This is a genomic window from Marinobacterium alkalitolerans, assembly GCF_017776525.1.
Classification (GTDB): Bacteria; Pseudomonadota; Gammaproteobacteria; order Pseudomonadales; family Balneatricaceae; genus Marinobacterium; species Marinobacterium alkalitolerans.
On record NZ_JACVEW010000013.1, the window covers coordinates 1 to 55,802 of the forward strand.

A 55,802-nucleotide genomic window follows, 5' to 3' on the forward strand; every position below is an offset into this window, starting at 1 on the left:
CCTCCTCCACTAAAGCCACAAAAAAGGGACCCTCAAATGAGGATCCCTTTATGATCGAAAACTATGGGACAGCAGTGCCCTTGGTGGCCCCTTTTTCGTTTATGCCGCAGGCGTCCAGAGCGTCAGCTTGCGGAACCAGAACTGGCCGGACAGCTGTTCGCTCAGGCGGGCTTCAAGGTCAGCAGGTGTCAGGGAGTGGTACCGCAGCAGTTCGACCACCTGGCTGGACACCTTCAGCTCCAGCTCAAGGAAGTCCGGGTTGTAGTAGAGGGTCAGCTCGTAGTCCGGGTTCTCGCCCAGCGTCCGGCTGAGAATGGCATCGAGATGCTGCTGGATTTCGCGCCGCGAGGGCATGATGGGGCAGATGTTTTCCTCAAGCCCCTCATCGTCATAGGTATCGATGTGAAAAATCACATGGCTGATATCGTCGAAGCGGTTCTGAAGCTGGCAGACAACGTTATCACCGATGTAGTGGCCCTCGGCCGCGCTCAGGTGAGGTGCCACCTGAAGGTGCATCTCCAGCAGGCTCTGGTTGCCCATTTTGCGGCTCTTGAAACTGTGGACATTGATTACGCCGTCCACTGCCATGACATGCTCCCTTAAACGCTTGACCTTCTCCTCCGGCAGTGCCGTATCGACCAGTTCAGTGACACTGCGCGCAATCAGGTCCCAGCCGATCTTGCCAACCAGCAGCGCCACCAGGACGGCTGCCAGCGCATCCAGCCACCACCAGCCCGCCATGGCGCCTGCGACGGCCACCAGCACCACAATGGAGGAAAGTGCGTCTGTGCGGCTGTGCCAGGCATTGGCGATGATCAGGTCGGAATCAAGCTCCCGGCCCACCTTGAGGGTATAACGGAAAATCCATTCCTTGCCGAGAATCGAGATGGCGGCGGCAATCAGGGCGGGCCAGGCAGGTACGGTGGCCGGTTGATCGCTGAACAGCAGTTGCAGGCTGTCATAGGCCATGACGGCACCGACACCCACCAGCAGGGCACCGAGAACCACGGTGCCGACAGTCTCGAAACGTGCATGCCCCCAGGGGTGATTCTTGTCGGGGCCACGGTGTGACAGCCGCAGCACGATGACTACCATGAAATCAGTCGCGAGATCGGAAAGCGAGTGAATGCCATCCGCGATCAGAGCACTGGAGTGTGCCAACACACCAATCAGGATTTTGATAATGCCCAATACACCATCGAGCACAGCACCGATCAGTGTGACCTTTTCAGCGGCCTTGCGCCTAATATCCAGTTGTTCCTGCATTTTCCGCTGTCTCTACACAATGAAGCCGCAGATGATAGCGTTTTGAGATATGTCAGGCCAGTTGAGCGTGCTGAATATTCGTTCTTGTCATTGCTAACTTATTGTTAATAAAGAACTAAAAACAGCTGGTTAAAAAATAGGCAGTTTGTGGTCGAGCAAGTAACCATGCAGCTTGTCGCGGTTTGGTAATCAAATTTTCACAGTGTTATCCACAGTAGATGTGAGTAGGCGGCCGCAGGCCAGAGATACTGGTGTTTACCCTGATACGTTTGTGTCGGCAGTAGGGATTGCCTAAGATTAACTTTTTGCACGGATCCCGAGCGAATGGAAGCTTCAGCCATCACACAACTGTTTTTGCCACTGGCCCTGTTCATCATCATGCTGGGCGTGGGGATGACGCTGAGCGGGCGTGACTTTGGCTTGCTGTTGCGGGCTCCAAGAGCCGTCTTGACGGGCCTGGTGTCTCAACTTTGCCTGCTGCCTGTATTGGCGTTTATCGGTGTTCAGTTACTTGAGCTTTCAGCGGTGATGTCAGTCGGCCTGATGATTCTGGCGTTTGCACCGGGCGGGGTAACATCCAACATGTTATCGCTGCTGGCCAAAGGGGATACGGCACTGTCAGTTACGCTTACCGGGATCACCAGCCTGGTGACGCCTTTTACCCTGCCGCTCATGAGTGTGCTGGCGCTCAATTACTGGAGCCTGAGCGATGCCCAGATCAACTTGCCTGTGCTGCCGGCAATCGCAAAGATGGTTCTGATAACACTGGTGCCCATTGTGCTGGGCATGCTGGTGCATCATTTTTACCCACAGATTGCAGATCGCGCCCGGAAGGGCGTTAAACTGCTCTCCCTGCTGTTTATGCTGGTCGTTGTGGTCTCTATTGTACTGGCCAACAGTCAGCATCTGGGGGCTGTTTTGGCCTCTGCAGGGCCGGCAGTGCTGCTGGTCAGTGTGGGTGCCTTGCTGGTCGGCTATCTGGCAGGCACTTTCGCTGGCCTGAGCGGCAGGCAGCGCATCACGATTGGTCTGGAGACCGGTGTTCAGAACGCGGGAACGGCGCTGATGGTCACCAGTGGGCTGCTGGATAATCCTGAAATGTCCGCCATCGTACTCATGTACGGCGTTTTGATGCAGGTGCCGGCACTGGGTATCGTGCTTTGGCGCAACCCTGAATGGCTGGGTCTTGCTCCGCGCATGACAACCCAGGACTCCTAGTCGATACCCAACAGCTTGTGGGTCTGCAAGCTGAGCTTCCAGCGCGGGTGAGACAGGCAATACTCAACGCAGCGGCGCGTATATTGGGTTTGCAGCGGGCCGTCCATCGGTTGAAGGTAAAAGTGGGTGAACGCCATCTGTTCAAAACGTTCCGGCAGGGCCTTGCTTTGGGGGTAGACCAGTTTCAGCTCGTCTCCTCGGGTAATCACCAGCTCGGTATCCGCCTTGGGGCTTACGCAAACCCAGTCAATTCCTTCCGGCAGGGGTTTGGTCCCGTTGGTTTCAACAGCCACTTCAAAGCCTTCCCGGTGCAGGGCATCCACCAGTGCACTGTCCAGCTGGAGAGCGGGTTCTCCGCCGGTAAAGACCACATATCCCGCTTGAGCGGATTGATCAGGCCAGAACTCGGCGATGCGTCTGGCAAGCGCGTCTGCAGTGGCAAACTTGCCACCATTCTGCCCATCGGTTCCGACGAAGTCGGTATCGCAAAAGTCGCAGATAGCGCTGCTTCTGTCCTGCTCACGCCCGCTCCACAGGTTACACCCGGCAAAACGGCAAAAAACAGAAGGGCGACCAGCCTGTGCACCTTCACCCTGCAATGTGTAAAAAATCTCTTTAACGCTGTACATGCCGGCTCCTGAAAACAAGGCGACAAGTGTAGCGGCATTTTGACGTTGATCAAGCCGTATATCAGCTTACATTCATGTATGCGTTATACTGGGTCCTGAACATCAATAAGAAGGAACACGCTATGCTGAAACACTGGATAGCAGCCGCCTGTCTGGGGGCTATGGTATCAATGCCGCTGACCGCCCAGGCGGATGTGAAAATAGCGCCCGGGCTGACCAGCTTTACCGTGATGCATGACGGCAAGCCGGTTGAGGTGATGCGGGTACAGGATCAGGAGCATCGTATCCACCCATTGTACGCTCTGACTGCCCGGGGCATGCCGCAGGCGATGCACCCGTTCAAGCCACACCCTGTTGAAACCATTGCCGAGCGTGAGTTTGTGGACTACATGATGCAGGCCCAGCAGGATGAAAATGTGATGGTGGTCGATACCCGCACGATCGGCTGGCATGTGAGGCTGACCATCCCCGGTGCCAAGAGTTATCCATACACCATGATGGATGATCCGGATGACCGTGACTGGGCGCTTGAAGACTTCGGCGTGACCAGGCTGGGCGAGGGTGAGTATGACTTTTCCAACGCCAAGACGCTTGCCATGTTCTGTAACGGCTATTGGTGCGGCCAAACGCCAGCAATGATTCGCAAACTGCTGGCGCTGGGCTATCCGGCTGAAAAACTGAAGTATTATCGCGGCGGCATGCAGGCCTGGACAAGCCTGGGGCTGACGGTCGTCGGTGACGATGCCTCCTAGTGATCAGGCGTCGCTTCACCGCCCATCGCTGACAGGAGTTCAGGGAATAGCCGGCTATACTCCAGTCCCATGCGGGCTATATCGGCATCGTATGCGGCCAGCGCCTCATCCGGCGTATCCGCATCGACCTGCTCCTTGAACTCCTCTGTCAACCGTACCCGGTGCAGGCTGAGATCTTCATGCAGGACCAGTTCGAGCTGGTCCTGCCAGCCGAGTGCGAGGCGCTTGGCGAGCATGCCCGCTTGAAGATGTGCCTGAATCTCTTCGCTGAGCAGGTCCTGCCCCTTGATGGAAATCCTGGCACCTTCCGTCATGGGGTCATGCAGCTCGCATTCGTCCGCGAGCGACCAGCCCTGTGGCATGGCTTCACCCTGCAGCCACCCCGTCATGACTTTATCTGCTGATAGCTGCGTCATGGGGAGTGTTACCTTCAGGCTGCCCAAAGCCTCGCGCAGGGCGTTCAACACCTCTTCCGCGCGCTTGTGGCTGCTGGCATCTACCGCAATCCAGCCCTGTTGTGGCATCAGCAGGGCGAAGGTGCCCTTGCGGCGGGTGAAGCTGCGTGGCAGCAGGTCAAGCACCACCTCGTCCTTGAGCTGGAGCTTTTCTTTACGGTAAACCTTGCGTGACTGCTCGGCTTCAATCGCTTCAACCTTGTCAGCCAGTGCATCACGGATGACGCTGGCCGGCAGAATCCGTTCTTCCTGCAACAGGTTCACCAGCATGAAGCCCTGGCTGGCGAAGACGAGCATCTCATCCATCTCCTTGACCGGTCGGCTCCAGCCATGGGTGCTCAGCTCCTGGCTGCCGCAGGGGCGAAACGGATGGCCAGCCAGAGCTTCTTCAAGGTGCTCCGGGGTAAAGCCGGGTTCCGGGGTAAAACGATAGAAAATGAGGTTGCGGAACCAGAGCATGGTATCTCCTTGGGTGATGGTCCTGTTGGGGCGACAGAGTATAACAAAGGCGGGGGTCAGGGGCGTGGTGCATTCAGTGCGTCGTTGATCGCCTGGTCGAGGTAGTAACCATAAAAGTCGGTCGAGCTGATGCCGATCAGCGGGTCTGCCAAAGGCTCTCCGGCGGGACTGATCAGGCTGACCGTTGGATAGAAGCGCACGTTGTATCGGCTGGCGAATGCCGATGGGGTCAGGGTTGACCCGTCGCTATCGGTAATAGCCGGCGCAGTGGCCACCTTGTACTCTCGAATGACAAGCCCCTGTGGGGGCTGCTGTTCAAGGGGAACTAGAAACTCCTCCCGCACAAGGTCGCAAAAACGGCAATCAGGCTGCGAGAACAGAATCAGCACAGCCCTAGGGCGAGGCGTCATGCTGTCCAGCGCCTTGAGGCTGGTCAGGGGCTGGAGTGCCTGTGCCGCCACACTGGATGACAGGAGCAGCGCACAGGCAGACAAGACCCACTTCACCGCTGGCTGTCCATGAAAGCTGTGACCTGATCAACGACATCGTAGGCAAAGAGGTCACGAAAGAAATGATCAGCGCCGTTAATGGTGACGAATTCGACGCTGGGGTTTTGAACGGACTGCATGGCAGACGGCAGTTGTGGCACAACCTGATCTTCACTGCCGGCAATGACCAGGGTCGGCAGGCGCACATCAGTCAAAAGTGCAGGCGTGTTCAGCGCACCGTCGTTCTGGTAATAACTCAGGAAGCTGGCGGCGCCTACCTGAGCATCTTCGCAGTACAGGAAACCGACCGGCTCATCCAGCATCCCGCTGCCCTTGGCTTCGGCACGCTGCAGCACAGCCTTCAGTGGTGTGCCGTAGCGTGCTTCGTATTGTTTGGCTTCATATTGCGGGTGCCAGGTCATCGGGGCCAACAGCACCTGGCCTTGCAGCAGGGGGCTGTTGAGCTGGGCACTCAGGCGTGCGATCTGATTACCGCCACGTGAATGCCCCAGCAGGATAATCTTCGCGGGTTGTTGCTCGGCCAGCCAGTCAAACCAGCGCTTGAGTTCGGAAACTGCATCCTGATGTCGGTGCCGGTGCGGGACACTGCAGTCGTACATGCCTTCACGGTTCGAGATGCCCAGGCTCAGGGTCGGGGCCAGGCTGGGCAGATCGTACTCGGCCAGTGTCTCCTGAAGGGTCGTAATCACGTCCATACGGCCATGGGCCAGGGTGCCGTGGCCGATCAAAACCACGGTTTGGCCCTCAAGGGAGCTCTGGCCGGCAGTCTCAAGCTGCGCGTTGAGCAGCATATCACCCTGCTCAAGCTGAATGTTTTCGGCAGCTGCCACCAGGGGTGTCAGCAGAGTGGCCAGCAAGCAGGCAATACGCAGCATGAGAAAACCTCCGTTCGTTATCAGTTACCTTCGTAGGCTAGCAAAGTAAACACGGGAATACCCAGTTCCTGGATCCGAGTAGAGCCCTGAAGATCCGGCAGATCGATCAGTGAAGCCGCTTCGACAACCTCGGCGCCAAGCTTGTTAATCAGTGTGCATGCGGCGAGCAAAGTACCCCCGGTGGCAATCAGGTCATCAAACAGCAGCACTTTATCGCCGGCGGAGAGGGCGTCTGTCTGCATTTCGACGGCCGCCTTGCCATATTCCAGCTCGTATTCCTGGTGGATGGTTTCGCCCGGCAGCTTGCCTTTCTTGCGTACCAGTACCAGAGGCAGGTTCAGCTGGTGCGCCATGATGGCGCCAAACAGGAAACCGCGGGCATCGACGCAGGCAATGTGGGTGATTTCAGAGTTCAGATACCGTTGTATGAACGCATCGGACACCATGCGCATGGCCTTGGGGTCCTTGAAGATGGGAGTTACATCGCGAAATATCACGCCGGGTTCGGGCCAGTCATGCAGGGAACGAATGACAGACTTCACATAAAACTCATCGTAGGACATAGATATTTATCCGAACAGGCAAGCTGTTGATATAACTCAATGCTGGGATAGTGGAATACAGGTGTAATGGCTTCGTTGGGTTACACATTGAGATGGCTACTTCATTGTGCAACTTGGGCACAGTCCGGCAGGACTGTGCCTTTTTTATTGCGTGAACGGATGGCCCGTCCCTGGAGGCCAGTGTTACGCAGTATCAGGATGATTTTTCCTGGCTGTGAGGGCACTCGTCACCACGGGGCTCGCCGGACAGACGGTACATCTCTTCCAGGTTGGTCAGTTCAACTTCCTTTCCGTCCACACGCATCAGTTCCATCTTCTGGAAACGGGTGAAGATACGGCTGACGGTTTCGACGGCGAGACCGAGGTAGTTGCCGATTTCATTGCGTGACATGGACAGGCGGAAGTTGGAGGCTGAATAGCCGCGGGCCTTGAAGCGTTGCGAGAGCTTCAGCAGGAAGGTCGCGACACGCTGCTCGGCATTTTTCTTGGACAGCAGCATCATCATCTGCTGATCATCACGCAGTTCCTTGGACATGCTGCGCAGCATCTGACGCCGCAACTCGGGCAACTGACCCGAGAGCTCATCCAGTCGTTCAAACGGGATTTCGCAGACAGTCGTCGTTTCAAGCACCTTGGCAGACATGGGGTAGTCGCTGGCATCGTAACCACTCAGGCCAACCAGTTCCCCGGGGAAGTAAAAGCCGGTGATCTGCTCCTCGCCTTCATTGGTCAAGGTGTAGCTTTTGATGGAACCGGCACGGATGGCGTACACCGAGTTGAATGGCTCACCCTGATGAAACAGGTGCTCGCCTTTTTTCAGCGGACGACTTTTATCGATGATATCGTCCAGCCGGTCTATTTCCGTCAGTTCAAGAGAGACCGGCAAGCACAACGAGCTGAGACTGCAGGTTTTGCAGTGAACTTGCGGCAGACTATGGAGCTTTCCCTGAGATTTCCAATCGGCCATGGGGGTGTTCCTATTGTTGGTGGTTACATCGCGATGGCTTTCACCGCATTATGTAACATTTACCCCCATGGGTGAAGCCTGCCTCAAACCCCTTCCTCTCCCGGTCAGATGATGCGGGAGAAATTGTTGCTCGGTTGCTGTTTCGGAATGTAGGCATCAAATGCCATGCAGATGCGTCGAATCAGCAGACGGCCTGCCGGTGTCACCTCAATTTTTTCCGGTGTCAGGGTGATCAGGCCGTCACGGGCAAACTGCTGCAACTCATCCTGTTCGTCTTTGAAGTAGCTGTCGAAAGCTTCACCAAAGGGCGCCATGATGGCAGTCTTGTCGAGTTTAAACTGGCAGATCAGCTGTGTAATCACGGCTCGGCGGATATGGTCATCCCGGGTCAGGGCGACACCGCGTTTGACCGCAAACTGCTGCTGACTGACGGCCTGTGTGTAGGCGCTCAGGTCATGCTCATTCTGATAGTAGACATCACCGATCTGGCTGATGGCCGAGACCCCCATGGCCACCAGGTCACAATCCGAATGAGTCGTATATCCCTGGAAGTTTCGGTGCAGCTTGCCTTCGGCCTGAGCGATTGCGAGTTCGTCCTCGGGCTTGGCGAAGTGATCCATGCCGATATACACATAGCCTGCATCCAGCAGTCGCTGAATGGTGTGCTGCAGAATGTTCAGTTTGGCAGCGGCAGATGGCAGATCATCGGCACGGATATGTTTCTGGGAGCGGAACCGGTCGGGGAGGTGTGCATAGTTGAAGACCGACAAGCGGTCCGGGCTCATCTCGATGACGGTATCCAGCGTATCGGCAAAGCTCGCCTCGGTCTGATGCGGCAGGCCGTAGATCAGGTCCATGTTGATGGACTTGAAGCCCAGCTCGCGAGAACGCGTCAGAATGGCGGCTGTCTGTTCGGTCGGCTGTACGCGGTTAACGGCTTCCTGGACCTGTGGATTGACATCCTGAACGCCCAGACTGATCCGGTTGAAGCCGATGTCGCGCAGCACGCCGAGCGTGTCATGACTGGCTTCACGGGGGTCGATTTCGATGGAATAGTCGCCCTTGTCATCGTCACGCAGGCGGAAGTGCTTGCCCAGCATCTGCATGAGCTCACGCATCTGCTCGTCACTGATGAAGGTGGGAGTGCCGCCCCCCCAGTGAAGCTGATTGACAATGCGATCCTGGCTGTACCACTCGGCAAGCTGTGCCATCTCCTGGTACAGAGTATCGAGATAGGGTTGGGCCTTGTTGCGGTTGCGAGTGATAACCTTGTTGCAGGCACAGTAGTAACACACGTGCGCACAAAAGGGGATATGCACATACAGGGACAGTGGTGCGCTGGTGTCGGCCGTTTCCCGCGCCGTAGACAGGAGTGCTTCAGGTGCAAGCGGGCTGTCAAACTGGATGGCTGTCGGGTAGGACGTATAACGGGGGCCAGACAGGTCGTAACGGCGGATCAGGTCCAGATCCCAGCGGATATCAGTGTCTCGTTTCACCACAAAACCTCATGCATAGGTGGTCAGGTGCGCAGTATAGCGGCTTGGGGCATCAGCCGGGTTGATGAGTATCAAGCAAGGCCAACCATGGCAGCGTGAATACGCCAAACAGAATGACCAGGCCGCCTGCGGCCTGGCGTACGCCTCGTCGCTGGAGCAATTGACGCAATTGGCTGGCCAGCAGGGAGGTGGTCATCATAGCCGGCAGGGTACCGAGGCCAAACAGCAGCATCAGGAGTCCGCTTTGCCAGGGGCTGCTGGCTGCGGTGCCCGACCAGATCAGGGTTGTATACACCAGTCCGCAGGGGAGCCAGCCCCAGAGCCCGCCCAGCAACAGGCATTTCCAGAGACGGTCGGCGGGGAGCAGCTTGCCTGTCCAGGGCTGGATATGGCGCCACAGCAGCTGGCCCACACGTTCCAGGTAGGCGGCGCCCTGCCACCACTGGGCGATGTACAGGCCCATCACGATCATGACCGTGGCCGCGAACGTCCTAAGCACCAGCCCCAGTGACTGGCCTTCTGACAGAAGGTGACCGAGCTGCCCAACCAAAAGGCCGGCAAGGGCATAACTGAGCAGGCGGCCCAGATTGAATGCCAGCAGAAAAACGGGTTGTCCGGCCTTGCCACCTGAAGACAGTGCCACGCTGCCGGCAATGCCGCCACACATGCCGATACAGTGAGTGCTGCCGGCAAGGCCGAACAGAACAGCGGCCAGCGCTATCGGCAACTCAGTGATCAATCCTGTTGTCCTTCTTCCGGCTTCTTCTGACGTGCATCATCCGGGATAAGGTCGTCATCGTCGTCATACAGAATGCGATGGGCCGGGGAGTCCAGGTCATCAAACTGCCCCTGCTTCACACTCCAGAAAAAAGCCCAGATGGCAACACTGGCCAGGATAATGGCAATGGGGATCAGCAGATAGATTATGTCCATGACTTAGCTCCGTGAGGCGGCTTTGACGCGGGGCGCCCGTGCCAGGCGCATGGCATTGCCCACTACAATGAGTGAGCTGGCAGACATGCCAACCGCTGCCATGTAGGGGGCGATAAAGCCCAGGGCTGCAAGTGGCAGCGCGACCAGGTTATACAGCAGGGCCCAGCTGAGGTTTTCGCGTATGACAAGGCGCGTTTTACGCGCCAGCATGATGCCCAGTGCCAGGCGCTGAAGCTCGCCGGAGATCAAGACGGCATCGGCGCTGGTCTTGGCCAGGTCTGTGGCGCTGCCCATCGCAATGGAGGTTCGGGCACCTGCCAGCACCGGGATGTCATTGATCCCGTCGCCGACCATGACAACACTGGCGCCAGATGATTGCAACTCAGTAATGTAGGCCAGTTTCTGGTCCGGTGACATGCCCTGATGCACGTCTGTAATCCCCAGTTCATCGGCGACGCGGTGGGCGGCCGCGGACTCGTCGCCGGTCAGCATGGCTACCTGAATCCCCCGGCCCTGCAGAAGGCGAATCAGCGTGCCGGCGTCCTGGCGAATCTGGTCATCCACTGCAAACCAGGCAACGGGGCCTTCGGTATCGGCCAGCAGCAGCCATTGACGTGACTGATCAGGTGGCGCCGGGCGCTCGTCGTTATACAGCAGCGCGGCATAGGATGCCTTGCCGAGACGGTACTGGGTACCTTCAAACTGACCTTCAACACCGTCATTGACCTCAACGCGAATATCATTGGCCGGCTTGATGAAGAACGGGCGAAATGCCTGTGCGATCGGGTGTTCTGATGCCTGCTCCAGCGCGGCCGCAATCGTATAGGCATCCTGAGTGCCTTCGCGAAGTGGCACCATGTCCTGAATGCTCAGGTTGCCCTCGGTGAGAGTGCCTGTCTTGTCAAAGACAACGTGAGTGGCACTGGCCAGCCCTTCCAGTACATGGCCCCGTGTGATCAGGAGGCCCTGCTGGCGCAGGGTGCCGGTTGCTGCGGTGAGCGCCGTGGGCGTGGCCAGCGAAAGTGCGCAGGGGCAGGTGACCACCAGTACCGAGAGGGTGATCCAGAAGGCGTCTTCCGGGGCAATCATATACCAGGCTGATGCAACGCTGACCGAGGTTATCAGCACGGCCAGAACGAAGTAGCGAGCCACCCGGTCAGCCGTTTTCGCCGTGGCCGGTTTTTCCGACTGAGCCCGTTCGATCAGGCTGATGATCGCGGAAATGCGGGTATTCTGACCGGTTTCGGTAATGCGCACCTTGATCGGGTGTTCAACATTGATGGTGCCGCCCACCACGGTGCCGTCAACGCCGCGACTGACCGGCAGGTATTCTCCGGTCAGGGCCGACTCGTCGATGCTGGACTGGCCTTCAATGATGATGCCATCAGCGGGAATGGTATGGCCGGGTTTGACCAGTACCAGATCGTCAACGCGCAGTTCAGAAGCGGGGATCAGGCGTTCTCGCCCGGACTCGAGCAGAGTTGCACTGCCCGGCAAAAGATCCATCAGGGCATTGCCGGCTCGGCCGGTTCTGTGGCGTGCCTGCATCTCGACAAAGCGCCCGATCAGCAGAAAAAAGGTGAACATTGTCACCGAGTCGAAATAGACTTCGCCCGTGTTGGTTACAGTGGCCCAGATGCTCGCCAGATAGGCGGCGCCAATGGCGATGGAGACGGGGACGTCCATGCTCAGATGGAGCGTGCGGATATCACGCCAGGCTGCTACGAAAAAGGGTCGGGCAGAGTAGAGCACCACGGGAGTGGTAATAACGAGGCTGCTCCAGCGAATAAATTCAACAAAGCGGGCTTCCATATCCTGCAGTGCACCGGCATACAGAGCAACGGCCATCATCATAACCTGCATCATGCCGACACCCGCGATACCCAGTCGGCGGATGGCGCGTTTCTTTTCAGCCTCCAGCAGCTGCTCTTCCTTATTGGGGTGGAAGGGGTGGGCGCGATAGCCGATATGAATCACTTCGGCCAGCAGGCGACTGAGCGGTGTTTCTGAAGGGTTCCAGACCAGGCGTGCCCGGTGGTTGGTCAGGTTGACGCTGAACGACTCTACGCCCGGCTGGCGAGTCAGGTGGTGTTCAAGCAGCCAGACGCAGGCGGCGCAGGTGATCCCTTCGATCACGAGCGTGGCTTCTGAGCGCTCATCGGTCAGTCTGCGAACAAAGCCGGCCTGAATGGATTCGGTATCGTACAGCGCAAGTTCTTCATCCACCGGACCTGATGCCGAGCGATTATCGGGCGCAGGAGCCTTGCTGTCACGGTGTCGGTAGAAGTTGTCCAAACCACCATCCACGATGGTCTGAGAGACGGCCTGACACCCCGGGCAGCACATGGGCTGAGGGGTGCCGTTGATGACGGTCGTATAGTCGGCGCCGGACGGGACTGGCAGACCGCAGTGATAGCAGTCCACCGCCTCAGCTTTCAGCGCATGTGAGGTCTTGGCGTTCACTGCGCGCTGAGGGTATAGCTGAGTTGATCTTCAAAGGGAGGGTTGATCTCCAGACGTACCTGCCAGCTGTCGTCCATGGGGGCCAGAGACAGGTAGCGCTTGCTGGTGATGGTGCCTTGCAAGCTGGTCGCGTAGAGCCCTTTTCCATCCACGCTGCGCAGCGTCAGAATCTGGTCATATTTCTGGTGTGTCGGGTGAATGATGCTCAGGCGCAACTGGTCTGGATAGCTGTTGAGCAGGCTATTGAGACGAAGGTTGGCATCACCCGTAACCATATCGAGTTTAAGGTCAGCCTGTACCTGAAGTTCACGGGCATGGTCGGCACGCGAGGTGTCGATATTCATGCCACGGGCAACCTTGTAGTAATCCTCTTTTACCACCCCATCGCTGGTGGTAACTGCCACGTAGACGAATATGCTGGCGTAAATCAGGACGGCAAATAATGGTGCAAGAACGAACCAGAGCCAGGGCTGCTTGAACCAGGGGGCGGGAGCTTGTTCGTGTGTATTCATGACACTCCTTGAAATACAGGCGGCCGGAAGAACCGGCCGCCATTCTAACCCAAATCAGGCTGTGAAGGGACTAGCGTTGAGGTATGGGACCAAGAAAACGGCTTTCAGTTTCCGTAACGATCGAACTGTTTTCCAGCGCCTCAACCTTGAACAGAATGTCAGAATTGCGGCCGGGCAGTGCGTCCGGTGCAATCTGCAGGCGGACCGGGTAGGTCAGCAGCTCACCTGCGGAGACGGAGATCTCTGTCTCGCTGATCATATTGAGCCCGTCCAGTCCTGACACGGCGATACGGTACTGTCGGTCCTCCTGATCCTTGTTGGCAACCTTGAGGGTGTATACGTTCTCAATCATGCCGGAGGGCGTGGTCGTATAGAGCTCGCCGCGTTCACGAATAACGTCCACCTCAAGTGGAACACGGTCCGCAATGGCCCAGGCAAAGGCGCCGAACATCACCATCAGGGCTGCGAAGTAGCCGATCAGGCGCGGGCGCAGCAAATGGGTTTTCTTGCCATTAAGGGCATGCTCAGTGGTGTAGCGTACCAGGCCAGGCTCATAGCCCATGCGTTCCATCATGTCGTCACAGGCATCCACGCAGGCTCCGCAGGCCACGCATTCGTACTGCAGACCATCACGAATGTCGATACCGACCGGACACACGTGTACACAGGCATGGCAGTCAATGCAGTCACCCAGACCGGCTGCATCCTTGTCCGCGTTCTTCTTGCGCTTGCCACGCGGCTCGCCGCGCGCTTCGTCATAGGAGATGATCAGGGTGTCCTGGTCAAACATGACGCTCTGGAAGCGAGCATAGGGGCACATGTAGATACAGACCTGCTCGCGCAGCCAGCCGGCGTTGCCGTAGGTGGCAACGGTAAAGAACGCAAGCCACCAGGTCTCCCAGGGGCCCAGATCCCAGGTGAAGATGCTGGGGACCAGTTCACGAATGGGGGAGAAGTAGCCGACGAAGGCAATCGCAGACGCGGCGGCGATCAGGATCCAGATCAGGTGCTTGGCACCTTTGCGCACGGCCTTTTCCTTGCTCATGGGCTGTTTGTCCATGCGCATGCGCTTGTTACGGTCGCCCTCGGTAACGCGCTCGGCCCAGATGAACAGCCAGGTCCAGACAAACTGAGGGCAGGCATAACCACACCAGAGTCGGCCGGCGAAGACCGTCACGAAGAAGAGTGTGAAGGCCAGAATGATCAACAGCCAGGAAAGCAGCATGAAGTCCTGAGGCCAGAAGGTCATGCCAAAGATATGGAATTGGCGGTTCGGCAGGTCAAACAGAACTGCCTGTCGTCCGTCATATTGAATCCAGGAAACGCCATAGAACATCGCCAGCATGATAAAGCCGGAAATGATGCGGAAGTTTTTGAAGAAGCCCTTGTAGAACTTAACGTAAATGTGTTCGCGCTTGGCGTAGAGGTTGTAGGTTTCGACTTCGCCTCCCTTGGCCTTTTTGCCAGGGGTGACATCCTTGACCGGTATCTGATTCATGCCAGTACCTACTGCTGTTTAATATCGACAGGTCCACTCTAAATTCATTAGAGATACCGAATATTATACTAGGGCCCAAACAAAAAAGGCGACATGATTTGCATCATGCCGCCTTGTCGTAAAGCGTATTGCGTTTACTTGTTGGACAGGCTGTAAACGTATGCTGCGATCAGGTGAATCTTGTCTTCAGACAGAAGATCCTTCTGAGCAGGCATCACGCCAGCACGGCCGGCACGGATAGTGTGAGCGATCTGCTTGAACTCACCACCATACAGCCAGATGTCGTCGGTCAGGTTGGGTGCACCCAGTGCCTGCATGCCCTTGCCTTCAGGGCCGTGGCAGGCGGTACACAGAGCCTGGAACTGCTTCTCACCGTTGGTGACATCAGTACCGGTTGCCGGCTCCATGCCGCTCAGGGTCATGACATAGCTGGCTACGTCACGTACGCCGTCTTCGCCCAGAACATCAGCCCACGCCGGCATGCCGCCGTTACGGCCCTGAGTGATGGTGTGCTTCAGAGTGGCAGGGTCGCCACCGTACAGCCAGTCATCATCGGTCAGGTTCGGGAAGCCAATGGCGCCTTGGCCCGCAGAGCCGTGACATACGGCACAGTTGTTGGCAAACATGCGCTGACCCATTTTCAGGCCTTCTTCGTGTTCGGGCATCTGCAGCTCTTCGATTGAAAGGGCGGCATACTTGGCGAACACGGGGCGATACACTTCTTCAGCGTGCTGCATTTCACGCTCCCACTGGTTGTGAGAGGTCCAGCCCAGCAGGCCTTTGAAGTTACCCAGACCCGGGTACAGCATCAGGTAACCCAGACCGAAGATGACAGTTGCTACGAACATGTAGAACCACCACTGCGGCAGCGGGTTGTCATACTCTTCGATACCGTCGAAAGAGTGACCTACAGTCTCTTCGGTCGTTTCCTTGAATTTCTCGCTCTTGCGTGTGGCAAGCAGCAGCCAGGTGCAGCCGAAGATGACTGCCAGGGTAATCACGGTTACCCACGCGCTCCAGAAAGCACTCATTTGTCGTCTCTCCTGTTATGGGCCCTGTCTTCTCGTTCAAGCTCTTCACGGCTCCGTTTGTCCTGCTCATCATCTTCAAATGGCAGTTGGGAAGCCTCATCGAACCGCTTTTTGTTACCGGGCAACAATACCCAGATAAACAGGCCGATGAACGTGATCAGCATTATGACCGGGATGAAAGGGCCATAAACCTCGTAACTCACTGAAAATTACCGCTTGTTGGTATAAACAGAGTGCGTTTTACCCAGCGACTGGAGGTAGGCAACCAGAGCATCAATCTCGGTTTTACCCTGCACCTCGTCACGGGCTGCGCTGATCTGTTCATCAGTGTACGGTACGCCCAGCTTACGCAGCGCTTCCATCTTCGCTGCAGTGTCCTTGCCGCTCAGCTTGTTTTCAAACAGCCAGGGGTAGGACGGCATTTTGGACTCGGGTACAACGTCACGCGGGTTGTACAGGTGAGCCTTCTGCCAAGCATCGGAGTAACGACCACCAACACGTGCCAGGTCAGGACCCGTACGCTTGGAGCCCCACAGGAACGGGTGTTCCCATACGTGCTCGTTGGCGGTGGAGTAGTGACCGTAACGCTCGGTTTCAGCACGGAACGGACGGATCATCTGAGTGTGGCAGACGTGGCAGCCTTCCTTGATGTAGATGTCGCGACCTTCCAGTTCCAGTGCGCTGTAGGTGCGCAGGCCTTCAATCGGCTTGGTGGTCGAACTCTGGAAGAACAGAGGTACGATTTCCGCCAGGCCGCCGCCGCTGATCACGATGATGATCAGCAGGATCATGAGGCCGATATTCTTTTCAATCGTTTCGTGTTTGATCATTGCTATCTGCTCCTCGTCTCAATCAGGCCGCCTGCGCAGAAGGTTCAGCTGCCTTGACGGAGCTGCCGCTGCGAACGGTCTGCCAAACGTTGAAGGCCATCAGCAGCATACCGGTCAGGAAGAACATGCCGCCGATCCAGCGAACCAGGTAACCCGGGTGGCTGGCTTCAAGCGCTTCGACGAAGCTGTAGGTCAGGGTGCCGTCTTCGTTGACTGCGCGCCACATCAGACCCTGCAGGATACCGTTAACCCACATGGAGCAGATGTACAGTACGGTACCGATGGTTGCGAGCCAGAAGTGGGTGTTGATCAGGCCGATGGAGTACATCTGTGCCTTGCCGAACAGTTTCGGGATCATGTGGTACACCGCACCGATAGAGATCATGGCAACCCAGCCCAGAGCACCGGCGTGTACGTGACCGACGGTCCAGTCAGTGTTGTGAGACAGGGCGTTGACGGTCTTGATGGACATCATCGGGCCTTCGAAAGTGGACATGCCGTAGAAGGACAGGGATACCACCAGGAAGCGCAGGATGGGGTCGGTGCGCAGCTTGTGCCAAGCGCCGGACAGGGTCATCATGCCGTTGATCATGCCACCCCAGGACGGAGCCAGCAGGATCAGGGACATCACCATGCCGACAGACTGAGTCCAGTCCGGCAGAGCAGAGTAGTGCAGGTGGTGACCACCGGCCCACATGTAGGTCGCGATCAGTGCCCAGAAGTGCACGATGGACAGACGGTAGGAGTAGATCGGACGCTCGGCCTGCTTGGGTACGAAGTAGTACATCATGCCCAGGAAGCCTGCTGTCAGGAAGAAGCCTACCGCGTTATGGCCGTACCACCACTGAACCATTGCGTCCACGGTACCCGGGTAAACGGAGTAGGACTTGGTCAGGGTGACAGGCATGGCAACGCTGTTGACGATATGCAGGACTGCAACCGTGATGATGAACGCCATGTAGAACCAGTTGCCCACATAGATGTGAGACGTCTTACGGTTCTTGACGGTGCCCAGGAAGACAATGGCGTAGCTGACCCAGACAACGGCGATCAGGATGTCGATCGGCCATTCCAGTTCGGCGTACTCCTTGGCGGAGGTCAGGCCGAGCGGGAGGGTGATGGCTGCCGCCAGAATAACTGCTTGCCAGCCCCAGAATGTGAAAGACGCCAGAGCATCTGAGAACAGTCGGGTCTGACAGGTGCGCTGTACGACATAATAGGATGTCGCAAACAGTGCACAGCCACCAAACGCGAAAATGACCGCGTTGGTGTGTAACGGACGAATACGTCCGTAGGTCAACCAGGGGATATCAAAGTTCAGTGCAGGCCACACCAGCTGGGCGGCGATCAAGACGCCGACGCCCATACCGACGATGCCCCAGACCACCGTCATGATGGCGAACTGGCGCACGACTTTGTAATTGTAAGTCGGGTGTTCAGTTGCAGTGCTCATGTCAGGCTCTCATCAACAAGCTAATAGTAGTAAGAAGAGTTCCACCGGCAATTATCTTGGAATACCCACGTCATTTCAATGAAATGGAACCTTTTAGTGCGGTTGTTTGTCGCAGGTGTGTTTTTGTCGGAAGAATTGGCAAGAAGTCCGCTGTTGAAAATATAGGGTATTGAATAATAAGGAATTTTATTTTGAGGTATGGCGCTCTTCGTAGAGTTTAGAGATGCCGTGCGGGTGAAAAATTGCTTTTTATCCGGTGTTCTTCGCGCGATTTACCGCTTTGCTTGATATGGATCAAGGAGGCATTTTTGGCTGATTTATGACCACCCTAATCCTTTTGGGCTGTTGTTATTAGACTAAGGGCTTACTATAGTTGCGCGCCATTGATCGGGAGGCTGTATGAGTGATTTGAATACTGTTTTGTTGCACTGCCGCGGTGGCTTTGAAAAGGAATGTGCGGCGGAGATTGTGGCGCGCAGTGCCGAGCAAGGGGTATTCGGCTATCCCCAGTTTGAAGCCGGGCAGGCGTATGTGCTGTTTCATTGTCACGCGCCCGGCGGTGCTGAAGAGCTGGTCACTCGCTTGCGGTTTGAGCGCCTGATTTTTGCGCGCCAATGGTGTGCCTGTCTGCCTCTCGTCTCCGGTCTGTCCAAACGGGATCGGATAACCCCTCTGCTGGAGCAGTGTCGCCAGTTGCCTCAGGCGGCAGAATTGATGGTGGAAGTGGCGGATACCACCGAAGGGCGGGAGTTGCAGGGTTTTGCCCGCAAGTTCGGTTCAGCCCTGTCCCAGGCGTTGCGGCAGGAGGAAATCCTGCTGCCCCGCAAGCAGAAGTCGGACTGGCGCATGCACCTGTTTGTAATCGATGGTCAGACGCTTTGGCTGGGCGCCGCGCCCGCCAGAAACAGCTCCCCGCTGCCGATGGGTATTCGCCGTCTCAAGTTTCCCCATCATGCACCCAGCCGTTCCACGCTGAAGCTTGAGGAGGCCTGGCTGCACTTCCTTTCTGCAGGGCGTCAAAAAAGACTGCTGGCGCCCGGCATGACAGCTGTTGATCTGGGTGCCGCCCCGGGAGGGTGGACCTGGCAGCTGGTCAAGCATCACATGCGTGTGACGGCGGTCGATAATGGCCCGATGGACGAAGCGTTGATGGAGTCCGGCCAGGTCGAACACCGTCAGGAAGACGCTTTCACGTTTGTGCCGCCCAAGCCAGTTGACTGGCTGGTGTGTGATATCGTCGACAAGCCTGCCCGGGTTACGGAGTTGATGTTGCGCTGGGCGCTTTCAGGCTGGTGCAAACAGGCGATGTTCAACCTCAAGCTGCCGATGAAGAAACGTTTTGACGAGGTTGAACACTGTCTGCAGCATCTGGAAGCGGCCTTGCACGAGGCGGGAGTTGAGTATCGCCTGAGGGCGCGACAGCTCTACCATGACCGCGAAGAGATTACCTGCTGGCTGTCCCTGAGTGAGCCGGGTCAGTGACTGAACACGGTCACCTTTTCCTCCGTTTCCAGCATCAGGTTGATCTGATCCATCATGGCGCGCCGTTCCTCTGAGCCGGCCCAGCGCTGCCAGTCGCTCTCGTTGCGATAGGTCGCTAGTACCACGCGATGATTGGGGTCGGCGGTGTTATGGAGCGCCTCGCCCGAGATGAAACCGGGGAAATGCATGGCTGCCTGCAGTGTTTCACGCGCAATGCGGTCGTAATGCTCACTTAGCTCGGATGCTACATGTCGCTCAATCAGAACACGAATCATCGGCTTACTCCTTGAGTGATGGTCTTTATATCAGGATAATCGCTACTCGTGCCGGCGCAAGCCCGTTTCGGCATGGGGCGGCTACGGGCTGCATGTATTTACAGGAATTGTGCGTTATCCATGAAACAGACTGTTGACCATGAACTGGATGCAACCGGACTGCTGTGCCCGGAGCCGGTAATGCTGCTTCACAACAAAGTGCGTGAAATGGCGGCGGGTGAGTTGCTTAAGGTCCTGGCGACCGACCCGTCCACTCAGCGCGATATTCCGAAGTTCTGTACTTTCCTCGGTCACTCTCTTCAGCATCAGGAAGTGATGGAGGGGGATATTTATGTATACGTGATCGAAAAAGGGGCTGACTGAGTGTCGGATCTTGATGAGATGCAGCAGGATGTTGAGGCACTGCTGCAGGAATGTGAAAAACGCCTGTCCGCAGTCGAGCAGCGCAGTCAGGCATCTAACCGAACAACAGAGAGTCAAAAAGTGAACGAAAACGCCACTGGCAAGAATCGCTCTAAAAACCGTGCTGCCAACCAGGCGGCTCTGGACCAGCTGATTGAAGCCTACCCACAGACGTTCAGTCGTGACAATGTGCGCCCCCTCAAGATCGGAATTCAGGAAGATCTGATTGCAGATGAAAAGCTGGCGCGCAACCGCATCAAGCGGGCACTGGCGACCTATGTCCGCTCGATCGCCTACCTCAAGTCGGTTCAGGAAGGTGTTGATCGGGTCGATCTGAAGGGCGAGGCCAGTGGTCAGGTGACAGCCGGGGAGGCGGAGCATGCCGCCGCGCGCCTGAAAGAGATTCGTGATCAGCGTCGGCAGCGCCAGCAGGAAGAGCGTCGTCAGGAGCGTGAGAGTCGCCAGAAGCAGAAAGAAGAGCGCCTGAGCCGCAAGCTGGAAGCGCTGGTGAACAAAAAGGGCCGCTGATACTCGCCTTGAAAAACGTGACGGTTGCCTCCAACTTGAATAAGAGTTCAGTTGTGAGGTTCCGTCATGTCCAACCCCGTACATATCTCCTGCCGAAGTTGTCTTGCCACCAATCGTGTACCTGAGGCGAGGCTCTCCGCTGCACCTGTCTGTGGCCGCTGTCGCAAACCGCTTTTTTCAGGGGCTGCCGTCGAAGTGGATGAGTCTGGATTTCAGCGTCTGATCAATAATACCGACCTGCCGGTTGTGATTGATTTCTGGGCTGAATGGTGTGGTCCCTGCAAAATGATGGCGCCGGTTTTTCAGCAGGCAGCCCGGGAGCTGGAGCCTGACTGCCTGTTGGTGAAGGTCAATACCGAACAGGCCCCATCACTGGCCAATCAGTTTCAGATCCGCAGTATTCCCACGCTGATGATCATGCATCAGGGGCGTGAGGTGAGTCGCCAGGCGGGCGCCATGAATCTGACCAGCCTGGTCAACTGGGTCCGGTCAGTGATCTGAGTCACTGCCCAGTGCACAGGGTTGCCCGTGCAGGTAGCCCTGTGTCCCGTCGATTTTCATCTCAATGAGCTTGCCGCGTTGGGCTTCGCGTTCGACGTGTTCGGCATAGGCCCGAATTTCAAGGCTGTGTGCCACGCTGATCAGACTGCTGACGAAAAAGCTGTCTTCATCACTGCTATCGAGCTGACGCACCAGAGAGCCATCAATCTTGAGATAGTCAGGCTTGAGTGCATACAGGTAGCTGAAGCCGTTCGGGTGGGTGCCGAAGTTGTCGACCCCGAATGTCACATCAAGGGCCTTGAGCGAATTGCGCAGGGACTGAATCGCATCAAGGCGTGTCAGAATGGCGGTCTCGTTCACTTCAATTGACAGGCGGCTGCGGGCAGGGCTTTGCTCGAGTACCCGGAGCAGCCAGTCGACAAATTCCTTCTGGCTCAGCGTCTGGTTGGCCAGGTTAACCGACAGGGACAGGTTGGTGTCCGACTGGCGCAAGTAGGTCAAGGCGCGCTCGATCACGAGGCGGTCAATCAGCGGTAGCAGGTCAAGGTCGCGTGCTACGCCGAGGAACTCGCCCGCGTTACAGGGCTCATTTTCCTGGTTCAGAATGCGGGCAAACACTTCTGCATGTACAGGGACATTGTCCTGTCCCACGAGCGTCTGCTGCTGAAGGAAGATCTGGCCGTTGCTGATGGCGTTGGCCACATGTTCCTGCCACTGCTCAGACCAGCCCCGTTGTGCCTTGTGCTGGCTGAAGAAGGCGATGGGGCGCTTTTCTTGTTCGGCATCGTCTGCGGCCATACGTGCCTGAGACACCAGTGTTTCGGTGCTGTCATGGTTGTCCTGGCTGCTGATGCCGAGGCAGACAATGCGCGTTTCGCTCGGTGTATGCTCCAGCTGGTGGAAGAGAGCGTCAATCTGCTCTATCAGGGGTTCAAGGGTCTGCTGCCACTGGTCCCGGGTTCGGCGGCGGGCGAGCAGCACCAGTTCGGCGCCACCCAGGCGGCCGGTCACATGGAAGCCCAGCTGTTTGCCCAGTTCGTCCAGCAGCTTGGCGCTGGTCTGAATCAGGTGGTTGGTAGCGTCTTCACCCAGAGACTTGTTCAGCCCCTGCAGATCGATCAGGCGCAGAATAATCAGTGAGGCCGGGCCAAAGTCCTGACGGTATTCCAAATGCTCATTCAGCTGGGTCAGGGTCGCACGACGGTTGTTCAGTCCTGTCAGACTGTCGCGGTAGGCTGCGGCACGCAGCGACTCGATATTGCGATTCTGTTCGTTGAACATGTTTTCGACCTGTCGAACCATGAGGTTCATGGCCGTTACGACGCGACGCAGCTCACGTGTTTTGGGCAGTTTGGGCTGCTCAATGTACTCGCGTCGCGCCAGTGCCATGGCCTGGTGCTCGACGCCGCGCAGCGGGCTGAGCAGAATGCGCAACAGACCCGACAGCAACAGTGCTGCCAGCAGGGAGAGGATGGCGGACAATACCAGTGCATTGCGCACGCCCTCCCAGAGCTGTTCATAGGCATAGCCGGCCCGGCTGCGGATATGGATGCTGCCCACCTGTTGCCAGCTGTAGGCGATCTGGCGTGTCTTGGTCGGCGGGGTAATGTCGATCAGGTGCATGAACCAGGCGGGGGCCTGAATCGGCGTTTCACTGGTGTATTCCTTGCGATACATGGGGTCGCCGGATGCGTCCAGAACGTCAATCTGCTGATAAAAGCCGCTGTCAAAGATGGCATTGACCGCCGTTTCAACGGTGGCGACATCCCCTTGCTGCATGTAGGGAGCAAGGTAAAGACCCAGATGGGTCGCACCGTCTTCCGCATGGGATTCCAGCTGGGTGACGAGCGTGTTGCGTGAGCTGTCAGACAGGATGTACAGCGTACTGACTGCCAGGCCGAGTATGACGGCAATAACGGTGGCAATGATCTGGTTGGTCAAAGACATCGGTCAGGGCTCCTGTGACTGACTCAGGTTCACATCATTTTGCTGGATACGGTCTCTCAACTTCACCCAGGGGGCGAGCCGGTCAGATGTGCCGACCAGCTCTGCGCGGCGCCCACGCTTGCTTAACCAGAGGCTGTCGCCGTTGAAAGTATAGACGTGCAAAAGGTCAGGTCTTTCATTGGCTGGACGTATGTCGCCGATCAGGTTATCCAGCACCAGCGGCATGGATTGCGGGGTGTCGTAGTAAGTGAGCACCATGTGCGCCTGGTTGAGCTCCAGAGCCTTGACATAGGCCAGGCTCATTTTTTCGTCGGCAACACCGAGCGCTCTCAGGGTGTAATACTTGGCGATGGAGAAGTCTTCACAATCACCGCCATTACTGATCAGGAATTCAACGGGTGTGGCCCAGTAATCCTTTTTTTTCCAGTGCACGATATCATCCAGAAATCGTACCTGGTTGAAAAAACGGTTCACGCGCTTGAGCTTCTCATGTTCGGGCAGGTTGGCGCTTTCCCGGATCAGGCGTTGCCAGGCGTCCAGACGTTTGGCCGCCTGATCGCCGTAGAGGCGACGGTATTCTTCAATGCGTGCGGAGCTGAGCTTGACGGCACGGGAGTCGTCGGCCAGTACACTGTACATGCCGCCTGCAAACAGGAGCACGAGCAGTGCCAGGACGCCTGTTTTAAGCGAGATGTGTGAAAGGTTCCGGCCGGACAAAGCATTACTCCGTGTCTCTTTTCGGGACATGATGAGTCAAAAGGCCGGACGACTCAAGTCAAGCCGAGGGCATCATGCCGCATTGTGACAGCAGGGTTTGCCAGGCCCGGGTATGTCGGTCACGCGCGGCAATATAGCGCGCCCAGAGACTGTCCTCGGTAAAGAGAGTCTGGTCGAAGTAGTCCTGTACTGCCGGTGTGGCGGGTACGTTGTCCAGCAGTTCACGCCAATAATAGCGCCACTGCTGACCGCTGCGATCAACCGACGACATCCAGGGCTGTAATTCGCCGGCGTAGTATTTCTGGAATACATTGCGCACGATATTGGCCTGCGGGGTGGGGCGTTTATTGAAGCACAGTGGACGTCTTTCGAGGCGTGCTTCTATGGCGGTGGCGGTTTGCTCCAGAGTTTGTGTCAGGTAGCTGAGGCTGCGCAACCAGGCTGAACCAAAGTGTGTGCGATAGATACGTTCATAATCCTGCTCCAGCCCTTCAATGTCTTCAGGCTTGGACCATTCGGTACGTGCGGTCAGGCCGGACAGGTAAACCAGTCGTTCAAGGGCCGGTTTGAGGTTTGAAAACCGTGCGAGATCTGGCATGTCCGCGGGTGGCTGACCCAGGGCAAACTGCGCTTCAATTTCATCCGCGTTGAAGACAGCGTTACTCATGACGCGGGGAAGGGTGCGCGTCTTGAACGCTTCGATTGTCTGCAGTCTGTCGAGCAACGCCAGTTGATCCTCATCCAGTGCAGCGGGAGCGTTTTGTAGTTTGTCTATGCACTGGCGCAGAGGGGGCAGAAAGCGAAATTCATATATCAGTTGCTGTGAGTGACCGGCTAGTTTGCCAAGTGAGCTGTTGCGTTCGCCGATAAGGCCCAGCAGGTCGCACTGGCGCAGATCCAGCACGTCAATCAGGCCCTCACGCAGGGTCTCCACTGCAAGCAGTCGGTCACGCTTGGGTGGGTAGGCAGGCAGATTTGATTCGAGGTGGAGTTCGAAGTCCTGTTCGATGGAATTGCTGACCCGTGCGGTGTAATCCTGTAACCGATCCGTCACCGGGTCCGAATCACAGCCGCTCAGGAGCCACAGGCCGGTCAGCAATATGATGAAGCGCATGACGTGCAATCCTGATTAGTCTTGTTCCCAGCAATACGGCACCGGCGCTGAGCCCGATCAACAGTCCCCACCACAGGCCTGCCGCGCCCAGAGGGTCTGTCAGCCAGGCGGTAAAGCCCAGCACATACCCGGTTGGCAGCCCAATTAGCCAGTAGGCCACAAACACCATCATCAGCGGAATGGCCGTATCCTTGTAGCCTCTCAAAGCACCGGCGGCACTGACCTGAAGTGCATCGGAGAACTGGAATACCGCAGCGATGCTGATCAGGGTGACGGCCAGGGTCAGTATGCTTGGGTGTTCGGTATACAGCGCAACAATCTGAGGCGCCAGCAGAAGTGAAAGTGTACAGCTGAGCAGGGCAATGCACAGCGTAATCAGAATGCCCGTGGAGGCTGCAAAACGGGCTGCGTCCGGCTTGCCTGCCCCGACCAGTTGCCCCACGCGGATGGTCAGGGCCATGGCGATACTCAGAGGGATCATGAATACCATACCCGTATAGCTGATCGTAATCTGGTTGGCGGCGATCACATGTTCGCCTTGAGGTGCCAGTATCAGTGCAAGCACACAGAACATGCTCACTTCTATCAGCAGGGAAACACCGATCGGTACCCCGAGTTTCATCAGGTCTCGCTGGGTGGCTCTGTCAGGCATCGCCCAGGCGTTGAACAGGCGGGTGGGTCGGAATTGCGCGCTCTGTCGCAGGTAGGCAATGCCGGTGAGCAGCATGATCCACATGACCGCTGAGGTTGCGTAGCCGCAGCCAACACCCCCGAGCTCCGGGAAGCCGAACTTGCCGAAGATCAGGATGTAATTCAGGGGAATGTTGCACAGCACACCCAGGACGGCGATACGCATGACCGGATGCGTTTTGCCAAAGCCCTCGGAATAGCTGCGCACAACCTGATACAGGAGGAAAGCCGGGAAGCCCCAGCTGACAGCGTTCAGGTAACGTCGGGTGGTGTCATACAGGGCCGGCTCCAGTTGAAGCAGGTCCAGAATGGGCTCGGCGTTACGCAGCAACACGAAACCGGCAATGCCCAGTACCAGTGCCAGCCAGCAGGCCTGCTGAAAGACGTGGCGCGTTGACTGAACATGGTTGGCCCCCACAAGCTGAGCTACCATGGGGGTAGTGGCCATCAGTACACCTGCGACCGCCAGGAACAAGGGCAGCCAGAGGCTGCTGCCCAGTGCTATGGCCGCCAGCTCCTGTGGCCCGGCCTGCGCTGACATCAGGGTATCCACGAAGCTCATGGAGTGCTGGGCCAACTGGGCAATCATGATGGGCCAGCCGAGTCGCAGCAGGTACTGAACTTCAGTCAGGCGTTGGGGGCTGATAAGAGACACGAAAATCGACAGTACTCAGTGTTGCATGGCATGAATGGCTGGCCGCTAAGGGCTGGCTCTGGGGTAACGCTTCCAATTGAGCGTGCGGCAAGGATAAGCTGCCGATCAGGGGAGTGCAATATTGGATCGGAAAAGCGTCTGGAGGTAGGTGAATGGAATTGAAAGACAAGTCTCTGTTGCGTGAGCAGGCTTATGTAAACGGTCAATGGGTGGGTGCACAGAGCGGGCAGACCTTTGCCGTGCTCAATCCGGCCACGCGGCAGGAAATGGCAAGGGTCCCGCTGATGAGCGAGCCGGATGCCGAGGCGGCTGTTGAGGCTGCTGAAGCGGCGTTTGCGAGCTGGCGAAAAACCACTGCCAAAGAGCGGGCCGGACTGCTCCGTCGTTGGTATGAGTTGATGCATGCCCACCTGGATGATCTGGCGCTGCTGATGACCCTGGAGCAGGGCAAGCCACTGGCTGAAGCGCGAGGCGAGGTGCAGTATGCTGCCAGTTTTGTCGAATGGTTTGCGGAAGAGGGCAAGCGGGCTTATGGGGAGTTGATCCCGACTCACAAGCCGGATGCCCGGATTCTGGTTAACCGCGAACCGGTCGGGGTTGTGGCCGCCATTACGCCCTGGAACTTTCCCGCCGCCATGATTACCCGAAAAGCCGCGCCGGCACTGGCGGCCGGGTGTACATTTGTCTGCAAGCCGGCTGAAGACACGCCCCTGACAGCCCTGGCACTGGCCGAGTTGGCAGAAAGGGCCGGTATACCGGCGGGGGTATTCAATATTGTCACCGGAGACCCCAAGGCGCTTGGCTCTGTAATGACGGGCGATGCGCGGGTGCGCAAGCTGTCATTTACCGGCTCGACGCCGGTCGGCAAGCTCTTGATGGCCCAGTGTGCCGATACCGTTAAGCGTGTGTCCCTGGAACTGGGCGGTAACGCCCCCTTTATCGCGTTTGACGATGCGGACCTGGAGCGCGCACTGGATGGGGCGATGGCCTCCAAATACCGCAATACCGGCCAAACCTGTGTCTGCACCAACCGTTTTATCGTGCAAGCGGGCATCTACGATCAATTTGTAGAAGGTCTGGCAAAGCGTGTGTCTGATTTGAAAGTCGGCTCAGGGCTTGAGGAGGGGGTACAGCAGGGACCTCTGATTAATCAGGCGGCCGTGGACAAGGTTGAAACCCACATTGAGGACGCTGTTGCCAAGGGGGCTCAACTGGTATGTGGCGGTAAGCCGCATGCGCTTGGAGGCACCTGGTTTGAGCCTACCGTATTGAGAGACGTGACGCCTGATATGAAGGTGGCCACCGAGGAAACGTTCGGGCCCTTGGCTCCGGTGTTCAGGTTTACCGATGAGCAGGAGGCGGTGGCGATGGCCAACGCAACTGAATACGGTCTGGCAGCCTACTTCTACTCCCGCGATCTTGGGCGCTGCTGGCGTGTGGGTGAGGCACTCGAATACGGCATGGTTGGCATTAACGAAGGCATTATTTCGACAGAGGTGGCGCCCTTCGGTGGGGTCAAGGCATCCGGTCTGGGTCGTGAAGGTGCGCGCCAGGGACTGGAAGAGTATCTGGAGTGCAAATACATGCTGATGGGAGGCATCTGAACGTAAAACGGGGCGAGTATTCTCGCCCCGTTTAATGCCAGACTTTCGAGGTTTTATCAGTCCAGCCGAACGCGCACGAAGCTGCCGGGAGCCGGTTCGATCACCTTGTAGTCGTCGTTGCCGTAATCGGTGGGAGCATCCACCTTTTTGCCGGCACGGCGACGAATCCAGTCACTCCAGTGACTCCACCAGGAACCGTCCTTGCGCTCGGCAGTTTCGAACCAGTGTTCGGCGCCCTTGCCCATCTCGCCCTTGACCCAGAAGTTACGACGATTCTTCTTGGCCGGGTTGATGACGCCGGCCACATGGCCACTTGCGCCCAGCACGAATTCAACGGTGCCACCTAGCAGGTCAAGTGCTTTGAACGTGCCTTTCCAGGGGGCGATGTGGTCCTCTACCGTCGACAGGAAGTAGCAGGGGGTTTTCACACGACGCAGGTCGATGGGCTCGCCACAAATCGTCAGCGCATCCGGTTCAACCAGCTTGTTTTCCAGGTACATCCGGTTGATGTAGAAGGTGTAAAGCGCTGCCGGCAGGTTGGTCGGGTCACTGTTCCAGTACAGGATGTCGAACGGCGGTGGCGTTTGGCCCTTGAGGTAGTTGTTCACCACGTAGGACCAGATCAGGTCATTCGAGCGCAGCATGTTGAATGAGGTTGCCAGCTCGCGCCCATGCAGGATCCCCTCATTGTTGACCTTGCTCTCAAGCTGCTTGACCTGCATCTCGTCAATGTAGACGCAGAGGTCGCCGGGGTTGGAGAAGTCGATCAGCGTGGTGAGGAAGGTGCAGCTGGCAATGCTGTTATCCTTGCGGTTGGCCATCACGGCCAGAGCCGAAGCCATCAGCGTGCCGCCGACGCACCAGGAGACCGCATTGATCTTTTCCTGCTGGCTGATCGCCTTGGTTACCTCAACCGCCTTGAGAATGCCTTCACCGACATAGTGATCCCAGGTCAGGTCGCGCTGCTCGGGTGAAGGGTTAACCCAGGAAATCAGGTACACATCCTGACCCTGCTCCAGGCAGTAACGCACGAAGGAATTGTCCGGCTGCAGGTCGAGAATATAAAACTTGTTGATGCTGGGCGGGACAATCAGCGTCGGGCGCTCGAAGGTCTGTTCCGTGAGCGGCTTGTAATGGATCAGCTGAAAGATGTCATTCTGATAGACAACGGCACCTTCAGTGGTCGCCAGATTTTTGCCCAGCTCAAAGGCAGCCTCGTCCGTCATCGAGATACGTCCTTTCTCGATGTCGTTCAGCAGGTTTTTCAGACCGTCGACCAGGCTGGCCCCCTTGGTCTCCATCGCCTGCTGCAGCACCTCAGGGTTGGTGATCGCGAAATTGGTGGGGGAGAGGGCGTCAACGTACTGGCGGGTGTAGAACTCAAGCTTTTGCTGCTGCTGAGGAGACAGGTTGGCGTTTTCGGCCATCTCGGTCAGCATGCGGGAGGTCAGAAGGTACGACTGCTTGATGTAGTCGAATACCGGGTTCTTGGACCACTCTTCCGCCTTGAAGCGGCGGTCGCCCGGCGGAGGCTCGGCAACAGGGTTGTCGCTGGTGCTGCCACTGAGAAGGTTGCGCCACAGGTTGAACTGGGCCTGCTGATAATCTGCAATGGCGCGGATCCAGACACCCGGATCTTCCATTGAGCGGGTTGCCAGTTCGGTCCATGACTGGGTGAACTGGCGCAGGATGTCATCGCCACCGGTCGCCGAGAACATCTCCAGCACCTTGCTGGTTTCCCGGTTGACGTAGTTGATGAACTCCTGTGGATCGGTGGTTGCGGTGTTGCCGTCTTTATCCGTCATAACTACCTGCTTTCCATCTTTGCTGATTCAGGTTGCCAGTCCGACGAAAGCACAGCTGTCGGTCGCTACTGTCTGCTGGCGCCTGAAATGTCAAGGTTATTGTGCAGTAGCGGGATAACAGTTTGAGCATAATCCCGTGACGGCAAAGGTTGCAAGCCCGTTGTGACAGACTGATTACCGATGCCGTTCTTCAATCATGGCATCAATGTGTTGCAGAATTTTGTAGCTCTCTTCCTCGGCATGGGCCATTTCAGACACGATCTTGCGTCGAACGTCCGGCTTTTCACGCCAGTTCTCGCTGCGCAGGGCCACGGCGCGCTGAACGGCCGCGTGTACTTCCTTGTGCGGCGTTTCGAGCTTCTGGTAACTGCCGGTGTGGCTGAAACTGTCGCGGCCTGTGCCTTCGTAGTACCACTCACCCAGACGGCACTGGTAGTGGTCTGTGTTGATCGCATCCAGAACGTCCTGGCGTGCCTCGCTGTGGTCGAACAGCAGGTAGCCGTTCTGTTTGAAAATAACGTGGTCCGCCTTGACCAGAGAACCGAAGGTGAGGTCCTTGGCATAGCTGATGTAGCGTTTGGTTTCATCCGCCGCAGAGGAGAAGGTGTCGAACTGATTGCGCAGATCTTCGGCCATCTCGCTCAGGTCCGCCGAGGCGCGTTCCGAGGCTTCCGCTTTAAGTGTCATTTCCTCGACGCGCTGGCTGAAGCCATCGATGGTGCCGCTGATTTCAATGGCGGCGTCCTTGGTGCGGTTGGACAGCGCCTTGACTTCATCGGCAACAACCGCAAAGCCACGGCCATGCTCGCCTGCGCGGGCTGCTTCAATGGCCGCATTCAGCGCCAGCAGGTTGGTCTGATCGGCAATTTCGGTGATGAAAGAGAGCGATTTGGAGATCTGCTGACTTTCACTGCCAAGCTGCTGTACCAGCGATACGACCGCGTCAATGGTGCCATTGATGGCATGCAGGGCTTCGGCCATGCGTGCCACGCTGCTCTGGCTTTGTCGCGCCGCCTCGCCGTTACTGGCCGCGATGGTTTCAACACGCTCCATCTCCTGGCTGATGCTCAGCAGGTCCGACTGGTTCTGACGCAGGTTGTTGATCAGATGCTGGGTGTTCAGACTGTGCAGTTCGGAGTTGAGTTCGTTGCTGGCAATGAGCTCGGACCCTTTACGCATCAATTCAAGCGAGGTGTTGATGCGCATCAGAGACTCGCGAAGCTGACCGGGCAGGCCCTTGTAGAGCGCGTATCGGTCATATTTGCCTTGAGAAACATGCTGGAAACAGGAGTCGACTTCCTTGAAATAGGTTTCGATCTTGTCGAGAAAGTCGTTGAGCTCCCAGGCAACCTTGCCTACTTCCCCCAAGTGCGCGGTATGGGTGATACGTGTATCAAACCCGCCCTTGTTGGCGGCTATCAGCGTATTTTCGATACGTACCAGCGTATTGAGAGCCTTCAGACCCTTGTTTCGAAGCGCCCATGCCAGCGCCGCCGCCAGCGGCATTGGCAGGAGCATCCAGATGGAAAAGCCGTTTGTGAACAGGGCAATAAGGGCAGGCAGAAGTGTCAGAACAACAACGAGACTGCATGCGATGTTCAACTGTCCCCGAAGGTAAGGCGTGCGACTGCTCTGGTTGTCATGTTGAGAATAGGGCATGGGGCGTCTCACTGCTGATCCAGTTGGATAATAAACTGCTCGTAACTGACTCCCTGGTCGCTGCAGAGCTGTTGCAGCAGTGCGATGGATGCGTCCGGTGCGGCCTTGGGGCCAGCCTTGCGTTCGACCTCGAGCATCTGCCGATAAATGGGTTCAACGGTCTGAATGGCCTTGCGTGTGGGCTTGCGGCGTACCGAGTAGTAGCCAACCAGTTTGCCTTCGGCGTCAATGTCGGGTGTCACATTGGCCAGTACCCAGTAGTAGCTGCCGTCACGGCACAGGTTCTTCACGTAGCCGAAAAACTCCTGCCCATTTTGCAGCAGCTGCCACATCAGACGGTAGGCGCCGCGGGGCATGTCCGGGTGGCGCAGAATGTTGTGCTGCTTGCCGAACAGTTCGGCCTCGCTGAAACCGGAGATGCGCATGAGTGTGCGGTTGCAGTAAGTGATGACACCGCGAGTGTCAGTCTTGCTTACGATAAACTCGTCATCCCTGAGTTCATGTTCTTGATCCCTGGGCGTGATACGATTTTTCATCTACTCATGTCCGGCCAAACCAAAAGGGTCGACTATTGTAGGGGATATGATGATATTTGAAAGCGGATTATGTTAAGGAGCCGGGCCAAACCATGTTCAAACTGGACCTGATGACAACAGAAGGCTGTCACCTGTGTGATCAGGCGATTGGTGTATTGCAGCAAAACCTGTCAGCTGATCAGGTGGAAGTGGATCTGGTCGATATCGTGTATGACCCTGCGCTGATGGAGCGTTATGCCGAACGTATACCCGTGCTGGTGTGCCGTGACACTGGGCGGGAGCTTGCCTGGCCATTTGATGGCCAGGCGCTGATTGCATTCTTGCAACAGGGGGTTAGCGGTTGAGCGCCAGCTGGCTGAATTCCTGCTGGCTGAAGAGAGCGACTCTTTGCTGGTCGCGCGTTCTGTAGATGACCCTGAATGCGAGTACGTTCTGGACGTATTGGCGGGTTTCATCGAAGGGGATGGTTTCAATCCAGATATCAAGCGGCAGTTCGCCGCGAGCTTCCAGCCACTGGCTGACACGGTGTGGTCCGGCATTGTACGCGGCTGAAGCATGTGCCTGGTTCTGGTTGAAGCGCAATGCCATTTCGCCCAGATAGGCGGTGCCCAGGCGGATGTTCAGACTTGGCTCTGACAGCTTGCGGGTGCTGGTCAGCGGAATTCCGTGGCGTCTGGCGGTCGCCTTGGCGGTGGCGGGCATTAACTGCATCAGTCCCCTTGCTCCCACGCGAGAGCGGGCCCCCATCCAGAACGCACTTTCCTGACGCGTCACGGCCAGTGCCCAGTAGGGGTCGATGTCCTGACTGCTGGCATGGCGCTTAAAGAGCTCAGGGTAAGGGTTGGGGAATCGCAGTGCCATGTCGTCCCAGCGCTGGCTGCTGATGGCGCCCCGGATACCCTGGTGATGCCAGCCCCAGGCCTGCATCAGGTGGGCGGCAGTCATGATCTGATCAGGCGTGAACCCCTTGATGGCCAGATTCCACTCCGAACGGGCATCACCATAGCGCTCCAGATGCAACAGTTCACGTATACGGGCAAACGCCGCGGTTGAGGCGATGGCGTCCAGGGCGTCCGTGCTTGGGCTGTGGGGCGTATCGTTGAGCTGGTAGGGCACCCCCAGCAGTTGTGCGGCCATGAAGCCATAGAAGCTGCGCTCCTGTGACAACTTTTCCAGCACATCGGTCTGGCTGGGCACGGAAAGATGGCTGGCGGCTACGGCGCGCCAGTAGCGCCAGCGGTCAGTGTTCAGCTCGTCCTCCGGCAGCTGGCCGATCATTTCGTAGGCCTCCTGCCAGTTCAGGTCGGTCAGCAGCAGGCGGATGCGCCACTCAGTCAGCCGAGCAAGCTGATGGGAGGGGTCCAGTTGCCTGAGCAGGTCGCGTTCGTCCTGCTCGGGAAAACGCTTGGCCAGCCAGACACCCAGGTACTCGTTCAAGGCTTCGGCGCTGGTATCTTCAACGCTGAATGTGTCGCGGTCTCTCAGCCAAAGCTTGATCGCCAGCGTGAGATCCTGACGCGCAAGACGCCGGATGCCGAACTCCAGAATACGATCACTGCCGTCCAGTGCCGGGGCAAGCAGCTCAGGCTCCTGCCAGAGGCGCTTGGGCGATCGGTAAACGTCGAGTGCCACCTTGACGGTATCGGAATAGGATTCGTCCTGAATGAAGTCCTTCACATATCCCGCCAGGCCCGGTCGCCCGTTTTCCAGTGCGGCCAGAAAGCGGTCGAAGGCGTCTGCAGACTGGAAGTTGTCTGACTTGAGCCAGGGATTAAACAGAGGGTCGCAGCTGTCAGGCTGAGAGTAGCCTACCCGCCAGAGTGCGCGGGCTTCTTCCCAGGCGGCCGCCTGTTGTCCCGAGTCGAGCAGGTAGCGTGCATGCAGGCAGCGCAGCTCGGTATCCGGGCGCTGAATGCTGTTCCAGGCAGGCAGAAAATGATTCCAGCGGGCAGCACTGCCCTCCTGTTTGGCCCAGGCAAACAGCAGCCGTCCATAAAGCGGAGTATCCGTATAGGTGTCGAGAAATGTCTCTACTTCTGTCGCCGAGACGGTATCAAGGCTCCCCCGGATACGGCGGTATTCCAGATAGGGGTATAACGGGTAGTGATGCAGGCTGGCCAGTTGTTTGGTGGAAAGTGCCTGCGCTGAAGCCTTGGCGCTTAACAGGCTGAACTGCTCACGCTCATCCTGAAACGAGTCCTGGCTGTACTGGGCAGCGCCCAGACATGTCGCAACCGGGAGCAGGCAGATACTGAGAAGGGGGCGTAATGGCGGCATCCGTAACATACCTCTGAAGTGCGCTGGATTACTGCCAGTGTAGCTTGAAAGTTCGGCTCACGGCCAGTCAGAAGGATTAATTGCAGGCTGTGTTCAGGTACACTAGTGAGCTGTTTTGGAGTGAGGAACACAGTCAGTATGCCATTGGTAAAGTTGGAAGGTGTATCGGTCAGTTTCAGTGCAGCGCCGTTGCTGGATCAGGTCGATTTTCAGATCGATCCGGGCGAGCGTATTGCGCTTGTGGGCCTTAACGGCGCCGGCAAGTCCACCTTGATGAAGGTGGTGTCAGGACAACTGCATGTCGATCAGGGAAATGTCTGGCAGGATCCGGCCATTCGAGTGGCGCAGCTGCCCCAGATGCTGCCTGCCGCAGATGAACGCCGAGTCTACGATGTGGTGGCTGAAGGGCTGTCGGAAGTGCTTGAACTCAGGCAGGCTTTCGAGGCGCTGGCGGAGAAAACCGACACGGCATCGCTGCGCAAGATGGAATCATTGCAGCACCGCCTTGAGGCACTGGATGGCTGGCACCTTGAACAGCGCGTCAATACGGTGCTGGAGCGGCTTGGACTGAATGCACAGACGCGCATGTCGGAGCTCTCCGGCGGATGGCGCCGCCGTGCGGCGCTGGGCGCAGCGCTGGTGCAGCGTCCGGACCTCTTGCTGCTGGATGAGCCGACCAACCATCTGGATATTGAGACCATCGAATGGCTTGAGCAGGTCATGCTGGATTATCGCGGTGCCATCCTGTTCGTGTCCCATGACCGTGATCTGGTGGAGCATCTGGCCACCCGCATCGTTGAGCTTGATCGTGGCCAGCTGACCAGTTTCCCCGGCAGTTACAACCAGTATCTGGAGCAGAAGCAGAAGCTGTTGGAAGACGAGGAGCGTCAGAATGCGGAGTTTGACCGCAAGCTGGCGCAGGAAGAGAAGTGGATTCGCCAGGGCATCAAGGCACGCCGCACCCGTAACGAGGGGCGTGTGCGTGCGCTGAAACAGATGCGGCAGGAGCGCTCGCAACGGCGTGAGCGCCAGGGCAGTGCCAATTTCAACCTGGAAGAGGCGCAGCGTTCCGGCAAGCTTGTGGCTGAGTTGAAAAACGTCAGCATGACCTACGCCGACAAGCCTTTGCTGCAGAACTTTTCCATGACGATCCAGCGTGGTGATCGCATCGGCCTGATCGGGGCCAACGGTAGCGGCAAGAGTACCCTGCTGCGCATCATTCTGGGGCAGCTCGAGCCTGATGCGGGCGAAGTGCGCTTGGGAACCAAGCTCGATGTGGCCTATTTTGATCAGCTGCGCGGCCAGCTTGACCCGGAAAAAAGCGTGATTGATAACGTGTCGGGTGGTCGAGAGAGTGTCGATATCAATGGCCGTCAGCGGCATATCATAAGCTATCTGCAGGACTTCCTGTTCAGCCCCGAGCGTGCACGCACACCGGTCAAGGCGTTGTCGGGCGGGGAGTGTAACCGGCTTTTACTGGCTCGACTGTTCAGTCAGCCGGCCAACGTACTGGTATTGGACGAGCCCACCAACGACCTGGATATTGAAACACTTGAATTGCTGGAAGAGATACTGCTGTCTTTCGAGGGCACGATTCTGCTGGTCAGCCATGACCGTCGTTTCCTCGATAATGTGGTGACCAGCTCCGTGGTGTTTGAAGGGGACGCCAATGTCAGGGAATATGTCGGCGGTTATAACGACTGGCTCAGGCAGCGCCCCAGGCAGGAACCGGCGACAGAGCCGGAAAAGGCTGCGCCCAAACCCAAGCAGAGTAATGACAAGCCGGCACGCAAGAAAAGCGGCAAACTGAGTTACAAGCTGCAGCGCGAGCTGGATAACCTGCCGGCCGAACTGGAACAGCAGGAGGCTGAGCTCGAGCGTCTGCAGGCGGAAACTTCTGCACCGGACTTTTACAGCCGTGATCATGAAGACGTTGCCAAAGTGCTGGAAGCGCTCCATCAGCAGGAGCAGCGTGTTGAAGCGCTGATGGAGCGTTGGGTCGAGTTGGAGGCGATGCAGGAGGAGTGATTACTCCTCCTCTTTCACACGAATTGCCAGGACGTCACAGTTGGCACCATGCAGTACGCCGTTGGCGGTGGAACCCAGCAGCAGTGCCAGCCCGTGGCGACCGTGGCTGCCGACAATGACCAGATCGGTATTCAGTTCCTCGGCAGCACGGTGGATTTCAGTCTCGGTATGCCCGGTGACAATGATTTTGCGGTTGACCGGGTAGCCGATTTTTTCTGCGTACTGGTCAAGCTTGGTACGCGCATGGTCATCCAGCTGTTCCTGGATGGTGGTCAGGTCCATGGGAACATCGCCGCCGTAGGCGAAGCTGAGTGGCTCCACGACGTGAATCAGGTTCAGCTCGGCATCCGATGCTCGGGCCATCTCCGCGGTTTTGCTTGCCAGTTGATCCGATTCGTCTGACAGATCAAGTGCCAGAAGGATGCGCTTGTAGATACTCATAGTCCATGTCCTTTGTAATGATGAGACGGGAGTATCTTCAGATTAGCACTGCGAGCGCTAGCGGCCTACCCCATAATAAACAAAGCCTTTCTCGCGCAGGTACTCCGGCTCGAGCAGGTTGCGGCCGTCGATCACGACGGGGCTGCGCATCAGTGACAACAGTTGATCGTAGTCCGGCGACGCATATTCGGGCCACTCGGTCATGATCAGCAGAGCATCGCTGTCCTCAAGTGCCTGATAGCGATGGTCAAACATCTTCAGAGAAGCGCAATCAGGCAGTGCTTCCTTCAGGGCGGGGAGGGCTTCCGGGTCATGTACCTGTATCTGCACCCCCTGGGCCTCAAGAGCACGAATGACGGCCAGTGCCGGGGCATTATCGATGCTGGCGACGCCCGGTTTGAAGGCACAGCCCCAGAGTGTGACAGTCTTGCCACTGAGGTCACACTGGTAGTGTTGCCAGAGCTTGCGAAATGGCAGCTCCTTCTGGCGCTCATTCTCTTCCAGAACGGTTTTCAGCAGTGTTGAATGGCGGGTCTGTGACAGCACATCTGCCAGCCCTTCAATGTACTGAGTGAAGTGGCTGCCGCCAAACCCACAGCCCGGCGCCAGGTAGTGCTGGCCGATACGCGGGTCGGTGGCCATTCCCTGACGTACGACTTCAATGTCCACGCCAAGGCGGTCTGCCAGGTTGGCCAACTCGTTAATGTAGTTGAGCCGCATTGCCAGCATGCCCGAGATGGCAAACTTGCTGAACTCGGCTTCGCGGCGCGTCATCCATTGCAGCTGCTGCAGATTGCTGGAGAAAGGGCGCAGCAAGGCCTGCAGTGCCAGGCGTGCGCCGTCATGCTCGCAACCCAGCAGCAGGGCCGTGGGGCGGGCAAACTGCGCCAGTGCCTGGCCTTGCTGCAGAGTATCGGGCAAGCAGATCACGGCCTGACGGTCGGGCTCGGGCAGTGCTGCCTGCAGACGGTCTGAAGCGCCGATGCCGAAGTTGCTCTGGTTGATCACCATGATGTCACCCTGTGCGGTACGCCCGATCCTGCTACACAGTTCAAGTGCTGATGCCTGGTGTGCAGGGTGCATGGCCAGCCAGTGCACCGAGGCTGCATAAGCGTCTTCGGCATCGACCTGGATAATGGCACCGTCCGCAAAGCCCTGCTGGATGGCATCCATCAGTCCGGGTTCGGCCTTCAGACTGCTGGCACCGGGTTCTTTTGACTGCACCATAACCCGGTTGCCGGTGCGGGCCAGCTCGGCGGTGGCAACCCAGGCGGCCAGTTCGTCGCCCCAGATGGCAATATTCATGGGGTGGTCTCCTCCTGATTGACCCGATAAAGCTCAGCGAGCAGGCCGTCTGTAGCCTTGTCAAAAGCACCCGGGGAGGGCGCTTGTCCGATATGAGGCAGAAGTGTGTTGGCCATCTGCTTACCCAGCTCGACCCCCCACTGGTCAAAGGGGTTGATGTCCCAAATAACGGACTGGACGAAAACCTTGTGCTCGTAAAGCGCAATCAGGGCTCCCAGCGTTGCGGGCGAAAGCTGGTCAAGCAACAAGAGGGTGCTTGGCTGGTTGCCGGCATAATGCTGCCAGGGAGAGGCGCTGGACTGGTCGATCGCATCATCACCAAGTGCCAGTACACGTGCCTGCGCCAGACAGTTGGCGAGGGTCAGTCTGTGTTGTGACTGCAGGGATTCCGAGGATTTTCCGTAGCGGGAGGCCGCGACAATGAAGTCACACATGACAGGCTCGCTGCCCTGATGTAACAGCTGGTAGAAGGCGTGCTGAGCATTCGGGCCTATCTCGCCCCAGAGAACGGGGCAGGTGCGATGGCTGACAGGCTGGCCGCACCGGTCGACGGACTTGCCATTGCTTTCCATTTCCAGCTGTTCCAGGTAGGCCGGCAGGTGAGCCAGGCGGCCATCGTAAGGCAAAATGGCGTGGGCATGGATGTGCTGAAAGTTGATGTTCCAGATTTCGGTCAGGGCCAGCAGCACCGGCAGATTCTGGGACCAGTCCGCGTGCCGGAAGTGCTCGTCCATGCGCCAGGCGCCGTCAAGCAGGGCTCTGAACCCCTTCATTCCGATACGAACGGCAATGGAAAAACCGATGGTGGACCAGAGTGAATAACGTCCGCCAACCCAGTCCCAGAAGTGCAGCAGGTTCTCTTTGGCCAGGCCCCACTCGAAAGCCTTGTCAGGGCAGGCGGTAATGCCGACAAAGTGACGCTTGAGCAGCAGGTCCTCGGGCATATGGCTGGCCTGCTTGAGCCAGTCGCGCGCCGTTGCTGCATTGGCCAGTGTATCCGCCGTGGTGAAAGACTTGGAGGAAACAATAAACAGTGTGCGTTCCGGGTCCAGGTGCTGCAGCAGGCTGGAGAGCTGGCTGCCGTCCATGGATGAAATGAAATGGGTCTGGATGGCACGTGCTCGGGGTGGCTGAAATTCTTCCAGTGCGTGACACACCATCATCGGACCAAGGTCAGACCCGCCAACACCGATGTTGACCAGCGTGTCGATGGGCTCGCCGCTGAAACCGCGCCACTGCTGCTTATGGAGCTGGTTGACCAGCACCTCCATGGCGCTCAGTGCAGACTGAACATCGCTGTTAATGTCTCGGCCGTCCAGGTTGAAAGCATGCTGGGGCGGGTAGCGAAGCGCGGTGTGCAGCGCCGGGCGGCGTTCGGTTTGGTTGACCGGAGCACCTGAAAACAGATCGTCTATCCACCGGTCCAGGTGGCAGCTGCCGGCGAGGGAGAGCAGCTGGTCGAGCACCTCGGAGGTCAGTCGCTGCCGGGAGAGGTCCAGGAGTATCTCGTCATGGCGGAAGCTGAACTGCTCAAAACGACCGGGCTGCATCAGCAGGCCTTTCAAATGCAGGTTGGCGTCCTTTTGTGCAGTGTCTTCGAGCCTGCGCCAGGCCTTCTGCTTGTCCAAGAAACTCTCCTTGATGACTTAACGGTTTTCCGAGCGGCATCTTATCGGCATTGGCGGGGGCAGAAAAGGGCCGGGCTACAGTGTCGCGAGTGTTGAGAGTATCATGCTCACTTTTATCCGGCGCTGGGGCCGGTTGGAACACCTGAGGGGATTAAAAATAACATGAAATGGGCCATTATCGTTTTCATCGTGATGTCACTCATCGGCTCTATGCTCTGGGTGATGCCCAGCCCGCGGCAGCGCTATCAGGCAGACCTGCGGATGCGTGCGCGCAAGGCGGGGATTCAGGTACAGCTTGCACGGCTGGAGCTGCCGCGTGCAAAAGGGGAAACCGAGGGCGAAACCTTGAGTGTGCCGGCCTATCGATTCCTCAGGCAGAACCTGGACCGTCAGGAGAAGGAAAATTGGCAGCGATGGCAGGTCCTGCGTATTGAAACGTTGAACCAGGAAGGGTTGCCTGCCGGCTGGAGCTGGCGCGATGAGGGGATGGCCCTGCAGGGGAGTGCGCTTGCAACGCTCCATACTTTGCTGGAGCAGCTGCCTGATGATGTGCTGGCGGTCGAGTCAACGCCGCTGCACCTTACCCTTTTCTGGCAGGAGCGCGGCGAGGCTGACAGGCTGGAAACGTTGAAAAGCCTGGCTGAACCTCTGCTGCGGGGAAAAATCTAGTTGCTGTTTTGCTCGTTAAGGTACTCATCCAGTGATTCCGCCAGCGCACCGGCTCCCCAGGTGCGTTTGGGCTGAATCTGGTCGATGAGGGTTTGCAGCTCATCCAGTCGCGATTGCTTTTGACGCTGGGGCGCACTGGCGCGAACCAGAACCGCTTTGGCATGACGCAGGTGGGTCAGCGCGGTGTGCTTGTCCCCCGCTTCCAGCAATCGGTTGGCCTGAACCTGATGGGCATCGGCCACCAGCGACACATTCAGCCAGTACAGCTCCTGCTGGTAGGTTCTGGCCAGTTGGCCCGTCATTTTGCCGGCCTTGGCCATTTCCACGATCAGCTTTTCGGCGTAGTTGATGTAGATCTGGGCCCGCTTGACCGCACGGTCACTGCTGAAACGCGTTTTGTCAGGCTTGCTTCGGTCACTGCTTTCTTTCAGCTGGCTGATATCGGTCATGAGCTCCGAGTCGGGAGCGAGGAGGCTGATCTCTTCAATCAGGGCCATGGCGTGCTGGTTCAGCTTGTCGACGATGTCCTGACGGCAGCCGGCTTCCTTGAGGATGGCAAGGGCGTGCAGCGTATGTTCTGCCTGGGTGCTGAGCCAGTTAAGCCGCTCGCGTTTGGCCTCTGACATCTGCTCGCGCGATGTGACGACATAGTTCACAACCAGCGCCATTATGCCGACGCCGGCGAGTAGAATGACAAGATACAGGTTGTCTCCAAGCATTGGGTTTGGCACTCTGAAAAAAAGCATCAATATACGTCAGTATGGTGCCTTATTGTAAAAAAAACCGCAGCCAACTGATATGCCGTAGTTTCAGAGACTGCTTGACGCTGGCGTTTCACCATCTTATATATGCCGGCAGTTTCTGAGTTGCCCGTTTTCATAAGGATCCGTATCTCATGGGAAAAAGCCTTGTCATTGTCGAGTCGCCGGCAAAGGCCAAAACGATCAACAAGTATCTGGGCAGCCAGTATGTGGTCAAATCGAGTGTGGGCCATATACGCGACCTGCCGACCAGTGGCAGCGCGAGCAAGACTGACCCCAAGGAGCGCGCGCGCCAGGCCGCCCGGACTCGAAAAATGTCGCCTGAAGAGAAGGCCGAGTATAAAAAGCGCAAGGCACACCAGCAGTTGATTGCCCGCATGGGGGTGGATCCTGACCATGACTGGGAAGCGCATTACGAAGTGCTGCCCGGCAAGGAAAAGGTGGTCGAGGAGCTGCGCAAGCTCGCCAAGAATGCCGATGCCATCTATCTCGCAACGGATTTGGACCGCGAAGGGGAGGCAATCGCCTGGCACCTGCGGGAGGCCATTGGGGGAGATGATGATCGCTATCGCCGCGTGGTGTTCAACGAGATCACCAAGAAGGCGATTCAGGAGGCGTTCTCAGAGCCCAGCGAGCTGGACTTGAACCGTGTCAATGCGCAGCAGGCACGGCGCTTCCTTGACCGTGTTGTCGGCTACATGCTGTCTCCGCTGTTGTGGGAGAAGATCGCACGCGGTCTGTCAGCCGGGCGTGTTCAGTCCGTTGCGGTGAAGTTGATCGTTGAGCGCGAGCGCGAAATTCGGGCGTTTATTCCTGAAGAATACTGGGAAGTGCATGCGGATACACTGACAGCCGCAGAATCCCCGCTGCGCCTACAGGTGACGCGCGCCGAAGGCAAGGCGTTCCGTCCTGTCAGTGCGGAAGAAACCGAGCAGCATCTGGCCCGGTTGCGCGCAGGCAGTTTTGAAGTCAAAAAGCGGGAAGACCGCCCCACCAGCAGCAAGCCTTCCGCGCCGTTTATTACCTCGACGCTGCAACAGGCCGCCTCAACCCGCCTGAGCTTCGGTGTCAAAAAGACCATGATGCTGGCTCAGCGTCTTTACGAGGCGGGCTACATCACGTACATGCGTACCGACTCAACCAACCTGAGTGCAGAGGCGGTGGAGAGCTGCCGTGAATATATTTGCGAGCACTTTGGCGATGACTACCTGCCGTCGGACCCGGTCAGTTACAGCAGCAAGGAGGGGGCACAGGAAGCGCACGAGGCGATTCGTCCGTCCGATGTGACCCTGACTGTAGAGCAGCTCAAGGGTATGGAGCCGGACGCACTGCGGCTTTATGATCTGATCCGCCGTCAGTTCATGGCGTGCCAGATGACCCCGGCCCGCTACACCAGTACCCGTATTCACGTCGCCTGCGGCGACTACGAGCTGTCCACCAAAGGGCGAATCCTGCGCTTTGATGGTTACACACGCGTGCTGCCGCCCAAGAGCCGCAGTGATGAAGATGTGATTCTGCCGGATGTCCAGCAGGGTGAAGTGCTGCAGTTGCAGGAACTGGAACCCAAGCAGCACTTTACCAAGCCGGCACCGCGCTACTCTGAAGCCAGTCTCGTCAAGGAATTGGAGAAGCGGGGTATTGGCCGTCCTTCCACCTATGCTTCCATTATTTCGACCATCCAGGACCGTGGCTACGTTGAAGTCCAGGGGCGCCGTTTTTACGCCTGCAAAATGGGTGACATTGTTACCGAGCGCCTGAACGAGAACTTCTCTGATCTGATGGATTACAGCTTCACAGCCCGGATGGAGCAAAAGCTCGATGAAGTGGCCGAGGGCAGCACTGATTGGAAAGAGCTGCTCAATCGCTTCTACTCGGGCTTTACCGAAAAGCTGGGCGAGGCTCAGGGAGATGAGCAGGGCATGCGCCCCAACACCCCGACCGAGACGGATATCGCCTGTCCTGAGTGTGGTCGGCCGATGATGATTCGCACCGCCAGCACCGGTGTTTTTCTGGGCTGTTCCGGCTACAACCTGCCGCCCAAGGAGCGCTGCAAATCGACCATCAACCTGATTCCCGGAGATGAGGTGGTCAGTGTGGATGGTGATGACGAGGAAGAGTCTCGCATTCTGCGCAACAAGCATCGCTGTAAGATCTGTGATGCCGCCATGGACTCCTACCTGATCGACGAAAAGCGCAAGTTGCACGTGTGCGGCAACAACCCGGACTGCTCGGGCTTTGAGGTTGAGCACGGCAGCTTCAAGATCAAGGGATATGACGGTCCCAGTATCGAGTGCGACAAATGTGGCGCTGAAATGCAGCTCAAAACCGGCCGCTTTGGCAAGTTTTTCGGGTGTACCAATGCCGAGTGCAAGAATACGCGCAAGCTGTTGAAGAACGGCGAGCCGGCACCCCCCAAGATGGACCCCGTACCCATGCCGGAGCTGCAGTGTCAGAAAGTGGATGACACCTATGTGCTGCGTGATGGCGCCAGTGGGTTGTTCCTGGCCGCAAGCCAGTTCCCGAAAAAGCGTGAAACGCGCGCGCCGCTGGTATCGGAAATTGTGCCGCACAGGGAAGAGATTGATCCCAAGTACGACTATCTCATGCGTGCGCCGCAGCAGGATCCGGAAGGTAATCCGGCCGTGATTCGTTACAGCCGCAAGACCAAGGAGCAGTATGTGATGTCCGAAGTTGATGGCAAGGCGACTGGCTGGAAGGCATTCTACCGAGACGGCAGCTGGCATGAAGAAACCGGTCGCAAGCGTTGAGCTTGCGGCCGTTATAACAGGGAATGAAAGAGGCTAGAGCATGAGTGATACCTATGCGGTCAGGACCAATCAAAAACTGAATTTTGCACGCTTGCATATCAAGGCGCTGGTTCAGGCTCAGGAAGCTTCACAGTGGAGTAAGCATGCTCGGATCGAGTCCTATCATGAATCGATCCTGTTTTTCATGGCCAGCGGCTATGCGTCACTGTTGAGAGAGATCGCTGAAAATTATGCGCTTGATACGGCAGCCGTGCGCAACTTTGCTGATCTTCAGCAGCAGCTGGAAAAGACCGGGCAGGAATCTCCGGAGGCCTCAGAGCTGATCCAGCTGGAGCAGGATCAGCAAAGCTGGCTGCATAAGATGCTTGCAGCTTACGATGCCTGCTGGTCGGCTGCCGATGGGCCGGTCGCCAGACCGGCGTCAGAAAGCAGCCTGTCAGAGATACATGTGCTTCAGGTGAATCCTGATCATGCTGAAGATCAGGATATGCTGGCCGAATTCAATCAATGGCTGGACCAGTTCCGAACTCTGATTGAGCGCCTCAGAGCCAACATGCAGGAGTGGTAACCTAGCCGCGGACCAGAACACCCAGGCAGGCGCCCATACATGCAAAGGGGTTGAGCCGGTCCGCGTTCAATGTATGTTGCTCATTGCTCCAGCCGATAACGGTATGGGATGTGCCGGCAGAGAGAGTGCGACTGAATAGGTGCTCCAGTGAGCTCGCCTTCGTCTTGAGGACGCGAATGTGGCGGAGGTTCGCACCTGCTTCTGTCAGCAGGTCGCGGCTCAGGCTGCACGGCGGGTTGATCAATGTCAGCCAGCGATCCTGATGACTCAGCTGCGCAATCATGGGCAAGAGTACCGGCTGGAGCGAAACCTGACTGTTATGCAGCAGAATTTCGGTCATCTTGGACTCTGTTGCTGCCTCTACCTGTTCGGTTCTGCGGTAATCGATGGCTGGCATGGAACAACCCTCTGTCAGTGGCCTTGCCGAATCACGCCGACGCCCAGCCCCTCGATGACCAGCTCCTCTGCGGTAAGGTCTACTTCAATCGGGGCGAACTCTTCGTTCTCGGCAATGAGATAAACTTTGTGGTCTTCACGCTTGAAGCGTTTGACCGTCACTTCGTCGCCAATCCGTGCGACGACGATCTGTCCATCCCTGGCGTCACGCGTCTGGTGTACGGCCAGAAGATCACCATCCAGAATGCCCACATCCTTCATGCTCATGCCTTTCACTCGCAGCAAATAGTCTGCGCGTGGTCGGAAGAAGTCAGCCGATATGGTGCAGTGATCTTCTACGTGCTGCTGGGCCAGTATCGGCTCGCCAGCCGCCACCTGACCGATCACGGGCAGACCTTCATCGGGCGTGTCCGGCTCGGGCAGGCGAATGCCGCGAGACGTCCCCTTGGTCAACTCGATAGCCCCTTTGCGCGCCAGTGCCTTCAAGTGTTCTTCGGCAGCATTGGCGGAGCGGAAGCCCAGTTCGCGCGCAATGTCGGCACGTGTAGGGGGGTATCCGGTTGTGTCGATATAGTGACGAATGCAGTCCAGCACTTCAGTTTGTCGTTTGGTCAGTTTCATAGCGGCCGTTACTCAATCGATTTACTGTGATTTTATACAGTAAAGTCTGTCCGTCAAGCTTAATCTGTTTATATATCCAGTGGTTTGTTAAAATGCGCCCGGTTCTGAGATGAGGAAATAGCGTGCTGACTGAAGCGCATAAAAAAGAGATTCAGCAGGCCTACAGCCGCTTTCTGAAAAGCCGTGAGCTGAGAGCGCGCCCTGCACAGAAGCAGATGGTTGCAACAGTCGCACGTGTGCTGGCGCAGGCCGAGGCCGGTGAAGAGGGTGACAGCTCCGTTTCACGCAAGGTTGGCGTGGTCGAGGCGGGCACGGGTACGGGTAAAACGATCGCGTACCTGCTGGCGGCAATTCCGCTTGCGCGTGCCACAGGACGAAAGCTGGTCCTGTCGACCGCCACGGTTGCCCTGCAGGAACAGCTGATGAATAAGGACCTGCCCGAGGTGGAAGCCCATGCGGGCCTTGCCCTGAATTATCGGCTGGCCAAGGGGCGGGGGCGCTACCTGTGTCTCAATAAGGTTGAGCAGCACCTCGAGCAACAGGGTGTGCTGGGGCAGATGGCGTTGTACGAGGACGAGCAGGCCGACCGCTTGCCCGATGAAGTCATCAACCAGTATCAGGGGATGATGGATGCCTATGCCGCTGGCCATTGGGATGGTGATCGTGATGCGCTGGAAAGCGAAGTGGATGACCAGATCTGGCAGCCGCTGACCAGTGACCATCTACAATGCAGTAACCGTCGCTGTCTGAACTTCAGCGCCTGTCCCTTCTATCGTTCCCGCGAGCGGTTGGACGAGGTGGATGTGGTTGTTGCCAACCACGATCTTGTGCTGTCTGATCTTGCGCTGGGTGGGGGCGCCATCCTGCCTGAGCCGGATAACACCATCTATATTTTCGATGAGGGCCATCATCTGGCGGACAAGGCAAGCGGGCATTTTGCCTTTGCGGCCCGGCTTGGCTCATCGCAAAAAATGCTCAGCGTCGCGCAGAAGCAACTGTCCCAGATGCTGGCAGATACCGGTTCTGCGACCCAGCTTGCTGACCCGGTCGAGCGCTTGCACCGTCCCATGCAGAACATGGACCTGGCGCTGGAGCAGCTTGCCTTGCTGGTGCGGCCTATGATGGAGGCCCTGGAAGGCGACCGATACCGCTTTCCGGGTGGACGCCAGCCGGACCCATTGCTTGAGCCCAGTCTTATGCTTTCAAGTGCGGCCGAGCAGGCGCAGCAGCAGCTGGAGCGTCTGGTGGATACCCTCAAGGAGGCGCTGGAAGGCGGGATCGGCGATATCCCCCGGGCTGCCGCCGAGCGCTGGTTCCCGCAGCTGGGCGTACTTTGGGGCCGTATTCAGCAGGTGGGATGGCTGGCGCACAGTTACAGCCGTCATGACCCTGAGGGGCGGTCGCCAACCGCGCGCTGGATCAATCGCGTCGAGACGTCGGTGGGTTACGATTTTGAGCTGCGCAGTGCGCCGGTTTCAGCTGCCGATACGTTGTCAGAGCATCTCTGGAAGCACTGTCATGCCGCCATACTGACCTCGGCAACCCTGACCGCGCTGGGGCGCTTTGATGCGCTGTTTGCGTCTCTGGGTCTGCCATCGGATGTGATGGCGGTGCGTCTTGAAAGCCCCTTTGATTATGCCCGTAACGGGGTGCTGGAAATTCCTGCCATGACCTCTGATCCGGGGCGACCCGATGAGCATACGGACGAAGTTCTGTCGCTGCTCAGCGCCGAGCTTGAAACGGCAGAAGCTGCACTGGTGCTGTTCAGTTCCTGGCGTCAGATGCGCAGGGTACAGGAAGGTTTACCGAGCCGCATTGCCGACAAGGTGCTGGCACAGGGGGATTTCAGCAAACAGGAGATTTTGCGCCGGCACCGGGCGCGAATCGATGACGGCAAGGCCAGTGTCATCTTCGGGTTGGCCTCTTTTGCCGAAGGCGTTGACTTGCCGGGGCAGTATTTGACCGATGTGTTTGTCACCAAGTTACCGTTCAGTGTGCCTGATGACCCTGTAGATGCTACTATGGCCGAATGGATTGAGCAGCGGGGCGGGAATGCGTTTATTGAGTGGACCGTTCCGGCCGCGTCCATGCGTCTTACTCAGGCAGTAGGGCGACTATTGAGAACAGAACAGGACCGGGGGCGTGTCGTGTTAATGGACAGGCGTGTTGTTACGCGCCGTTATGGCCAGCAACTGCTTGACTCCCTGCCTCCGTTTCGACGTGAAATCAAACGTTAATCTGAATGGATCCGATCTTGAGTACTGAAGATAAGCAGACCGCATCCGCGAGCAACTCCGAACAGAAACCCGGTAAAGGCCGTCCTCGTCGTCGTCGCCGCTCTCGCAAGCCGCGTGATGGCGGTGGTAACTGGTCACCCAAGTCATTTGCAGTCCCGGTCGTGGAAGGCAAACGCCGGTTCCATGACTTCGGTCTCCCTGATGTGCTTATGAGAGCGATAGCCGATCTCAAGTTCGAATATTGCACTCCGATTCAGGCAGCCACTATTCCGCATGCCTTGAACGGGCGTGACCTGATCGGCAAGGCACAGACCGGCACCGGTAAAACGGCAGCCTTCCTGATCGGTATTATCACTGACCTGATCGACTTTCCTCTGCCCGGTGAACGCCGCAAGAATGAGCCGCGTGCACTGATTATTGCGCCCACCCGTGAGCTGGCGTTGCAGATCGCGGCCGATGCTGAAGGGCTTTCCAAGTACGCCGACCTCTCGGTGGTATCGCTGGTAGGCGGCATGGATTATGAGCGTCAGCGCAAGGCTCTGGCGGCACGCCCCGTGGATATTCTGGTTGCGACGCCGGGTCGTTTGATTGATTTTGTGCGCTCCAAGGAAGTGGATCTCTACCACGTCGAAGTGCTGGTACTGGATGAAGCCGATCGCATGTTGAGCATGGGCTTTATACCGGATGTGCGTACCATCATTCGCCAGACCCCGCGCAAGGGTGCCGACCGCCAGACACTGTTGTACAGCGCCACCTTTACCGATGATGTGATGCGCCTTGCTGAGCAGTGGACTCAGTCCCCGGTAACGATCGAGATCGAATCCGAGCACAAAACCACTGACAACGTGGCGCAGAAGGTTTTCCTGGTTTCAAGCCATGAAAAGTACCAGCTGCTGCGCAACTATCTGCGCATTAATGGCATTGAGCGCGCTATCGTGTTTGGCAATCGTCGACATGAAACCCGTTCGCTGGCCGACCGCCTGAGCAAAGATGGCATCAAGGCCGCGTTGATGTCTGGCGAAATCCCGCAGAACAAGCGTCTGAAAACGCTGGAAGACTTCCGTAACGGCAAGATCGAAGTGCTGGTTGCAACAGACGTGGCAGGCCGCGGCATTCATATCGATGGCGTGACTCACGTGATCAATTACCAGCTGCCTGAAGATGCGGATGACTATGTTCACCGTATCGGTCGTACCGGTCGAGCCGGTCAAACCGGTACCTCCATCTGTTTCGCCTGCGAGGATGATTCCTTCCTGATCCCCGAGATTGAAAAGGAAACCGGCGTCAAGCTGGAGTGTATCCACCCGGATGCCGAGCTGCTGCGACCGCTTGAGCAGGCGCCTGCTGGAAAGCAAGCTGAAAAGGCGGCTGAACCTGTTGAGCCGGCAAGCACAGCTGACAAGGCGGCAGATGATGCGGCCCAAGCGGATGCGCCTGCTGCCAATGCCGATACCGTTTCCTCCGATCAGGCTGAAGCCGCTGTTGATAAGGCATCCGAGGCCGAGAGCACCCCGGAGTCTGGAGCCGGTCAAGAGGCAAGTGGTGAGGCAAGCGAGGAGGCCAGGCAGGCAGATGCTTCTGTGCCAGAAGATTCCTCAAAGCCCGATGATACGGTTATGGTCGCGCAGTCCGACGAGAGCGTGGTGCCACAGTCTTCCACGGAGCCGGCCGTTGAGACAGCGGCTGGTGCTCCGTCAAAGGTTGATGCTGCCGAGTGTTCGAACTCAGAATCTGCTGAGCAGTCTGAGCAGTCTGAGCAGTCTGAGCAGTCTGAGCAGTCTGAGCAGTCTGAGCAGTCTGAGCAGTCTGAGCAGTCTGGGAAAAAAGAAACACCTGTTTCCTGAGATCAGGCCTGATGAGTGATAAGCATAATCTGCAGCGCATCAGTACGGTACTGGCCATCCTGGTCAGTGCCTTTTTTGCCGCTATTGCGGTTGCCGGTTACCAGCGCACTGAAGATCTGAAGCAATTGCTGCTCTTTCTGCTGCTGGCTGGCCTTTCATTCGTTATCGTCAAGTTACTCTTTGCCGGCATCGGCCGGCTGCTGGATAAAATTGATTCACCCTGATCGGTGTTGGCAGTCAGCCAGACTGCCTGGGGAGATTAGATGAACTCAGACACGCCTGTTGCAGTCCTCGGGGGCGGCAGCTTTGGTACCGTGTTGGCCAACCTGATGGCCGAAAAAGGGTTGTCAGTAAGGTTGTGGATGCGCAATGCCGACACGGTTGACGAGATCAACCGCTGTTCCGTCAATAGCCGTTACCTGCCCGGTGTAACCCTTGCAAAGTCACTGGTGGCAACGGATAGCCTGGAAGAAGCACTCAAGGATGTGGCCGTTGTATTTGTGGCCATACCCAGTGGCGCTTTTCGTGATGTGATTCGACAGGCGGCACCACTGCTGTCGTCTGACCAGATGCTGGTATCAACAACCAAGGGGATTGAAGCCGGTACCTTCTGCTTGATGAGCCAGATCATCGAGCAGGAATGTCCCGATGCACGCCACGGGGTGTTGAGCGGACCTAACCTGGCCAAGGAGATCGCTCGCAAGCAGTTGACTGCCACGGTCATTGCCAGCACGGATGAGCAGGTGCGCGATCAGGTTCAGGTGTTGCTGCATACGTCCTATTTCCGTGTGTATGCCAGTACAGATACATACGGCGTTGAGCTGGGGGGCACGCTCAAGAATATCTATGCCATTGCGGCCGGCATGAGTGCGGCGCTTGGCATGGGTGAAAATACCAAAAGCATGCTGATGACGCGCAGTCTGGCAGAGATGAGTCGGTTTGCAGTGAGCCTCGGGGCCAATCCGTTTACCTTTCTTGGCCTGGCGGGTGTGGGTGACCTGATCGTAACCTGCATGTCTCCTCTGAGCCGAAACTACCGCGTGGGCTATGCTTTGGGTGAGGGTAAAACCCTGGATCAGGCGGTTGATGCGCTGGGCGAAGTGGCGGAGGGCGTCAATACCCTTCGGTTGGTCAAGGAAAAGGCGGAAAGCATGGATATCTATATGCCGCTGGTGTCCGGGCTGTATGAGGTCGTGTTCAATCATGCCCCGGTCAAGGAAGTGGCGCGCGGCATGATGTTGAATACCCAGAGCACTGATGTGGAGTTTGTGCTGCCGCGTCAGGAGGTGCAATGCAGCTGATAGTGCTGCGTCATGCTGAGGCGGAACCTGGTGGTGATCAAGATGCAAATCGTGCTCTGACCCGGCGCGGTGTGTTGCAGGCCGAAAGCATGGGGCGGCAGCTCGCTCAGTCCTTTGATCATTTGCAGGTTGTGGCAAGCCCCTGGCTGAGGGCTGCCGAAACCGCCCTGATTATAGCCGCATCTACAGGCTCGGATGTGGGGCATCTGGATAGGCTTCTGCCGTCCGGAGACCCCGTCTCGGTGGCGCAGGCGCTGGAGCCATTATGGTGTGACGATGGGGCGTTATTGGTGGTGACTCATCAGCCGCTGTGTGGTCGTTTGATCAACTGGCTGGTGGAAGGGGTGGCCGACCCGGCGCCTGTGGCTCCCTGCAGCGGTGCTCAGCTGTCTCTCGAGTGGCCTGCTGCCGGCATGGCCCGTTTTCCTCGTTGGCTTTCAGCCGATCTATCCCCGTATTGATGACGTATGGAATCTGTAGAAGAACTGCGATTTGAGGTTAACGGCCGATTGATGGCCGCAAGGGCTGTTGGTCCTGCAACCGGCACCCCGGTGCTGGCCTTGCATGGCTGGCTGGATAATGCTGCCTCGTTTCGTGCCCTTGAGCCGCTACTGGGTGGTGTCAGGCTGATCTGTCTGGACCTTATGGGCCACGGCTTCTCGTCACACAGGCCCGAGTCCGTTCCCTATTATATTTGGGATAACGTGGCCGATGTGGTTGCAGTGGCGGACGAGCTGGGTTGGGAGCACTTCCATCTGCTGGGGCACTCAATGGGTGCAGGTGTTTCGTCACTGCTGGCCGGTGCAATGCCGGAGCGTGTGCTGAGCCTTGTGCTGATTGAAGGCCTGGCTCCGCAGACAGACTCGCCGGAAGAGCTGCCTGCCAAAATGGCGCAGGCGATTCGTCGCCATCAGCGACCTGCGCGTAACCCGCGCTACTACGCGTCTATTGAAGAGGCTGTACAGGCGCGGATGAAAGGCCGGTTCCCGGTTGGGGAACAGGCTGCACGATGGCTGGTCGAACGTTCAATAGTGAATACGTCCAAGGGCTTTTGCTGGCGCAGTGACTCGGCGCTGATACTGCCCTCGGTTTTGCGGCTCAGTGAAGACCAGGTCAGGGCTTTTCTCGCCGCAATCACCGCTCCTGCTCTATTGATTCTCGGGGACCAGGGAATTGCGAATGACAGGCTCGAGTCACGAGCGCAAACCATACGGCAGTTGCAGCGGATGATGTTGCGGGGCAACCATCACTTGCATATGGAGCCCGAACCCGCCGAGCAGATTGCGCAGGAGATCAAGGCGTTTTACAGCTCGCTCTAAACAGGAGGTACGCGCATGAGGGGTATGAGACTGGCAAGGAAATGTTTATGGCTGCTGGCGTCTTTGGTTGCATCAGTGCAGGTGGCAGCGGAAACGCTTCCTTCGCTTGACCCTTTCCCGCTTGCGCGTGAGATCAGTCATCTTGAGCGCACCGAGCCTGACTATCGACTGATGCTCGGTGGTGTTGTCAAAATCAATGGACTCGTTCGCAGTGACAGAGAGCAGCGCCTCAGTGCGAACCTGGCCCGAACCACCTGGCAGCTGCCTTCAGGTTATGGGCCTGAAGCAGGTTTCAACTTCCTGCGCAAGCAGTTGCTTGATCATCAGTCGCGAATTCTCTTCGAATGTTCGGGCCGGCAGTGTGGACCCAGTAACATATGGGCCAATGAAATATTCGGACAGTCCCGTCTCTATGGGGTCGACAGCTCCCAGTATTACGCGGCCTTCGAGCTGGATCACGGGCATGCTGCGGTCTATGCCGTCAGAAGAGGCAATGGTCGAGTCTATCTGCACGCGGACTTGCTCAGCAATGACAGTCTGACGGCAACCGAGCTTACGCAGCTGGTACGTCAGCGAGGCTATGCAGAAGTGAGTGACTGGCCGGACTCACGCGACCGTGCGGTGAAGTCATTGCTGGGCGTGTTGGAGTCCTTTCCCGACAGTCGTATTGCGGTAGTCGTACACTGGCAGAGTCGTGACCTTGACCTGTCCCTGAGTCAATCCCAGGAAGCGGCTGATCGGCTCAAGCGCTCACTGGTAGAAGAGGGGGTAGACGCCTCACGTATCAGTGCGAGAGGGGTTGGCGCGCTGGTACCGAGTGTGCTGGGGAGTCGTAAGAGTGTAGCGGTTGTACTGCTGCAGTCCGAAGAATAACCGCAGGTGACAGACGGGGGCGTGCTCTTGCCCCCGAAACAGCGACTTCCTGAAATCAGCGAACCAGGGACAGGAATTCGTTACGGGTTGCCTCGTTGTCGCGGAAAGAACCCAGCATCATGGATGTCGTCATGGATGCATTCTGTTTCTCCACGCCGCGCATCATCATGCACATATGCTGTGCTTCAATCACAACGCCTACACCCGCCGCTCCAGTGACACTCTGAATGGCTTCCGCGATCTCTTTGGTCATGTTTTCCTGAATCTGAAGGCGACGGGCAAACATGTCGACGATGCGTGCTAGTTTGGACAGTCCAACAACCTTGCCTTGCGGGATATAGGCAACATGAGCCTTGCCGATAAAGGGCAGCAGATGGTGCTCGCACAGAGAGTAGAGCTCGATGTTCCGTACCAGAACCATTTCGCTGTTATCAGACGGAAAAAGCGCGCCATTGACCACTTCTTCGAGAGACTGAGTATAGCCTTGAGTCAGGTAGCGCATTGCCTTGGCGGCACGTGCCGGTGTATCCCTCAACCCTTCTCGTTCTAGGTCCTCTCCAATCTGTTCAATGATCTGGGAGTAGGCTGTTTCCATCTTGGTTCCTCGGCTGATCGCGGCAACTGACTGAAAACGGCGTAAATTACTTGAATATGACACTCGGGTAAAGAGCTGCCGCCCGGGAGGTCATAATCCCCCCATCAGTTTCAGTCGCAGTGCCACGTTGGTACGTGAGTCAGCATTTTGCAGCGCTTCTTCAATGCTGATTTTGCCATCCTGATACAGGTTGAGGAGGTTAACATCGAAGGTGTGGGCAGCCGGGTTGCTGCTTTGGTCGATCGCTTCACGAATGCGCGAGTATTCACCGCGGGCGATCAGTTTTGTGATGTAGGGCGTGTTGATCAGCACTTCTGTGGCGGGAATGAATTTTCCATCTACGTCCCGGATCAGGCGCAACGCCACGATGGCTCTGAGGTTGAGCGACAGGTCCGTGTTGACCTTGTGGCGGGTGTTTTCATGGAAAAAGTTGCTGATGTGTTCAATGGCCTGAACGGCATTGTTGGCATGCAGCGTGGACAGACACAGGTGGCCGGTCTCGGAGTAGCGCATCGCATGCTCGACAGTATCCTTGTCCCTCAGCTCGCCAATCATGATGACATCAGGGGCTTCGCGCAGGGCATTTTTAAGCGCGTTATCGTAGGAGAGGGTGTCGACACCCACTTCGCGCTGGTTAATGAGCGAGCGCTTGTTGGTGTGCAGAAACTCGATCGGGTCTTCCACCGTCAGAATATGACCGGATGAGCGCAGGTTGCGGTGCTCAATCATGGAGGCGAGGGCGGTGGACTTGCCGGACCCGGTTGCCCCGACCAGCAATACCAGGCCGCTGCGCAGCATGATCAGGTTTTCCAGCACGGCGGGTAGCCTGAGTTCTTCAATGCCGGGGATTTGGTGGCGAATCATGCGAATCACCATGGCCACATCTCCGCGCTGGCGGTAGACGTTCACGCGAAAGCGGCCAATACCCCGTTCTTCGTAGGCAAAATTCAACTCCATTTCATCACGAAACTGGCCTGCCTGATGCTCATTCATCAGGCTGTGGGCGAGCTTGTCGATGTCGTCCGGGGTGAGCTGTTGATCATCGGCAGGCTTTATAACGCCCTGAACCTTCATCTGGACGGGCGTGTGGCTGCTGAAGAAGAGATCGGATGCACCGGTTTCGGCCATCGCTTGAAGGTGTTTCTGCAGGTCGACCATGCTAGTTCCCTTTCCGGTATGCGCGCCGGTTAAGCATAGCCTTAAATTATCAGGATGCCTGTCTTTTCAAAAGCACATATACAGCGCCGGTCCCGCCGTCGCGTGGTTGAGCCGAACAAAAGGCCAGCACGCTGTTCAATTGGCGCAGCCAGTCGTTAACACAGGACTTCAACAAGGCGGGTTGTCCCGCCTGGGTATGGCTTTTGCCATGGATAATAATGACGGCGCGCATCTGCTGACGGCAGGCGTCACGGATAAAATGGCTGAGCTCATCACGCGCCTGATCAACGGTGTAGCCGTGCAGATCAAGTCCGGCTTCCCAGGGGATATGGCCCTTGTGCAGCCGCTTCAGTGTCGCCAGTTGCACGCCGGGTGCCGCAAACAGCAATTCATCGTTGGAGTCCAGAATGTCTTTGGCTTCGGATGAAAGCCCGTCAATGACCTGTTCGACTTCCCGCGCGGCTGCCTGACGGCGGTAACGGGTGCTGGCGTCAGGGCGCGGCTTCAACAGGCCCTTGGCCTGTCGGTGTGAGTGGTGGCGGTCATGCTTGAGCGGGGTGACCCCGCGCATGGCTTCGCCAAAATCCAGATCGTCGTCGTTATCGTCGTCATAGGTATAAGACATGGCGTTCAATGAAGGTTTTCAGTAACATGCTGGGCTCAAAGGCAACCTATTATCAGGCGATACATGAAGTCGGATCAAGCCGCCGTTCTCTCCGAGCTGCACACCCTTAGAGATTTTATCCGCTGGACACTGAGTGAATTCAACCGTCATCAGGTGTTTTTTGGGCATGGCCATTCCGAAGCCTGGGATGAGGCCAGTCAATTGGTCCTGAATGCCGTCGACCTGCCCTGGGATACCAATCCGGCGGTGCTTGATGCGCGCTTGACCCAGTCTGAAAAGGAGCGCGTGCTCAGCTTTGTGTCTCAGCGTGTCCATGCGCGCAAGCCGCTGCCTTACATCACCGGAGAAGCCTGGTTTATGGGCCTCCCCTTTACGGTGGATGAGCGGGTCCTGATTCCACGTTCCCCTATTGCGCAACTGATCGATACGGCTTTTGAGCCCTGGCTGCGCCCGGGCCCTGTCGGGCGGATCCTGGACCTGTGCACCGGCAGTGGCTGTATCGGTATTGCCTGTGCCTATGCATTTGAAGAAGCCGAGGTGGATCTGGCGGATATTTCGGCCGAT

54 protein-coding genes and 1 pseudogene (1 of these 55 running past the window's edge) are annotated in these 55,802 nt (G+C 57.4%); 20 read left to right on the plus strand and 35 right to left on the minus strand.

Annotated elements, in window-relative coordinates:
- Window positions 1-99: 99 nt before the first annotated feature.
- Window positions 100-1,266 (minus strand): cation diffusion facilitator family transporter, encoded by a 1,167-nt coding sequence (locus H9C73_RS09470; protein WP_209287585.1) that lies wholly within the window; start codon window positions 1,264-1,266, stop codon window positions 100-102.
- 324 nt (window positions 1,267-1,590) lie between these two features.
- On the opposite strand from H9C73_RS09470, the gene H9C73_RS09475 reads away from it, so the two are divergent.
- On the plus strand, window positions 1,591-2,484 hold the full coding sequence (locus tag H9C73_RS09475; protein ID WP_209287586.1) for a bile acid:sodium symporter family protein: 894 nt from the start codon (window positions 1,591-1,593) through the stop codon (window positions 2,482-2,484).
- Here H9C73_RS09475 and queE read toward each other — a convergent pair.
- Window positions 2,481-3,113, minus strand: a complete 633-nt coding sequence (gene queE, locus H9C73_RS09480) for a 7-carboxy-7-deazaguanine synthase (RefSeq protein ID WP_209287587.1) — start codon at window positions 3,111-3,113, stop codon at window positions 2,481-2,483. The genes H9C73_RS09475 and queE overlap by 4 nt on opposite strands.
- A gap of 122 nt (window positions 3,114-3,235) precedes the next feature.
- On the opposite strand from queE, the gene H9C73_RS09485 reads away from it, so the two are divergent.
- Window positions 3,236-3,865: a rhodanese-like domain-containing protein gene (locus H9C73_RS09485; RefSeq protein WP_209287588.1), complete on the plus strand. Its 630-nt coding sequence runs from the start codon at window positions 3,236-3,238 to the stop codon at window positions 3,863-3,865.
- On the opposite strand, the gene H9C73_RS09490 is transcribed toward H9C73_RS09485, so the two are convergent.
- The 15 genes from H9C73_RS09490 to ccoN form a co-directional block, all read right to left on the minus strand.
- Window positions 3,862-4,779, minus strand: a complete 918-nt coding sequence (locus H9C73_RS09490) for a recombination-associated protein RdgC (RefSeq protein WP_209287589.1) — start codon at window positions 4,777-4,779, stop codon at window positions 3,862-3,864. The two genes, H9C73_RS09485 and H9C73_RS09490, sit on opposite strands and share 4 nt — an antisense overlap.
- Before the next feature lie 56 nt (window positions 4,780-4,835).
- The gene (locus H9C73_RS09495; protein ID WP_209287590.1) at window positions 4,836-5,285 is read right to left on the minus strand and encodes a thioredoxin family protein; all 450 of its coding nucleotides are present in this window, start codon (window positions 5,283-5,285) and stop codon (window positions 4,836-4,838) included.
- Window positions 5,282-6,163 carry an alpha/beta hydrolase gene (locus H9C73_RS09500; RefSeq protein WP_209287591.1) on the minus strand — a complete coding sequence of 294 codons (882 nt, stop codon included), beginning with the start codon at window positions 6,161-6,163 and terminating at the stop codon, window positions 5,282-5,284. The genes H9C73_RS09495 and H9C73_RS09500 overlap by 4 nt, the downstream gene beginning before the upstream one ends.
- Window positions 6,164-6,183: 20 nt before the next feature.
- Window positions 6,184-6,726, minus strand: coding sequence for an adenine phosphoribosyltransferase (locus tag H9C73_RS09505; RefSeq protein WP_209287592.1), 543 nt, complete (start codon window positions 6,724-6,726; stop codon window positions 6,184-6,186).
- A gap of 193 nt (window positions 6,727-6,919) precedes the next feature.
- Window positions 6,920-7,693 carry a fumarate/nitrate reduction transcriptional regulator Fnr gene (gene fnr, locus H9C73_RS09510; RefSeq protein ID WP_209287593.1) on the minus strand — a complete coding sequence of 258 codons (774 nt, stop codon included), beginning with the start codon at window positions 7,691-7,693 and terminating at the stop codon, window positions 6,920-6,922.
- Window positions 7,694-7,797: 104 nt separating this feature from the next.
- Window positions 7,798-9,189: an oxygen-independent coproporphyrinogen III oxidase gene (hemN, locus tag H9C73_RS09515; protein ID WP_209287594.1), complete on the minus strand. Its 1,392-nt coding sequence runs from the start codon at window positions 9,187-9,189 to the stop codon at window positions 7,798-7,800.
- 52 nt (window positions 9,190-9,241) lie between these two features.
- Window positions 9,242-9,928, minus strand: coding sequence for a sulfite exporter TauE/SafE family protein (locus H9C73_RS09520; RefSeq protein ID WP_236014202.1), 687 nt, complete (start codon window positions 9,926-9,928; stop codon window positions 9,242-9,244).
- The gene (gene ccoS, locus H9C73_RS09525; RefSeq protein ID WP_209287595.1) at window positions 9,925-10,122 is read right to left on the minus strand and encodes a cbb3-type cytochrome oxidase assembly protein CcoS; all 198 of its coding nucleotides are present in this window, start codon (window positions 10,120-10,122) and stop codon (window positions 9,925-9,927) included. The genes H9C73_RS09520 and ccoS overlap by 4 nt, the downstream gene beginning before the upstream one ends.
- 3 nt (window positions 10,123-10,125) lie before the next feature.
- Window positions 10,126-12,585: a heavy metal translocating P-type ATPase gene (locus H9C73_RS09530; protein WP_328797956.1), complete on the minus strand. Its 2,460-nt coding sequence runs from the start codon at window positions 12,583-12,585 to the stop codon at window positions 10,126-10,128.
- Window positions 12,582-13,097, minus strand: a complete 516-nt coding sequence (locus tag H9C73_RS09535; protein WP_209287596.1) for a FixH family protein — start codon at window positions 13,095-13,097, stop codon at window positions 12,582-12,584. Before H9C73_RS09535 ends, H9C73_RS09530 begins: the two co-directional genes overlap by 4 nt.
- 70 nt (window positions 13,098-13,167) lie before the next feature.
- On the minus strand, window positions 13,168-14,595 hold the full coding sequence (ccoG, locus tag H9C73_RS09540) for a cytochrome c oxidase accessory protein CcoG (protein ID WP_209287597.1): 1,428 nt from the start codon (window positions 14,593-14,595) through the stop codon (window positions 13,168-13,170).
- A gap of 134 nt (window positions 14,596-14,729) precedes the next feature.
- On the minus strand, window positions 14,730-15,626 hold the full coding sequence (ccoP, locus tag H9C73_RS09545; protein WP_209287598.1) for a cytochrome-c oxidase, cbb3-type subunit III: 897 nt from the start codon (window positions 15,624-15,626) through the stop codon (window positions 14,730-14,732).
- On the minus strand, window positions 15,623-15,790 hold the full coding sequence (locus H9C73_RS09550) for a cbb3-type cytochrome oxidase subunit 3 (RefSeq protein ID WP_236014208.1): 168 nt from the start codon (window positions 15,788-15,790) through the stop codon (window positions 15,623-15,625). The genes ccoP and H9C73_RS09550 overlap by 4 nt, the downstream gene beginning before the upstream one ends.
- A gap of 45 nt (window positions 15,791-15,835) precedes the next feature.
- Complete coding sequence (gene ccoO, locus H9C73_RS09555) at window positions 15,836-16,456, minus strand: cytochrome-c oxidase, cbb3-type subunit II (RefSeq protein ID WP_209287600.1); 621 nt, start codon at window positions 16,454-16,456, stop codon at window positions 15,836-15,838.
- A 22-nt stretch (window positions 16,457-16,478) separates the two neighbouring features.
- Window positions 16,479-17,909, minus strand: coding sequence for a cytochrome-c oxidase, cbb3-type subunit I (ccoN, locus tag H9C73_RS09560; RefSeq protein WP_209287601.1), 1,431 nt, complete (start codon window positions 17,907-17,909; stop codon window positions 16,479-16,481).
- A gap of 399 nt (window positions 17,910-18,308) precedes the next feature.
- Here ccoN and rlmM point away from each other — a divergent pair, with 399 nt between their 5' ends.
- Window positions 18,309-19,391, plus strand: a complete 1,083-nt coding sequence (gene rlmM, locus H9C73_RS09565; RefSeq protein ID WP_209287602.1) for a 23S rRNA (cytidine(2498)-2'-O)-methyltransferase RlmM — start codon at window positions 18,309-18,311, stop codon at window positions 19,389-19,391.
- Here rlmM and H9C73_RS09570 read toward each other — a convergent pair.
- The gene (locus H9C73_RS09570; protein ID WP_209287603.1) at window positions 19,385-19,666 is read right to left on the minus strand and encodes an antibiotic biosynthesis monooxygenase family protein; all 282 of its coding nucleotides are present in this window, start codon (window positions 19,664-19,666) and stop codon (window positions 19,385-19,387) included. The two genes, rlmM and H9C73_RS09570, sit on opposite strands and share 7 nt — an antisense overlap.
- A gap of 120 nt (window positions 19,667-19,786) precedes the next feature.
- On the opposite strand from H9C73_RS09570, the gene tusA reads away from it, so the two are divergent.
- From tusA to trxC, 3 genes are all read left to right on the plus strand, one after another.
- Window positions 19,787-20,029 (plus strand): sulfurtransferase TusA, encoded by a 243-nt coding sequence (gene tusA / locus H9C73_RS09575; RefSeq protein WP_209287604.1) that lies wholly within the window; start codon window positions 19,787-19,789, stop codon window positions 20,027-20,029.
- Entirely contained in the window at window positions 20,030-20,596 is a 567-nt protein-coding gene (locus H9C73_RS09580; RefSeq protein WP_328797957.1) for a ProQ/FinO family protein, read from the plus strand.
- A gap of 66 nt (window positions 20,597-20,662) precedes the next feature.
- A complete protein-coding gene (gene trxC / locus H9C73_RS09585) occupies window positions 20,663-21,097 on the plus strand; it encodes a thioredoxin TrxC (protein WP_209287605.1) in 435 nt (144 codons plus the stop codon).
- On the opposite strand, the gene H9C73_RS09590 is transcribed toward trxC, so the two are convergent.
- From H9C73_RS09590 to H9C73_RS09605, 4 genes are all read right to left on the minus strand, one after another.
- Entirely contained in the window at window positions 21,086-23,044 is a 1,959-nt protein-coding gene (locus H9C73_RS09590; protein WP_209287606.1) for a bifunctional diguanylate cyclase/phosphodiesterase, read from the minus strand. The two genes, trxC and H9C73_RS09590, sit on opposite strands and share 12 nt — an antisense overlap.
- Before the next feature lie 3 nt (window positions 23,045-23,047).
- Window positions 23,048-23,683: a transglutaminase-like cysteine peptidase gene (locus H9C73_RS09595; RefSeq protein WP_209287677.1), complete on the minus strand. Its 636-nt coding sequence runs from the start codon at window positions 23,681-23,683 to the stop codon at window positions 23,048-23,050.
- Between the two features lie 136 nt (window positions 23,684-23,819).
- Entirely contained in the window at window positions 23,820-24,875 is a 1,056-nt protein-coding gene (locus H9C73_RS09600) for a DUF3080 family protein (protein WP_209287607.1), read from the minus strand.
- Window positions 24,826-26,220, minus strand: a complete 1,395-nt coding sequence (locus H9C73_RS09605) for an MATE family efflux transporter (RefSeq protein ID WP_209287608.1) — start codon at window positions 26,218-26,220, stop codon at window positions 24,826-24,828. Before H9C73_RS09605 ends, H9C73_RS09600 begins: the two co-directional genes overlap by 50 nt.
- Window positions 26,221-26,372: 152 nt before the next feature.
- Here H9C73_RS09605 and H9C73_RS09610 point away from each other — a divergent pair, with 152 nt between their 5' ends.
- Entirely contained in the window at window positions 26,373-27,824 is a 1,452-nt protein-coding gene (locus H9C73_RS09610) for an NAD-dependent succinate-semialdehyde dehydrogenase (RefSeq protein WP_209287609.1), read from the plus strand.
- Window positions 27,825-27,880: 56 nt separating this feature from the next.
- Here the strand turns inward: H9C73_RS09610 and H9C73_RS09615 are convergent, their stop codons facing one another.
- The 3 genes from H9C73_RS09615 to H9C73_RS09625 all read right to left on the minus strand — a co-directional run bounded on the left by H9C73_RS09615 (window position 27,881) and on the right by H9C73_RS09625 (window position 31,824).
- Window positions 27,881-29,629: a PHA/PHB synthase family protein gene (locus H9C73_RS09615; protein ID WP_209287610.1), complete on the minus strand. Its 1,749-nt coding sequence runs from the start codon at window positions 29,627-29,629 to the stop codon at window positions 27,881-27,883.
- A gap of 174 nt (window positions 29,630-29,803) precedes the next feature.
- The gene (locus tag H9C73_RS09620; RefSeq protein WP_209287611.1) at window positions 29,804-31,288 is read right to left on the minus strand and encodes a methyl-accepting chemotaxis protein; all 1,485 of its coding nucleotides are present in this window, start codon (window positions 31,286-31,288) and stop codon (window positions 29,804-29,806) included.
- An 8-nt stretch (window positions 31,289-31,296) separates the two neighbouring features.
- Window positions 31,297-31,824 (minus strand): PAS domain-containing protein, encoded by a 528-nt coding sequence (locus H9C73_RS09625; RefSeq protein WP_209287612.1) that lies wholly within the window; start codon window positions 31,822-31,824, stop codon window positions 31,297-31,299.
- A 92-nt stretch (window positions 31,825-31,916) separates the two neighbouring features.
- Here H9C73_RS09625 and H9C73_RS09630 point away from each other — a divergent pair, with 92 nt between their 5' ends.
- Window positions 31,917-32,168, plus strand: coding sequence for a glutaredoxin family protein (locus H9C73_RS09630; protein ID WP_209287613.1), 252 nt, complete (start codon window positions 31,917-31,919; stop codon window positions 32,166-32,168).
- Here H9C73_RS09630 and H9C73_RS09635 read toward each other — a convergent pair.
- On the minus strand, window positions 32,158-34,101 hold the full coding sequence (locus H9C73_RS09635; RefSeq protein ID WP_209287614.1) for a transglycosylase SLT domain-containing protein: 1,944 nt from the start codon (window positions 34,099-34,101) through the stop codon (window positions 32,158-32,160). The genes H9C73_RS09630 and H9C73_RS09635 overlap by 11 nt on opposite strands.
- 138 nt (window positions 34,102-34,239) lie before the next feature.
- Here H9C73_RS09635 and uup point away from each other — a divergent pair, with 138 nt between their 5' ends.
- A complete protein-coding gene (gene uup / locus H9C73_RS09640; protein ID WP_209287615.1) occupies window positions 34,240-36,129 on the plus strand; it encodes an ATP-binding cassette ATPase Uup in 1,890 nt (629 codons plus the stop codon).
- Here the strand turns inward: uup and H9C73_RS09645 are convergent, their stop codons facing one another.
- Genes H9C73_RS09645 through pgi form a run of 3 tightly spaced genes read right to left on the minus strand, consistent with a single transcriptional unit; the run spans window position 36,130 to window position 39,503 of the window.
- Window positions 36,130-36,570: a universal stress protein gene (locus H9C73_RS09645; protein ID WP_209287616.1), complete on the minus strand. Its 441-nt coding sequence runs from the start codon at window positions 36,568-36,570 to the stop codon at window positions 36,130-36,132.
- 57 nt (window positions 36,571-36,627) lie between these two features.
- A complete protein-coding gene (locus tag H9C73_RS09650) occupies window positions 36,628-37,875 on the minus strand; it encodes a UDP-glucose/GDP-mannose dehydrogenase family protein (protein WP_209287617.1) in 1,248 nt (415 codons plus the stop codon).
- Window positions 37,872-39,503: a glucose-6-phosphate isomerase gene (gene pgi, locus H9C73_RS09655; RefSeq protein WP_209287618.1), complete on the minus strand. Its 1,632-nt coding sequence runs from the start codon at window positions 39,501-39,503 to the stop codon at window positions 37,872-37,874. The genes H9C73_RS09650 and pgi overlap by 4 nt, the downstream gene beginning before the upstream one ends.
- 162 nt (window positions 39,504-39,665) lie before the next feature.
- Between pgi and H9C73_RS09660 the strand changes: the two genes are divergently transcribed.
- A complete protein-coding gene (locus H9C73_RS09660) occupies window positions 39,666-40,172 on the plus strand; it encodes a hypothetical protein (RefSeq protein WP_209287619.1) in 507 nt (168 codons plus the stop codon).
- Here H9C73_RS09660 and H9C73_RS09665 read toward each other — a convergent pair.
- Window positions 40,169-40,891 (minus strand): DNA topoisomerase I, encoded by a 723-nt coding sequence (locus tag H9C73_RS09665; protein WP_209287620.1) that lies wholly within the window; start codon window positions 40,889-40,891, stop codon window positions 40,169-40,171. The two genes, H9C73_RS09660 and H9C73_RS09665, sit on opposite strands and share 4 nt — an antisense overlap.
- A 176-nt stretch (window positions 40,892-41,067) precedes the next feature.
- On the opposite strand from H9C73_RS09665, the gene topA reads away from it, so the two are divergent.
- Together topA and H9C73_RS09675 are read left to right on the plus strand one after the other, a co-directional pair.
- Window positions 41,068-43,701 carry a type I DNA topoisomerase gene (gene topA / locus H9C73_RS09670; protein WP_209287621.1) on the plus strand — a complete coding sequence of 878 codons (2,634 nt, stop codon included), beginning with the start codon at window positions 41,068-41,070 and terminating at the stop codon, window positions 43,699-43,701.
- 40 nt (window positions 43,702-43,741) lie between these two features.
- Complete coding sequence (locus H9C73_RS09675) at window positions 43,742-44,269, plus strand: DUF6586 family protein (protein WP_209287622.1); 528 nt, start codon at window positions 43,742-43,744, stop codon at window positions 44,267-44,269.
- A 1-nt stretch (window position 44,270) separates the two neighbouring features.
- On the opposite strand, the gene H9C73_RS09680 is transcribed toward H9C73_RS09675, so the two are convergent.
- A complete protein-coding gene (locus H9C73_RS09680) occupies window positions 44,271-44,666 on the minus strand; it encodes a SulA-like leucine-rich domain-containing protein (protein ID WP_209287623.1) in 396 nt (131 codons plus the stop codon).
- 14 nt (window positions 44,667-44,680) lie between these two features.
- Window positions 44,681-45,286, minus strand: coding sequence for a transcriptional repressor LexA (gene lexA / locus H9C73_RS09685; protein WP_209287624.1), 606 nt, complete (start codon window positions 45,284-45,286; stop codon window positions 44,681-44,683).
- Window positions 45,287-45,408: 122 nt separating this feature from the next.
- On the opposite strand from lexA, the gene dinG reads away from it, so the two are divergent.
- The 7 genes and pseudogenes from dinG (at window position 45,409) to H9C73_RS09720 (ending at window position 52,860) form a co-directional block, all read left to right on the plus strand.
- Window positions 45,409-47,523, plus strand: a complete 2,115-nt coding sequence (dinG, locus tag H9C73_RS09690) for an ATP-dependent DNA helicase DinG (protein WP_209287625.1) — start codon at window positions 45,409-45,411, stop codon at window positions 47,521-47,523.
- A 17-nt stretch (window positions 47,524-47,540) separates the two neighbouring features.
- Window positions 47,541-48,845 (plus strand): annotated as a pseudogene (gene rhlB, locus H9C73_RS09695) (ATP-dependent RNA helicase RhlB); the annotation flags it as partial.
- Between the two features lie 533 nt (window positions 48,846-49,378).
- Window positions 49,379-49,591 (plus strand): hypothetical protein, encoded by a 213-nt coding sequence (locus tag H9C73_RS09700; protein WP_209287627.1) that lies wholly within the window; start codon window positions 49,379-49,381, stop codon window positions 49,589-49,591.
- Window positions 49,592-49,630: 39 nt separating this feature from the next.
- On the plus strand, window positions 49,631-50,668 hold the full coding sequence (locus tag H9C73_RS09705) for an NAD(P)H-dependent glycerol-3-phosphate dehydrogenase (protein ID WP_209287628.1): 1,038 nt from the start codon (window positions 49,631-49,633) through the stop codon (window positions 50,666-50,668).
- Window positions 50,659-51,129, plus strand: a complete 471-nt coding sequence (locus H9C73_RS09710) for a SixA phosphatase family protein (RefSeq protein WP_209287629.1) — start codon at window positions 50,659-50,661, stop codon at window positions 51,127-51,129. Before H9C73_RS09705 ends, H9C73_RS09710 begins: the two co-directional genes overlap by 10 nt.
- A 6-nt stretch (window positions 51,130-51,135) precedes the next feature.
- Window positions 51,136-51,987, plus strand: a complete 852-nt coding sequence (locus H9C73_RS09715; RefSeq protein WP_209287630.1) for an alpha/beta fold hydrolase — start codon at window positions 51,136-51,138, stop codon at window positions 51,985-51,987.
- 24 nt (window positions 51,988-52,011) lie between these two features.
- Window positions 52,012-52,860 carry a DUF4892 domain-containing protein gene (locus H9C73_RS09720; RefSeq protein ID WP_209287631.1) on the plus strand — a complete coding sequence of 283 codons (849 nt, stop codon included), beginning with the start codon at window positions 52,012-52,014 and terminating at the stop codon, window positions 52,858-52,860.
- 55 nt (window positions 52,861-52,915) lie between these two features.
- Here H9C73_RS09720 and folE read toward each other — a convergent pair whose 3' ends face one another.
- The 3 genes from folE to H9C73_RS09735 all read right to left on the minus strand — a co-directional run bounded on the left by folE (window position 52,916) and on the right by H9C73_RS09735 (window position 55,238).
- Window positions 52,916-53,455 carry a GTP cyclohydrolase I FolE gene (gene folE / locus H9C73_RS09725; RefSeq protein WP_209287632.1) on the minus strand — a complete coding sequence of 180 codons (540 nt, stop codon included), beginning with the start codon at window positions 53,453-53,455 and terminating at the stop codon, window positions 52,916-52,918.
- A gap of 90 nt (window positions 53,456-53,545) precedes the next feature.
- Complete coding sequence (locus H9C73_RS09730) at window positions 53,546-54,613, minus strand: PilT/PilU family type 4a pilus ATPase (protein WP_209287633.1); 1,068 nt, start codon at window positions 54,611-54,613, stop codon at window positions 53,546-53,548.
- 49 nt (window positions 54,614-54,662) lie between these two features.
- Complete coding sequence (locus H9C73_RS09735; RefSeq protein ID WP_209287634.1) at window positions 54,663-55,238, minus strand: Smr/MutS family protein; 576 nt, start codon at window positions 55,236-55,238, stop codon at window positions 54,663-54,665.
- A gap of 63 nt (window positions 55,239-55,301) precedes the next feature.
- On the opposite strand from H9C73_RS09735, the gene prmB reads away from it, so the two are divergent.
- A protein-coding gene (gene prmB, locus H9C73_RS09740) for a 50S ribosomal protein L3 N(5)-glutamine methyltransferase (RefSeq protein WP_209287635.1) crosses the window boundary here: on the plus strand, window positions 55,302-55,802 show its 5' portion. Its footprint extends 417 nt past the window's final position; 501 of the gene's 918 nt are visible here — the first part of the coding sequence; the start codon lies at window positions 55,302-55,304; its stop codon lies off the right edge, out of view.

What these genes read in the sequence shown, in the direction of transcription:
- H9C73_RS09635 (WP_209287614.1), bottom strand. Translation starts at nt 34,101, where the DNA reads ATGCCGCCATTACGCCCCCTTCTCAGTATCTGCCTGCTCCCGGTTGCG.
- folE (WP_209287632.1), bottom strand. Translation starts at nt 53,455, where the DNA reads ATGGAAACAGCCTACTCCCAGATCATTGAACAGATTGGAGAGGACCTA.
- H9C73_RS09720 (WP_209287631.1), top strand. Translation starts at nt 52,012, where the DNA reads ATGAGACTGGCAAGGAAATGTTTATGGCTGCTGGCGTCTTTGGTTGCA.
- ccoN (WP_209287601.1), bottom strand. Translation starts at nt 17,909, where the DNA reads ATGAGCACTGCAACTGAACACCCGACTTACAATTACAAAGTCGTGCGC.
- H9C73_RS09490 (WP_209287589.1), bottom strand. Translation starts at nt 4,779, where the DNA reads ATGCTCTGGTTCCGCAACCTCATTTTCTATCGTTTTACCCCGGAACCC.
- queE (WP_209287587.1), bottom strand. Translation starts at nt 3,113, where the DNA reads ATGTACAGCGTTAAAGAGATTTTTTACACATTGCAGGGTGAAGGTGCA.
- H9C73_RS09595 (WP_209287677.1), bottom strand. Translation starts at nt 23,683, where the DNA reads ATGTACAGTGTACTGGCCGACGACTCCCGTGCCGTCAAGCTCAGCTCC.
- H9C73_RS09675 (WP_209287622.1), top strand. Translation starts at nt 43,742, where the DNA reads ATGAGTGATACCTATGCGGTCAGGACCAATCAAAAACTGAATTTTGCA.
- H9C73_RS09600 (WP_209287607.1), bottom strand. Translation starts at nt 24,875, where the DNA reads ATGCGCTTCATCATATTGCTGACCGGCCTGTGGCTCCTGAGCGGCTGT.
- H9C73_RS09610 (WP_209287609.1), top strand. Translation starts at nt 26,373, where the DNA reads ATGGAATTGAAAGACAAGTCTCTGTTGCGTGAGCAGGCTTATGTAAAC.
- ccoG (WP_209287597.1), bottom strand. Translation starts at nt 14,595, where the DNA reads ATGAATCAGATACCGGTCAAGGATGTCACCCCTGGCAAAAAGGCCAAG.
- H9C73_RS09550 (WP_236014208.1), bottom strand. Translation starts at nt 15,790, where the DNA reads ATGCTGATCACGTTCATCGGCCTGTTTATCTGGGTATTGTTGCCCGGT.
- H9C73_RS09715 (WP_209287630.1), top strand. Translation starts at nt 51,136, where the DNA reads ATGGAATCTGTAGAAGAACTGCGATTTGAGGTTAACGGCCGATTGATG.
- H9C73_RS09650 (WP_209287617.1), bottom strand. Translation starts at nt 37,875, where the DNA reads ATGAATATTGCCATCTGGGGCGACGAACTGGCCGCCTGGGTTGCCACC.
- topA (WP_209287621.1), top strand. Translation starts at nt 41,068, where the DNA reads ATGGGAAAAAGCCTTGTCATTGTCGAGTCGCCGGCAAAGGCCAAAACG.
- H9C73_RS09665 (WP_209287620.1), bottom strand. Translation starts at nt 40,891, where the DNA reads ATGCTTGGAGACAACCTGTATCTTGTCATTCTACTCGCCGGCGTCGGC.
- H9C73_RS09700 (WP_209287627.1), top strand. Translation starts at nt 49,379, where the DNA reads ATGAGTGATAAGCATAATCTGCAGCGCATCAGTACGGTACTGGCCATC.
- H9C73_RS09705 (WP_209287628.1), top strand. Translation starts at nt 49,631, where the DNA reads ATGAACTCAGACACGCCTGTTGCAGTCCTCGGGGGCGGCAGCTTTGGT.
- H9C73_RS09615 (WP_209287610.1), bottom strand. Translation starts at nt 29,629, where the DNA reads ATGACGGATAAAGACGGCAACACCGCAACCACCGATCCACAGGAGTTC.
- H9C73_RS09730 (WP_209287633.1), bottom strand. Translation starts at nt 54,613, where the DNA reads ATGGTCGACCTGCAGAAACACCTTCAAGCGATGGCCGAAACCGGTGCA.
- trxC (WP_209287605.1), top strand. Translation starts at nt 20,663, where the DNA reads ATGTCCAACCCCGTACATATCTCCTGCCGAAGTTGTCTTGCCACCAAT.
- ccoO (WP_209287600.1), bottom strand. Translation starts at nt 16,456, where the DNA reads ATGATCAAACACGAAACGATTGAAAAGAATATCGGCCTCATGATCCTG.
- H9C73_RS09470 (WP_209287585.1), bottom strand. Translation starts at nt 1,266, where the DNA reads ATGCAGGAACAACTGGATATTAGGCGCAAGGCCGCTGAAAAGGTCACA.
- H9C73_RS09500 (WP_209287591.1), bottom strand. Translation starts at nt 6,163, where the DNA reads ATGCTGCGTATTGCCTGCTTGCTGGCCACTCTGCTGACACCCCTGGTG.
- H9C73_RS09570 (WP_209287603.1), bottom strand. Translation starts at nt 19,666, where the DNA reads ATGATTCGTGTTCTGATTGAGCGACATGTAGCATCCGAGCTAAGTGAG.
- tusA (WP_209287604.1), top strand. Translation starts at nt 19,787, where the DNA reads ATGAAACAGACTGTTGACCATGAACTGGATGCAACCGGACTGCTGTGC.
- H9C73_RS09630 (WP_209287613.1), top strand. Translation starts at nt 31,917, where the DNA reads ATGTTCAAACTGGACCTGATGACAACAGAAGGCTGTCACCTGTGTGAT.
- H9C73_RS09505 (WP_209287592.1), bottom strand. Translation starts at nt 6,726, where the DNA reads ATGTCCTACGATGAGTTTTATGTGAAGTCTGTCATTCGTTCCCTGCAT.
- H9C73_RS09485 (WP_209287588.1), top strand. Translation starts at nt 3,236, where the DNA reads ATGCTGAAACACTGGATAGCAGCCGCCTGTCTGGGGGCTATGGTATCA.
- H9C73_RS09590 (WP_209287606.1), bottom strand. Translation starts at nt 23,044, where the DNA reads ATGTCTTTGACCAACCAGATCATTGCCACCGTTATTGCCGTCATACTC.
- ccoP (WP_209287598.1), bottom strand. Translation starts at nt 15,626, where the DNA reads ATGAGTGCTTTCTGGAGCGCGTGGGTAACCGTGATTACCCTGGCAGTC.
- rlmM (WP_209287602.1), top strand. Translation starts at nt 18,309, where the DNA reads ATGAGTGATTTGAATACTGTTTTGTTGCACTGCCGCGGTGGCTTTGAA.
- ccoS (WP_209287595.1), bottom strand. Translation starts at nt 10,122, where the DNA reads ATGGACATAATCTATCTGCTGATCCCCATTGCCATTATCCTGGCCAGT.
- uup (WP_209287615.1), top strand. Translation starts at nt 34,240, where the DNA reads ATGCCATTGGTAAAGTTGGAAGGTGTATCGGTCAGTTTCAGTGCAGCG.
- H9C73_RS09625 (WP_209287612.1), bottom strand. Translation starts at nt 31,824, where the DNA reads ATGAAAAATCGTATCACGCCCAGGGATCAAGAACATGAACTCAGGGAT.
- H9C73_RS09620 (WP_209287611.1), bottom strand. Translation starts at nt 31,288, where the DNA reads ATGCCCTATTCTCAACATGACAACCAGAGCAGTCGCACGCCTTACCTT.
- fnr (WP_209287593.1), bottom strand. Translation starts at nt 7,693, where the DNA reads ATGGCCGATTGGAAATCTCAGGGAAAGCTCCATAGTCTGCCGCAAGTT.
- H9C73_RS09475 (WP_209287586.1), top strand. Translation starts at nt 1,591, where the DNA reads ATGGAAGCTTCAGCCATCACACAACTGTTTTTGCCACTGGCCCTGTTC.
- H9C73_RS09645 (WP_209287616.1), bottom strand. Translation starts at nt 36,570, where the DNA reads ATGAGTATCTACAAGCGCATCCTTCTGGCACTTGATCTGTCAGACGAA.
- H9C73_RS09680 (WP_209287623.1), bottom strand. Translation starts at nt 44,666, where the DNA reads ATGCCAGCCATCGATTACCGCAGAACCGAACAGGTAGAGGCAGCAACA.
- H9C73_RS09735 (WP_209287634.1), bottom strand. Translation starts at nt 55,238, where the DNA reads ATGTCTTATACCTATGACGACGATAACGACGACGATCTGGATTTTGGC.
- H9C73_RS09660 (WP_209287619.1), top strand. Translation starts at nt 39,666, where the DNA reads ATGAAATGGGCCATTATCGTTTTCATCGTGATGTCACTCATCGGCTCT.
- lexA (WP_209287624.1), bottom strand. Translation starts at nt 45,286, where the DNA reads ATGAAACTGACCAAACGACAAACTGAAGTGCTGGACTGCATTCGTCAC.
- H9C73_RS09710 (WP_209287629.1), top strand. Translation starts at nt 50,659, where the DNA reads ATGCAGCTGATAGTGCTGCGTCATGCTGAGGCGGAACCTGGTGGTGAT.
- H9C73_RS09535 (WP_209287596.1), bottom strand. Translation starts at nt 13,097, where the DNA reads ATGAATACACACGAACAAGCTCCCGCCCCCTGGTTCAAGCAGCCCTGG.